This is a genomic window from Vibrio wakamikoensis (assembly GCF_050337275.1).
Lineage (GTDB): Bacteria > Pseudomonadota > Gammaproteobacteria > Enterobacterales > Vibrionaceae > Vibrio > Vibrio chaetopteri.
In genome coordinates this window covers 57,672-115,342 of record NZ_JAKJST010000015.1, presented here as the reverse complement: position 1 = coordinate 115,342, position 57,671 = coordinate 57,672, and the positions used below count along the sequence as shown (strand labels likewise).

Here is a 57,671-nt window from a genome sequence, read left to right as displayed (position 1 = left end):
TGTTTTTCAGTTTCCGTTACTCATTCTGGGTGGCCGCGGGCTTGCCAGTGGCGTTCCTTGGCGGCCTGTGCTTGATGGCGAATCTTGGGCTATCCATTAACATCATGTCTCTGGTGGGGCTTCTAATGGCGATTGGTATCATGATGGATGATGCCATCGTGATCGCAGAGTCGATACAGGCGCACTTAGACCGTGGGCAGAAAATTGATGATGCGGTTATCAATGGCGTTAAGAAAGTGCTGCCGGGTGTTATTTCCTCTTTCTTAACCACGGTGTGTATTTTCGGTAGCTTGCTGTTCTTACAAGGGGAGATGGGCGCCGTACTAAGGGCAGTACCTCAGGTGCTAATACTTGTCTTGTCATTGAGTCTGGTTGAAGCCTTCTTAATTCTGCCAAATCATTTGTCTCATTCATTGCACAAGCATAACCGTGACAAACAGCCTTTGAAGTTTAAACGTGTGTTGTTAGAGCGCTTTGAACACTTTAGGAATACCACGCTTGTGAATGCGGTAGATAAAGTCGTTTCATATCGTTATGCCTTTATGGGTAGCGTGTTTGCGGCGCTGCTTATTTCTGTGAGTCTACTGGCTGGTGGTGTAGTGAAGTTCAACCCATTCCCAGCATTGGATGGGGACATTGCCGAAGCTCGTATTATTCTGCCGCCAGGAGCATCTTTGTCTCAGACAGAGCGAGTGGTCGATAAAATCGTTCTATCTGCTGAAAAGCTCAATAAGCAGTGGAGTGAAGAGGTGGAAGGTGGTGAAACCTTGGTGAAGCAGATCACCAGTCAGTTCAACACTAACCAAGATGCCAATGAATCTGGCCCCCATATAGCGACGGTCAGGCTGGATCTGCTTAGTGCAGAGATTCGCAATACGCTCATCGATGAGTTTATCGATGCTTGGCGTGAGGATGTGGGGGAGCTTGCAGACCCAATTTCTATGGTATTCAAGCAACCAACGATGGGTCCGGGTGGTCGTGCTATTGAAGTGCGCATTGCACACGACGATCTGGACATGCTGAAAGCCGCGTCGGTTGAAATACAGCAATACCTGAATGAATTTGATGGTGTGAGTGGCGTGCTCGATGACATGCGCCTCGGCAAAGAAGAGATCTTAGTCAAACTGCGACCTGGTGCTGAGAGCTTTGGGATTAACGGTCAGATGATCGCAAGTCAGTTGCGTGCGGCTTTCTTTGGCCAAACCGCCGATGAGATCCAAGTGGGTGTTGAGAACATTAAGATTGAAGTGAAGCTCGACAAGCAAGATATTGGTGACATTCAGCAGTTATCGAACTTCCCAATTTTCTTAGCGGATGGCTCGCAAGTACCGTTGGCATCCGTCGCGACGCTCGATTTTCAGCGTAACTACGTTCGTATCCAACGCGTCAACGGTTTGAGAACGGTCAGCGTGTTCGGTGATGTTGATACCACTAAAGCGAGCTCAACCGATATCATTAGACAGTTCCAAGCCGAAGAAGTGGCGAAGCTGCAACAAGAGTATCCAGGGCTGCGTTTTGACTTTGAGGGTGAAACCAAAGATAGCGCAGAGACGGGCGCGTCGATGGCAAAAGGATTTCTGCTGGGTCTGTTTGGTGTATTCACCATCCTTAGCTATCAGTTCAGAAGTTACCTAGAGCCGTTTGTGGTAATGCTGGCGATACCGCTTGCCTTTATCGGTGTGGTCTGGGGACATTTGCTACTAGGGCACGCGATGAGTATGCCAAGTATCATGGGCTTTGTGTCATTGGCGGGGATTGTCGTTAACGACTCTATCTTATTGGTGCAGTACATACGTCACCACGTTGACGAGGGTGACTCCGTCCATGACTCTGTGGTGAAAGCGAGTCGTGAGCGTTTCAGAGCGGTGTTCTTAACGTCGATGACCACTGCAGCCGGTTTGTTGCCTTTGCTAACTGAAACCAGCTTGCAGGCTCAAGTCATTCAGCCTCTGGTTATCTCTATTGTGTTCGGTATTTTTGCGTCCACAGCTTTGGTGCTGTTCATGATTCCTTCTGCATACGCCATCCTCGCGGATTGGGGACTGGTTCATAAACATGAAGAGCTGTAATACGCCATAAATTTCATCTTATTAATCAAATGAAAGTTAGTGACTAGGGTTCCTCTAGCGCTAACTTTCATCATTTCTCCAATAAATCGTCACCGAATTGTCATTGTTGCTGATTACTTTTTGATCATGAACTGCGCGTCTAACAAGGAGTAGGTTGTGCGAACGATTGAACCCATAGCAAGAATAGATTTGGCTTTTTCATTGTTTTGTCTTAAGCATCGCTTTAACGTTCAAGTAGCATCGGTAAGTCGTTGGGTGTCTCGAACGGGCGACGGTCATTTGTACCTGTTACTTGGCATCGCTGTTTTTTGCTTAGATGAACCGGTTGGCAAGCTGTTTTTTACGGCGGCCTTGTTAGCGTTTGCTATCGAGTTACCGATTTACTGGTTAGCGAAAAACAGCTTCAAGCGTCGCAGGCCTGAAGAATTTTCTCATTTACTGCACGCTTTTATTACCCCCTCTGATCGCTACAGTTTACCGTCGGGACATACTGCGGCCGCTTTTTTGATGGCGACCATTATTGGCCAGTTTTATCCTCAGTGGCACGACCCAGCGCTGATGTGGGCAGTGTTAATTGGCGCTTCACGCATTCTGCTTGGTGTGCACTTTCTCACCGATGTGGTGATTGGTGCGGTACTGGGTATGTCATCGGCTTACGTTGCGCTTGAATATGTACAAGCTTGGCTAGGAGGCGTGTAAATGAAGATACTTTATGGTGTGCAGGGTACGGGTAATGGCCATATTGCTAGGGCAAGAGCGATGAGTCAGGCGCTAGCCAATCATGATGTGCAAGTCGATTTTTTATTTTCTGGTCGAGAGAAAAGTAAGTACTTCTCGATGCAGCAGTTTGGTGATTACCAAACGCGGCGCGGGTTTAGCTTCATGACGGAAAATGGCCGTGTGAACTATATGAAAACAGCGTTTGAGAACAGTCTGCCCCACTTTATTCGTGAAGTCAGAGAGCTCGATGTTTCTGGTTATGATGTGGTGGTCAATGACTTTGAACCCGTTTCTGCTTGGGCCGCAAAGCAGCAGAACATTCCCACTGTAAGCATTAGCCATCAAAATGCATTTCTGTTTGATGTGCCTCAAAAAGGCGCAAACTGGCTGGATGATTCGGTGATTCAGCACTTCGCTCCGTCACAGTATCAGCTAGGCCTACACTGGTACCATTTTGGGCAGCCTATTCTGCCACCTATTGTGCATACATCTGGAGAGGATGTGACCTCCGAAGACTTTATTCTTGTCTACCTTCCATTTGAAAATACTGAAGCTATTGTTGACCTGTTGCTTAGATTTAGCCAAAACAACTTTATCTGTTATCACCCAGAGAATATTGAGCACGTTCAGATAGAAAACATTTTGATGAAACCGCTTGGCCACGAGAGTTTTCAATGCGATCTCCATCGCTGTGCTGGTGTTATCGCTAACGGTGGCTTTGAGTTGCCGTCAGAGGCGCTCAGCTTAGGCAAAAAGTTACTCGTTAAGCCGTTGGACGGTCAATTTGAGCAGCAAAGCAATGCAGCAACGCTTGATAGTTTGGGGCTTGCTCAATCTATGGACTTTCTTGATGCCAGTGTGATTCGCGATTGGTTAGATGAGAAACAAGCTGAACGGGTTTTTTATCCAAATGTTGCCGAAGGCATTGCCGATTGGCTAGTAAGCGGGGATTGGTCATGCAGCGCCAATCTGCGTAAGCGTCTTTGGGACAAAGTTGACTTTCCTAGTTACGCCTCAGTTTAAGTTTACGTCACGATAACCCAGCTAATCTTGAGGTTAGTTGGGCATAGCAATAACAAGACCCGAATCGCACTTTGATTCGGGTTTTGATGTTATTGCAATCGATTGTATGCAACCGTACGCACCTCTTTGGTTTTCAAAAATATTCTATACCGATAGATATTAACTATATGCTATGCGAATAGTTGTGGTTGCCTTTTGCGCATGTATTAAATAGGCTCTGTTCTCCCCTTTGGTTGAGTGACATAGTGTCTGGTTATGTATCTGGGCGCTCTGTCCAACAAAAGTTATTAAAGATATAATTTATCTTTTTTTATATGTGGTTTAACTTATTGTTGTTTAAGGTCATTGTATTTTTCTCGATAAAATTTGATGATTCTTTGTCAATCTTGTTGGTGTTGAGTTAATTATTGGTGGATAGTTGGTTTCGTCCTCGAAGTATGCAGAGGATTAATAGAATGACGTAAGGTACACCACTGGCGATGACGCTGTTCTCATTGTTCTGTTTTATTGGTTACCTACCCCCAATAGTCGAGATTGAAATTACACGAGGCTTACTAAATGTTAGACAAAAAAGATGCTATGAGCGCAATCGCTAGTTACCGCATGGAAAGCACATTACGCGGCGTAGATCTAAACCTATTGACTGTATTCGACGCAGTGATGCAAGAGCAGAATATCACTCGCGCGGCGCATAATTTAGGTATGTCGCAACCTGCAGTAAGTAACGCAGTAGCGCGTCTTAAAGTGATGTTCAACGATGAACTATTTATGCGCCAAGGTCGTGGTATTCAGCCTACTCAGCGTGCTCGTCAGTTATTTGGTCCTGTGCGTCAAGCGCTTCAATTGATCCGCAACGAGCTACCAAGTTCAATCTTTACTCCTGAGACTTCAACGCGTCTATTTAAGATGGCGATTTGCTCTCCTTGTGATATGCGTTTTGCGCCACGAATCATGCAAACCATCTCTGAGCAAGCACCACACGTTCAGCTTCACCTAGATGCAGAAGCAGACCGTCAGCTAGCTGACCGCATGCGCTTCCAAGAGATCGACTTCGTTATCGATTACGCTCGTTACGACGCTCAAGGCTTCTCAAGCACTGAGATCTTCCAAGATGAATTGGTTGTCGTAGCAGCGAAAAACCACCCACGCATTCACGGTGCAGTAAGCACAGCTCAGCTAGCGAACGAAAAGCACGCTAAGCTATCAAAAGTACACGGTGTTCGTAGCTTTTCAGAGCAAGCTTACCGTGACCTAGAGTGCCAAGCGTCTTACGAAGGTACTAGCCTAAGCAACGTACTTTACGTTGTTGGTCAATCTGAGCTAGTGACCATCGCTCCACGTTGGTTGGTTGAAAACGCAGTAAACAAAGATCAGCTTCAAGTACTGACGCTGCCAACTGAAAACAACAAGATCAGCGGCTTCCTGAGCTGGCACGAATCTAGTGAAAAAGATAAAGGTCACATCTGGCTACGTGATCAACTGATGGTTATCTGTGGCGAAGTGGTTGCTTTGTCATAATCCATTACAACTTAATTCTCAAAGCCCTGACTACTATGTATTCAGGGCTTTTTTCATATTGTTCAAAATCTTATTATCACTGGGCGGTAAAGCTACCAGGAATTATTGATAACTTTGATGTCGGTCTGTTGCCTTTTTCGGCGGCACAGGTACACTTGTGCGCTCAAAAAGGCTTACATGTGTAAGCTAAAAGGTAAGATAGAACATGGCTAATTTAGATTTCCATATCGTAACGAAGATTCGTGAGCGAATCGCACAAGGTGGCGACAAGATCGCCTTACGACATAAAATCAACAATGTATGGCAAGGGATTAGCTGGAAAGAGTTTGGCGTTAGCGTAGATGCGCTGTCACTCGCTCTACTCGGAAAAGGAATCCAACCTCAAGATAAAATTGGTATCATTTCCAATAACATGCCGAAATGGACCATTGCTGATCTGGCTGCGCTTCAAGTTCGCGCAGTGACTGTACCCATTTACCCTACTAATACGCCAGCCCAAACCAGCTACATCGTACAAAATGCCGACGTCCGTATTCTATTTGTTGGCGAGCAAGAGCAATATGAAGCGGCAGTCTCCATTTATGAAGAATGTGAGCAGCTAGAGCTGATCGTCGCGATGAGCGAAGAGATCGTTCTCGCGGACAATGATTTCTCTATGACTTGGCAGCAATTTACTGCCGACGTAAGCAGTGACGTCCAACCAGAATTAGACGCGCGAATTGAACAAGCTAACTATGACGATTTGCTAACACTTATCTATACGTCTGGTACTACAGGCCAGCCGAAAGGGGTAATGTTAGATTACGCTAATATTGCGGCTCAGCTACAAGGACACGATGAAAGGCTAAGCCTTAGCGAAAGTGATGTCTCACTATGTTTCTTGCCGCTTTCGCATGTTTTTGAGCGTGCATGGACTTTTTATGTATTGTACCGAGGCGGCACCAACTGCTACCTACAAGATACGATGCAAGTGCGAGATGCTCTTAGCGAGATCCGTCCAACGGTAATGAGTGCTGTGCCTCGTTTCTACGAGAAGATCTTCTCAGCAATTCACGAACGTGTATCTAAAGCACCGATTCACCGCAAGATCCTATTTACCTGGGCGGTGAACATGGGCGCGAAAATGGCGCAGTGCCGCCAAGACAATGTGGAGTCTTCGTTCTTACTTAAGAAGAGTTACGCGCTGGCGGACAAGATTGTGCTAGGTAAACTTCGTGAACTATTAGGCGGTCGCATTAACTTCATGCCATGTGGCGGCGCTAAATTGGATGAAACCATTGGCCGTTTCTTCCAAGCAATTGGCATTAACGTCAAGCTTGGTTACGGTATGACGGAAACCACGGCGACTGTTTCTTGCTGGGATGATACCTGCTACAACCCAGGCTCCATCGGTATGCCGATGCCCGGCGCGGAAGTGAAGATTGGTGACAATAACGAAATCTTAGTGCGCGGCCCTATGGTGATGCGTGGCTACTATAAGTTGCCAGAAGAAACCGCTAAGACCTTTGATGCAGATGGCTTCTTGAAAACTGGCGATGCAGGCGAGTTTGACGCTGCCGGTAATCTGTTTATTACCGACCGCATTAAAGAACTAATGAAAACTTCAAATGGTAAGTACATTGCTCCTCAAGCAATTGAAGGTGCGATCGGTAAAGACCATTATATCGAGCAAATTGCGGTCATTGCGGACACTCGTAAGTTTGTATCTGCTTTGATTGTGCCTTGCTTCGATACGCTCGAAGAGCATGCCAAAGAGCTAAACATTGCTTACCAAGATCGCTTAGAGCTCATCAAGCACCACCAAGTGGTGGAGATGTTTGAAAAGCGCATCACTGAACTGCAAAAAGAGTTGGCTAAGTTTGAACAGGTGAAGAAGTTTAAACTGCTCCCTAACGGTTTTTCTATGGATAAAGGGGAGTTAACACCGACGCAGAAGCTGCGCCGCAAGGTGATTAACGACCGTTATCAAGATGAGATCGAAGAGATGTACCGCGATACGCCTAACAAGCAATAGGTTTCTAATTACTGAAACCCTCGTAAACGAAAAGCCCCAAGCAAATGCTTGGGGCTTTTTAGTTTCTGCTGCTAGTTGTTGGCGTAAAGCAGCTCACTGTATCTATCTAGAGTATTGAGGCGGTTTTGCGCATTGGCTAAGAAGGTTTGCTTCGTTTTACCCGTCAGAGACTTCGATTGCGGCAGTTTGACCGTTCTTGGGTTCTTATGCACGCCATTAACCAAGAATTCATAGTGTAGGTGAGGTCCTGTGACTCGCCCTGTTCCACCAAGTGTACCGACAGTTTGTCCCTGTTTCACTCGCTGACCGGTTTTTACCTTACGTTTTTGCAAGTGTAAGTACTTGGTAATAAAGGTGTTACTGTGCTTAATAAATACATAGTTACCATTAAACTGGTTGTAGCTTGATTTAATAACGGTACCGTCACCAGCTGCCCAAATTGGCGTGCCAACAGGCGCGGCATAGTCAGTGCCCCGGTGGGCACGTACTTTACCGGTCACTGGATGGCGTCGGTTCGGGTTGAAGTTGGAGGTTACACGACGAAAATCCAAAGGCGCACGTAAAAAGGCCTTTTTCATTGCTCGGCCATTTTCATCGTAATAGTTACCCGTTTTATCATCAAAGATAGCGGTAAACGTATCATTCTGGTTTTTAAAGATAGCCGCGATGATCTTGCCGCGACCAATTACTTCACCTTCGACCACTTTCTCTTGGTATAGCAGCTTAAAGTAATCGCCAGAGCGGATATCTAACGCAAAGTCGATATCCCAACCAAAAATTCCCGCCAGCTCCATGATTTGGTTGGCAGTCAGTCCAGCGCCAATTCCCGCATTCCAGAAGTTTGAGCTGATTTCTGCTTGCGCATAGTTATATTGGTAGTCGACCTGCTTTTTGTCCCAGCTAGAGGCAAAGCCTTTATCGGATTTGGTGACCTTAAATGTTTCGTAGTCATTGATGCGGCGCTTTAACTGTACGAAGTCACTGTTCTCATCAAAACCAAAGGTCAATTTGTCGCCTGGGCGTAAGCGTGAAAGCTGCTTCTTAATGTCATCGTTGGTATAGATAAGGTCATGAAGTAGGCGAGGGGAAAGTCCAAGACGTTGAAATAAAATTGCGGCACTCTCTCCAGCGCGAACCGTATGTTCTTCCCATTTTAGTACCACGCTTGGTGGAGATGCATTGCCAGCAGGGAATGCATCGCTGTCAATGGAGAGCGTGTAGTGCTTGCCAATTTCGAGTCGGTCGTTGCTATCGTCGAGCTCTGAAATATCAGGCAGAAACAGTGCGACGACGATAATGGCACTAAAAAAGGCGATGAGCGCGCGGTGTAGCCAAGGCAAGCGCTTTAAAACAGAGACCATGAGCGTTTAATTCAACATTATTTTTGTAATTTCCTAAACCAAATAGTCTAACTCGTTTCAAAAAACATCGCTATTCAAGTAAGATGTCGAACTAAACTATTTTTGCCAAATCTGTGGGAGTGAACAAGAATGGCGAACCTTGAAGCAGCGTTGGCTGAAATCAAACGCGGTGTCGACGAGCTAATTCCAGAAGAAGAACTGATTGCGAAGCTAAAAGAGAACCGTCCTCTTCGCATTAAACTGGGTGCCGATCCAACTGCGCCAGATATTCATCTGGGTCACACAGTTATCTTCAATAAGCTACGTGCATTCCAAGACCTAGGTCATGACGTGACGTTCCTGATCGGTGACTTCACCGGTATGGTTGGCGACCCAACGGGTAAGAACACTACTCGCCCACCGCTAACGCGTGAAGACGTGCTGCGTAACGCAGAAACGTATAAAGAGCAGGTATTTAAAATCCTAGACCCTGCAAAGACTAAGATTGCATTCAACTCTGAATGGCTATCTGAGCTTGGTGCAGAGGGCATGATTCGCCTTGCTGCAAACCAAACTGTTGCTCGTATGCTTGAGCGTGATGACTTTAAAAAGCGTTATGGTAATAACCAGCCAATCGCAATCCATGAGTTTATGTATCCACTGCTTCAAGGTTACGATTCAGTAGCGATGGAAACGGATGTAGAGCTTGGTGGTACTGACCAGAAGTTCAATCTACTTATGGGGCGTGAACTGCAAAAAGCACACGGTCAGAAACCACAAGTTATTCTGACCATGCCACTGCTTGTTGGCCTAGACGGTGAGAAAAAGATGTCTAAGTCGGCGAACAACTACATCGGTATCAGTGAAGTACCATCAGAGATGTTCGGAAAAATTATGTCGATTTCCGATGATCTAATGTGGAACTACTACGACCTATTGTCATTCCGTCCGCTAGATGAAATCGCTCAATTTAAGACGGACATCGAGAATGGTAAGAATCCTCGTGACGTTAAGATCTTGCTTGCCAAAGAAATCATTGCTCGGTTCCACTCAGAAGCAGACGCTGATGCGGCGGAAAAAGAGTTCATTAACCGTTTCCAAAAAGGTGCGATGCCAGAAGAGATGCCTGAGTTCGACTTCGATGCAGGCCTTCCAATCGGTAACCTACTAAAAGAAGCGGGTCTTGTGAGCTCAACATCTGATGCTATGCGCATGATCCGCCAAGGTGCGGTGAAGATTGACGGCGAAAAGGTTGAAGATACTAAGCTAGTGCCAGCAGCAGGCCAAGCGGTTTACCAAGTGGGTAAGCGCAAGTTTGCTCGTGTGACGTTGAAGTAATACTTAGATGCTGTGAGCGCGCTTTGAGAAGATCCCTGCCTGCGCAGGGATGACACAGTTTAGGCTGCAGTGTTTATTAAGTGCGCATCAAAAACCTCCTACGGGAGGTTTTTTTGTATCGGTTGATTGCCGATTTACACGCATAAAAAAACAGACGCTTATGCGTCTGTTTTTTAGTATTCGTTTACTTAGCGTCTCGAATTATAGAGACTCAGTAAAGGTACGAGCGATAACGTCACGTTGCTGTTCTGGAGTTAGCGAGTTGAAACGCACTGCGTAACCAGAAACACGGATAGTTAGCTGTGGGTAGTTCTCTGGGTTAGCTACAGCGTCTTCTAGAGTTTCGCGTTTAAGAACGTTCACGTTTAGGTGTTGACCGCCTTCGACTTTTGGAGCAGCTTCGATGGCTACTTCACGGCTTTCGTACTCACCTAGGTCGCTAACAGCGATAACTTGGTCTGCTTCAAAACCAGCATTTGCTGCAACACAACGAGCCTCGTTTTTCTCACCGTCGATCAACCAGATTGAGTTTAGTAGGTCGTCGTTTGCTGCTTTAGTAATTTGGATACCTTGAATCATCACTATCTCCTAATCCACTTTTAGAGTGGTAAACTTATGGTGTTAATTTTCAAATTTTGTTGAGCTGGTCTATATATAACTCGTTGTGGTTGTTTTAGTATTGATTTAGATCAAATTACAACAAAAAACATTAAAAACTTAAGGGTTAATTTTTTGACCAAGGTCAACCAAACCTTTAAAAATGGTGTGTTTAAATGTTATTTTAAGTATTCAAATTTATTTGAGCGCTCATTTTGTTGTAATAAAACAACAAAATGAGCCGATTTATTGCTCTGGAAACCAAAAATCAACGATTTCCATAGCTAAAACTGAAAGTATAAGATCGCTAAATAACAGTTCTAGAATTGTGATCTTGATCGGGTGAAAACAAAGATGAATAAATTTATTGGTGCGCATGTGTCTGCGGCTGGTGGTGTGGATAATGTGCCACAAAGAGCCCATGCGATTGGCGCAAACGCGTTTGCGTTATTTACTAAAAATCAGCGTCAATGGGTGGCAAAGCCGCTTGATGAAAAAGTCATTCAAAACTTTAAAGCGGAATGTCAAAAATACGGCTTCCGCACGGAACAAATTCTTCCTCATGACTCTTACCTAATCAACTTAGGCGCCCCTGAACAAGAGAAATTGGAGAAGTCTAGAGCGGCGTTTATTGATGAAATGGAGCGCTGTCATCAGTTGGGGCTAACGTTACTTAACTTCCATCCAGGCAGTCACCTAAAGAAGATTTCTGAACAGGAGTGTCTTGATCGAATCGCTGAATCTATCAATTTAGCGCACAAGGTCGTTCCTAATGTGATTGCGGTGATTGAGAATACGGCGGGGCAAGGGACAAACCTAGGCTGGCGTTTTGAGCACCTAGCGCACATTATCGATAAGGTAGAAGACAAATCACGCGTCGGTGTCTGTCTTGATACGTGCCATACGTTTACTGCGGGTTATGATCTGCGAACAAAAGAGGCGTGTGAGGCGACGTTTGCGGAGTTTGATCGTGTCGTAGGCATGCACTATTTAAGGGCTATGCACTTAAACGATTCAAAGATCCCGTTGGCAGGTAAGGTGGATCGCCATCATTCACTGGGTAAAGGTGAGATCGGTTGGGCTTGTTTTGAGTATATTGCCAAAGATGAGCGATTTGATGCTATCCCTCTGATTTTAGAGACAATAGAGCCCAAAATATGGGCCGATGAAATCCAAAAACTGAGACATTTTGCGATAAATAGTTAATTTATTACTATTGGATTATGCGTTTTTGGCATCTTTCTTTCATACTGAGTTACATGCATGTTGCATAAATCTGTGACTCTCAAAGGTAGGTGCCATTATGACTCGTCCAGCCGCTCCAAGACCAAACACAACACGCTCATCGCGTTTCCCAAGTCCAAATCGTCATATTCATTGTCACGGGCACTACCGAACACCACAGATGAAGAATCAGCATCATTAATATACTAACGAACTAAAAACAGCACTGACGTTCAAGTTGTGCGTCAAAGGTGCTTGGCGTAAAGCCAAATGACAGTAGTGGTGACCCTCCGTTGAGTGATAGACTACGCCCCAGATTTCACCATCTAGGGCACGACAATGACAACACTCACCTGGCAAGACGTCATCGGTAAAGAGAAACAGCAAGCATACCTTCAGCAAACTTTAGAGTTTGTCGAGGTGCAGCGCGAAGCGGGTAAAACCATCTATCCTCCAGCGAGCGATGTGTTCAATGCCTTTCAATATACCGAATTTGCCGATGTGAATGTGGTGATTCTTGGTCAAGATCCTTATCACGGTCCCAATCAGGCGCATGGTCTCTGTTTCTCGGTTCTGCCGGGTGTAAAGACGCCGCCGTCGCTCGTCAATATGTACAAGGAACTCGCTCAGGATATTCCCGGGTTCGAGATCCCAGAACATGGCTATCTCAAAAGCTGGGCTGAACAGGGTATATTGCTTCTAAACACCGTACTCACAGTCGAGCAGGGGCAGGCACACTCTCACGCTAAGCTAGGTTGGGAGACCTTCACCGATAAAATGATTGAAGTGCTAAACCAAAATAGTGAGAACATCATATTCTTGCTTTGGGGTGCTCATGCTCAAAAGAAAGGGTCGATGATTGATCGTCAAAAGCATCATGTGTTGACTGCGCCGCATCCATCGCCTTTGTCTGCACGTCGGGGTTTCTTTGGCTGTAGCCATTTCTCCAAGACGAACCAGTTACTAGAAGAACTCGGTAAGCCCAATATTAATTGGCAGCCACGACTCGACTAGCTTTATCCTCTGAGTTGGCGGTTTTTCGAGCATCATCAAAACACGCTTCCAGATTCTCTTATACACTTATAAGGAGTATGGATATGGGAGAAGGATTATGATGATCGAAAGGATTAGGCGTGAGCACGGCTATATGGTGCGATTGCTGGCGATATTGAATCGAAAAGTGCACTTGCTCGAGCAAGAGCAATCTATCAATTACGGGGTGATCAAAGAGATTGTTGATTACCTTGCCAATCACTCAGAGAAAATCCACCACCCCAAAGAAGACATTCTTTACCACTACTTTATTGAGAAATATGGCTCACAAGAGCATATCGATAATTTAGAATCGGATCACCAAGCGCTGTCAGAGAAAACACATTCTTTCTTAGACATTGTGGAAATGATTTTGCACGATGCGGTGGTACCGCAAGAGCTGTTCATTGGGCGATTATCTGAGTTTATCCAAGATCAGAAAAAGCACCTCGATTTGGAAGAGCATTCCGTGTTGCCATTGATTGAAAAGCGTTTTACGACTTCAGATTGGCAACAGGTTGAGAGTCTGTGGACTGTAGTAGAGGATGATCCGGTGTTTGGAGAGACGATTGCCGACCGCTATAAACAACTTGCCCAGCGGGTTAGACAAAACGAGTTGGAGAGTGTTTAGGGGTCTATAAATAATAATTCCCTCCGTAGAGGGAATTATGAGTTTCATTTCTGCGAGTAAAGCGCACTGGGAAGACTTAATGTGCTCGACTCATCTGTTGTAGATATTGCAGCCAATCAGCGCTTTGCGTGGTTGGCTTAATTCGGTGTGCTTGTTCGGCCACCTTCGTCGCTTTTGCGTAGTCTTTCATTCCAACATAAGCACGTACCTCCAGTAGCAATCGCTCTTGCTCTGGCATGCCTTTCACTTTGCGAAGTGAAGCCAATGCTTGTTTGAAATCCCCTCGTTGCAATTCAAGTCGCGAAACTTCTTCATAGTATTTCCCATTTAGCCTTGCTGCTGCGAGCCACGCCGTTTGTGCATTTGTCCACTCGCGAGCCATCTGCCAATGTCTAGCTTGCTTGATGATGGTGTCGATATCGGTCTCTTTCACTTGCAAGTCAGCGTACGACTCTGCCGCTTTTTCGGGAATACCTTGTTGAGAGTAGAGCTGCGCTTTACTCAACTTCAAATTGTCAGGGACTTGAATACCTGCTCGCTGGGCGGAGACTAATGTCGCGAGCGCCAACTTGTACTGTTTGGTTTGCATATACAGTGAACTAAGCTGCTGCCACCACATGACGTTGTCTGGCTGCAGAGCGAGTAACTTTTGCGTGGTGAGAATCGCACTTTTTAGATGGTTTAGCTGCATCTCAGCACTTAGCCGTAAGCTCAATGGTTGCAGTTTTGGCGTGCTATCGAGCTGATGGTATTGTTTAATCGCTGCAAGTAACGACTTCCACTCTTGAAGTAGGTAGTGAGCGCGAGCCTTGTTTAACCAAACTCCGGTGATCTGCTGCTTCGACAGCTTTTCGTACGAGTTTGCTGTCTTGGTCAAGTTGTTAAAGTGAACCAGCGCTTTCTCTGGCATATCTTCGGAGAGCATAAGCTCGGCAAGCATACGCTCTGTTTGCCAACCCTGTTCATCTTTAAACGCTTTTGTATCGATGGCGATCTGCAATTGCGTGATGGCTTTCTTTGGTTGCTCGGCTTGCCAATAGTAGATACCGAGCATGCGAGCTACATACGCCTTGTCAAAGCTCGCGTTAGGCTTTAACCCTTCTAGTAGCGTGATGGCTTCGTTAAGTTTCTCTTCCTGCTCTAGCTCGTAGGCTTTGGATACCTGAGCTGCGGTGCGCATTCCAAGCTCCTGGCTTGCGAATGCACTTCCGGTTAACACGCTAAGAGATAGGGCAAAGAGCGTTAATACACGTTTACTCATTGATTCAACTTAAACTCTAGTTTTACGGTCTGGCCAATACGAGGCGTTGCCTTACCATTGACGACCATAGGCTGATATTTCCACTGTTTTAACGCGACCATAGCTTCTCGCTCAAACATGCGCTTAGGGTTGGCTTCTACTACTTCGATATCGGTTGGACGACCACGCTCATCAATGGTGAAAGACATCACCACATAGCCCTGAATATTGCGCTGCAAAGCACGACGTGGATAACGTGGCTCTTTGCGATGCAATGGCATGACTTGTTGGTTTTGGCCAATGTCCGGCACAGTCGGTGCGTTTAGCGACACGCCCGCAACCTGAGTCGATACCGAAATATTCGGCAGTTGTGGAGTGCTTGGCGTTTGAACGCTAGATACCTGAGAGCTTTGCTCAACCACTGCTGCAGACGGCGGGGTGGATGGCATTTTTGGTGGCTCTGGCAAAGTACGTTGTCGTCTTGCGGTCTCACTGTCGGGTTCAACCATAACGAGGTCATAGCTCAACCTTGGCTTCTCATCTGGCTTAGATTTTGGGCCAATATCGATCATCCAACTCATAAACGAGAATAGGGCAAACGCGAGGGCGGCGGCCAACGGTATGCTCGCAAGTACTCGAAGCATCTATGGACTCTCCGTAGCCAGTGCAATCTTGGTGACGCCAGCGCCTTTTGCACTGTCCATGACTTCGACAACGGTACCATTGAAGGCATGTTTATCGGCTTGAATAACCATAGAGGCATTGGGTTGTTCTAGAAGCAGCTTCTCAATGGTCGCCTGCACTCGCTCAACATCCACACGGCGTTTGTCGATATAAACGTCGTTGGACGATGTGATTGCGACAAAGATGCCAGCATCTTTTTGACTGACCGCATGGCTCGCTTGAGGGCGGTTAACATCAACGCCGGACTCCCGCACGAAGGAGCTTGTAACGATGAAGAAGATAAGCATGATGAAGACAATGTCGAGCATCGATGTCATATCGATGTTGGCTTCATCATTTTGTTTTCTACGGTGACCTAATCTCATTGTGAGTCTCCATCAGCAAACTGACTGGTTTTAGCAATAGCGGTTTGACGCTCACTACGCAGTAGCTGCTCAAGTTGAAGCAGGCTCTTGCTGCTCCATTTTTGAATACGGGAAAAGGCTAGCATGCCGGAAAGTGCAGCAACCATGCCCGCCATTGTCGGGATAGTCGCCATAGAGATGCCTGCTGCCATCAATCTTGGTTGCGCACTGCCTTGCGCTGCAAGGGTATCAAACACGGTGATCATGCCGGTTACAGTACCGAGCAAACCAAGCATCGGACACAGGCTTAATAGGCACTTCAGCAAGTTAATGTTTTGCTTGAGCTTATTCTCTGCCTCGCTAAGCATGGCGTTGCGTTGTGACTGCGCATACCAAGAGTAGTGGTCTTGGCGCGTCGCCCATTTATCCACCCAGGTTTTTCTTTCAGAGGGAAAGATCTTAGCGAAATAGATGACACGCTCAACGGCCACCACCCAGAAGATGAACACCACGGCGGCCAGCCACCAAAGCACTGGCCCACCTTGTGTCATAAACTGATTTAAGTGCTCGCTTCCTGGCAACCAACTAAAGAGGTTATGCGGCATACGCTTGCTTAGTCTCCATGGTTTGCGCTTCAGCTTGCTCAGCCACTAGACCCACACTCTGTCTTTCTAAAACGTTGCGGATTGCTTCTGCTTTTGAGCTCAACAGGTTGTGAGCAAGAAGCAGCGGCATAGCAGTAATCAAACCAAGAACCGTAGTCACAAGCGCCATTGAGATGCCGCCAGCCATCACTCTTGGCTCAGCGTTGCCAAATTGTGTGATGACCTGGAAGGTTTCAATCATGCCCGTAACGGTGCCGAGTAGGCCAAGCATTGGAGCAAGTGCTGCCAGAAGTTTTAACATGCTCAAACCGCGTTCGAGATGCTGCTGTTCATCCATGATAGATTCAAGGAGTCGCAGCTCAAGGGCTTCTACGTGCAGTTTTTTCTCGCTGTTATAGACGCTGAGTACGCGACCTAACGGGTTGTCGGTTGGCGTTTCTGGAGTCTTAAGCTGCTTCTTAATCTTTTGTTCTGTCGTGGTAAGAACCACAGCACGGTACAGTGCAATGATCATACCAATGGCAAAGAGAGCGGCGATGATCTTACCGACAATGCCACCATGGGCAAAACGCTCGCCAAGGGTTGGGTTATCCGCAAGTTGCTTGTAGATGTCTCCGCGGCTTGGGTCGATAAGCGTTGCGGTTTGACCTGTCACGATGCCCGCTGTTTCTGCCGATGTCGGTACTTCTTTTGGTAGACGAGGGAAATCGCTCGCCAGTTTACCGTTCCAGTCAACTGGGCCGTGTTCAGCAAGTAGCGCAAAGTTACCTAGACGAGTCGCGTTAATCGTGGTGATTTCACCGGCGCCGTTAACAAACGGGACTTTAACGTCAGCATAGGTAGCACTTGAAGCGATTTGCGCTTGGTAGGCTTCCCATAGGCCAGTAAGTTCTTGAATCGATGGTAGCGTTTTGGCGGCAACAATGTTGTCTATTGCTTGAATTTGCGCAGACTGCTGTGTGTTTGCAACAGATTGCTCAAGTTCGACTTGCAGTTCTTTCGCGGATTGACGCACCACGCCAAACAGTTCACCTAAGCTGCCTGTTTCTAAATGCAGTTTCTTTTGTTGCTCTGCCAAAGTGCGCTCGTTTTCCGAAAATGCAGTGCTCAATGACTCGATGCTGGCTTCAAGCTCAGCTTTGCGAGTTTCAAGTTGTGCTTTACGCGCAGCAAGCGATTGTTCTTCTCTTTTGAACTTGGCTTCACGTTCACTGTTGTGAGCACGTTCTTGTTGCTGTGCTGTCTGTGCTTTTGATGTCAGAGAGTCCGCAGCGAAGCTTGGTTGTGACAAGCCGAATGCAAGCAGTGCGGCGAGGAATACGGAATTGCGCATTAGCTTGGATCCTTTTGTAGAGACACTGGAAGCTCAATTAGAGCAGGAGAAGCTTGCCTGTTGGCAATGGCAAACGCTTTATCAATCTGTGGCGCCAGAGCTGCATCGACAGCAACCCAGTTATTTTGGAGGCTATCCCAAGTCCAGTATTGGTTTCGGTCTAGGCTGCGAGCAACCAATGACAAACGACCAAGATACAATTGTTCAGCTTCGATCTCGCTGCCGACGTTAATAAGAGAACGGTAACTACCTAGCTTGATGCCGTAATCCATCTCAATCTGGTAAGCCTCAAGAATGCGGCGATACTTTTCTGCATCACTCACATCAGCCTGTGGCATCAACGCTTTTAACTCATCGAGTCTTGCTAGGCGAGCTTGCTGGCGAATCGGCTTGTCGCTAGCAATGTGCTGTTCCAGACCTTCGAGCATCTGGTACATCAAAGGCACAACACCTTGGCGAGTATCACTGATTTGTTCAAGTTGAACATCGATACTGGCCATTTCTTGCTCTTGGTTATTCACCACATCTTTTAGGTGGCGCTCATAAACCTCAAGGTTGGCAACCTCTTGCTCAAGCATGGCAATGTCAGATTTAAGCTCAAAGGCTTTGTCGCTGCTTTGGTTGATGCGAGCTTGGCTTTGCGCGCTCTGTGTAATGGTCTTTGCTTCGACATTGCGAGCAGTGTTGAGATCGTTTGCGTTCGCAAAGCTGGTCAAACTCAGCAGTGGCAGCGAACACAAAGTCAGGCGAAGAGCCGTTTTGTTCATTTTAGAAGCCTATTGTTGCTAAAGGGCGGCCATCACTGGATGGCGACACTGGTGAATACCAGCCTGAATAAAAATGACACTATTCTATTTTAATCAGCAGGGGATGTATAGATTTATTGATAATGAATGTCATTTGTACTTTGTGTCTCATTTGTTAACAGAAATAGTGCGTGGCAATCATTGCTTGTTGGCTTTTGATGTAAACGTTAGTAGCAAAAGTAGCGCTTGCGTATGATAGGAGTCCTATTTTGACAGTGGGGCATTCGGGCATCCTTGGCAATAGCCACCGTCCGCACGTTTGTAGTGCATGCAGCAACTGCGTCGTTGAATATAGTGCTCTCCTTGATTGTCTACTTCAAGGCGACCAAAGCGCGTGATGGGAAGGCGGAATATCCCCTCAACCTGATTGGCTAACTGCGCTATAAGCCTTTTTAGTTCTTTAGCGGCAATGACTTGGCGCTGATGTTGATCGCCGGTTTGCCATTTAGAGTCAAGGAAATCGAAGTTGGCAACTAGACCACTTGAAAGCTCACTCCCTGACGTAATTGGCTCAAGGGAGGTACGCGCTTCGCGTAGTATGTCGCCACTAAAGCGAGAGTAATTGGTTGCCAGATCAACATTGTCCAGGTGCGAGTTTGCCAATAGGCACGCCCTGCTTCCGGATAGTGGGTTTGCCAGTATTGATACAACTGCTCAATCGTCGCGGATGGATCAGACGTCTCGGCCATTACTTCAGGCAAAATGACGCTATTCGTCTCGTGTAGAACATCGAGTAGCGGCGAAATCTGACTCGATACGTGAGTGAGTGCGAGCAACTGAGCCTGGTGTTCTGTGTGGTTTAACCTTTCCATTTTGACCTTTTATAAGCTAGAAAGCAGCGCTTATGCATGACTTGCGTGCGATTTACAAGTCGAACTTCACGTTGACTTGTACAGTTTGCTGCTGGCCGTACCAACAGTAACTTTCATTCCAGCACGTGTAGTACTCTTGGTTGAACAAGTTGTTAGCAATTAAGTTAGCTGAAGCGCCTTTCAATGTTGAGCTGACTTCCCCTAAGTCGTAGCCGATAGACAGGTCAACGAGCGTGTACGATGGGAGCATTCCTGCATTCACGTTAGCCGCATTATTCTTCACAGTTTCGCCAACGTAACGTACGCCACCACCAATGCGCAGCCCGCGCATGGCACCTTCATGCATGGTGTAGTTTGCCCATAGATTAGCCGCATGGTCAGGTACGTAAATCGCTTTTTGACCTACATTATTTGGGTTCTCATCTTTGGTGATTTCCATATCGGTGTAGGTGTAGTTGGCGATAAGGTCTAGGTTGTCATTCACCAGTGTGCGACCTTCAAGCTCTAGGCCTTGGGAACGTACTTCGCCGATGGCTTCGTAAGGAGAGGCGCCATCTTTACGCACACCTACGTTGCGTTTTTTAATGTGGAATAACGCCGCCGATGCGGTTGTTGTGCTGTCGTAAGACGCGTACTTAACACCGGCTTCCACTTGTTCGCCCTTCTCTGGTTTTAGGTTGTTGCCATTGGCATCAAGCTTAGCGTTTGGTTCGAAACTGGTCGCAAAGTTTGCAAATGGAGAAATACCGTTGTCGAACTGATACATACCACCAACACGATACGAGAAGTTACTGTCGCGGGTTACCGTGTCTGTTGGAGCTGCGCCGTTAGCAGAGCCGATAGTCTTAGACTCAACCCAGTCGTAACGACCACTGGCAATGAATACCCAATTGTCGATCAACATTTGATCTTGGAAGTAAGCTCCTAACTGCTTCATAGAAACGTCCGTATTTGAGTAGTAGTTTCTATTGAAATCGTTAGGGTTAAGCTGATTATTATCTGGGTTGTAGAGGTTGATACTCTTTACGCCATCGAAGGAGTTGTAGTCTACGTCACCTTCAATAGAGCGGTAGTCAACACCAAATAGTAAGTAGTGATCTAGAGCACCAGTGCTTGCGAAGCCAGAGAGTTGGTTATCGACACTGATGCCTTTTGAACTTTCATCAGTGCTATAAGCTGTGCGCTGTAGTTCGCCTGTCTTCTCGTCGAAAGCACCGCTATTTGTGCTCTTTTGATTAAACTTTGTCGTCATATAGCGGAAGTTTTGAAAGAAAGACCAATCGTTGTTGAAGTCGTGCTTGATCTTATAACCTGCCAGCATGAACTCGCGACTGATGTCGTTGTAGTTCACATCACCTGCAAATGTTGAAGGGGAAATTTTACCAGACTCGAACGCTGCAAGAGGAACGGTCACGTTCTGCCCTAATTGAGGGTCATTTTGGTAGTAGAGGTTGAAGTTCACAAACGTCTTGTCTGAAACATTCCAATCGATAGATGGTGCGATAACGTAGCGCTCTTCTTGCACGTGATCGACTTGCGTATCTTTTTTGCGGCCAAGAGCAATAAAGCGGTAAGCCACGTTGTCGCTAAGTGCGCCCGTCTTATCAATAGAGGCTTCAAGTAGATTGTTGAAACCTGTCGCGAGATTGACCTTGGTGCTTTCTTCAAACTTAGGTGTTTTAGCGATGATGTTGACCATGCCGCCAGGAGGCATGGTGCCGTACAACACAGATGTTGGGCCTTTGAAAATTTCTAATCGCTCCATCGCGATTGGGTCAATTTGGGGCTTGGCATTCCAACCAGGCAGACCGGGGAGCATCAATCCATCATAGTAGTTGTTTGATGAATCGAAACCGCGAATTTTTACCCAGTCGGTTAATACGACAGCGCCGCCCTTGTTCTCGGTTGAGACGCCCGGAGCGTAACGCAGGGCTTGCATGACGGATTGAACGCCGCGCTGTTCCATCTGCTCGCTTTCAATGACGTTCAGAGTTTGCGGTGTCTCTTCAGGGGATAACGAAGTCTTCGTTGCGGTGTTGCGGTAAGTTTTCCCCAAAACCGTCATCTGCTCGTCGGCTTGGGTATCTTTTGACTGTACAGTTTCTTCGGCACTAGCGACAGATGCTAATGTCACTAGCATGCTTATCGCCACTGCTATTGGCTTGAGTTTTGTTTTTAACATCATAGAAAAAGAATCGCAAAGAGCATGTAAATGCTATTGATAATTAATTTCATTTGCAATTCTATTCGGTTTGTTGAGTTAATACTTAACAATTTGGTGCAACTTTTGCCGCGATATCTACGCTAACTAAGGGCCATTTTTTCTATAGGAAGCCAGAAATCCATATGAGCGTGTGGGCTGCTTACGTCATAGTCACGGGGGTAGCGCTCAATTTCAAACCCTTCTTTACCTATATAGCCTGACTGAGGAAGCCAAACATTAAGTACCCATTTTAGCGTTTGTGGCAATGTAGAGGTTGGCCCAAGGTGAGTCACGACGGCGTAGCTTTGCTCTGGGACGACGATCGACTCGAGATCTGGATGCGTAGAGAATTGTTCATCATCGCTGGCCGCCCAATACAGCACTTGTGTGTTTGGCAATAAATGAAGGGTGTCGATGATCCCATAATAGTGGGCGCACGGTTTATCAGACTGTTTTAGAACCGTGCGAGTAAATGTTCCCCAAATATTAGCAACTTGGTCACTAAACTGTGGATTGGTGGCATAAAGTGTGTCGATCGGGCCATATACGCCATAGTATGTGCGTTGAGGCTGGTTCTCGATACGAACCACTTGAGTTGCAGCCTGATCAAGAGGGAGATCCGCGCTATTGGTCAACGGTAAGCGAATACCGCTTAGCTTACCGCTTACTCGGTATTGACGTGGAGAGACTCCAAACTGCTGTTTGAAGGCGCGACTAAAGCTATTCTCTGAGTTAAAGCCAAATACCAGCGCCAAGTCGGCGATCTTGGTCATGCCATTAAGTAACTGCTCGGCGGCGCGGCTGAGTTTCTGCTCTCGTACGTACTGAGCAAGATTGTGGTTGGTTTGCTCTTGGAATACGCGTTGGAGTTGCCAGCGAGACCAACAGCTTATGTCGGCCAGATCATTGACGGAAAGCGCTTTATCTAGGTTCTGGTGAATATAGTCCACCACTTTTTCAACCCGATTCAGATGTATAGGTTTCCGTTTTGAGACCATTATTGAATCTCCACCTCGTCCAAGAGCCTATTATATTGGCATTTTATTTCGTCAAGGTCGATGCTAAGAGAGGTTGATACTAGAAAGCTAGATAAAACAAAACCCTCAATCTGAGGGCTTTGTTAGTATCGGTAGGGGCGTTTCAGGCTCGCCTCCACCGAAAATTCGTTAATGTGTGTTTGAGTGATAAATTAAAGGTCGACGTCGTCAAGCGCAAAGTCCAGACCGATGTCCATGTCGTTAAGCTCTTTTTGTAGGCGCTGCCTGTCTTTAATAGCCTCAATTTCTCGCCATTTTCTTTTGACAGGTTTCGAGCGAGCGGCGCGCCCTCTAGGTGCGTCTACTTCCGTAATCTCATCCAGTTCAAAGCCATCCATAAGCTACCTCACTTGTTTTGTTCTCCCTACGGAGCCCTTTAAGTACCACATTCTTACGCAGACTAACTTTGATATGTTTCTCATTTGTTTCGAGACTATGAATGTTTTATGCCATTTTGAACTCAATCTCACATTTTTAGAGCTTAGATTCGAATAAAAAATGACCACTTAAATCACAAATTGCAAAAGAGTGGTTCAGTGAGTTTTGTTAACGCCCTGTGCGAATCAGGCTGAAGGGCAACGTTTGCGTGCTACGATAAGCATTCTCATTGCCTGATAACTGCTAAAAAGTACCTCGTTTGGTAAATGAGCGTAGACCCGTTGTGCTAACAAGGTTTGTACTAATTTTGCCTAACCCTAAGCGCTTTGCGCCTAACACCTTTAGGTTGTTGTATATTTGATGCTAATTTGAGGCGAAAAAGTGAATCATTTGCTTTGCTTAGTGTTAACTTTTCGTGATTTTAAGGTGAAAAATAACAACAATATACTACCAATTGCGTATTGCTTTTTCGTGAACATGGCTGCAAAATCCGCTCCGTCAAAAAATACGCCGACTTGTATGCCGTTCTCAAGTGGTAAGAAATACAAGCTAAGTTGCCGTGAAAAAGAAAGAAATGAACAAAACTTCACGGATGGAGAAGACCATGGCGCTTAGGACGCACTAGGAAGTGCAGCTCGGACTCTAACTTTAAGTGAGGTTTAAAGTGACAGACGTTATTAATCTAATGAACGATCTACTTTGGGGATCGATTCTTGTTTACTTGCTCGTAGGTGTGGGGATTTACTTTACAGTACGCCTTGGGTTTATTCAGTTCCGCCATTTCGGTCACATGTTCAGTGTGCTGAAAAACAGCCGTAAAGCAGACACTGCTGGTATTTCATCTTTCCAAGCACTTTGTACCAGTCTTGCTGCTCGTGTAGGCACAGGTAACATGGCAGGTGTTGCTGTCGCGCTAACAGCAGGTGGCCCTGGTGCTATCTTCTGGATGTGGCTAATTGCAATGCTGGGTATGGCGACATCATTCGCAGAAAGTACTCTAGCACAGCTATACAAAACCAAAGATGACGACGGTAACTACCGTGGTGGTCCAGCTTACTATATGGAAAAAGGTCTAGGCATGCGCTGGATGGGCGTATTGTTCTCTATCTTCCTTATTATTGCTTTTGGTTTGGTGTTCAACGCGGTTCAAGCTAACGCGATTGCCAATGCGATGAATACCGCGTTTGGTTTTGATCCAATGATCGTGGGTGTGGTGATTGTACTTATCTCTGCATTCGTTATCTTTGGTGGCGTACGTAAGATTGCGCGCACAGCGGAGCTTATCGTTCCAGTAATGGCGCTGGCGTACCTTGTTCTGGCATTTGTCGTGATGTTCATGAACATTGAGAAAGTGCCAGATGTGATTGCTTACATCTTTAAGAGCGCATTCGGCTTTCAAGAAGCTGCTGCTGGTGGCCTAGGTTATGCTATCGCTCAAGCGATGATCCAAGGTATCAAGCGTGGTCTGTTCTCAAACGAAGCTGGTATGGGTTCTGCGCCAAACGCAGCGGCATCAGCAACGCCTTATCCGCCACACCCTGCGTCTCAAGGTTACGTGCAAATGCTAGGCGTATTTACCGATACTATCGTTATCTGTACGGCGACTGTGGCTATCATCTTAATGTCAGGTGAATATGTACCGCACGGTGAAATTACAGGTATCGAGCTGACTCAGCGTGCATTGAGTGCTCAAGTTGGTGACTGGGGCGGTATCTTTGTAGCGGTTGCGATCTTCTTCTTCGCGTTTACCTCTATTATTGCTAACTACTCGTACGCAGAGACAAACCTTATCTTCCTAGAGCATAACCATAAGGCGGGTCTTGGCCTGTTCCGCGTTATCGTACTAGGCATGGTGATGTTTGGTTCAGTGGCCACTCTGCCAATGGTTTGGGCGCTAGCGGATGTGTCCATGGGTCTGATGGCCATAGTTAACTTAATTGCGATCATCCTGCTATCGGGTATCGTGATCAAACTTGCCAAAGACTACAATCAGCAGCTAAAAGCAGGCAAGGTTCCAACCTTTGATGCCAATGACTACCCAGAGCTGAAATCTCAGCTAGAAGAGGGTATTTGGTACGATGCTAAGGATGCAGCGAACAAGTAATCGCTTTTGCCTATCTCAAAAATAGAAAAAGCCATGCACTATTTCATTGATGAAAGTGCGTGGCTTTTTTTATACTGAAGCAAACCAATACTAAAAGAGTAAAGTCATGCTTATCGTTGTTTCACCCGCAAAGACCCTAGATTATGAGTCACCGCTCGCCACTGAGCGATTCACTCAACCAGAGTTAATCGAGCATTCTGCAGAGCTTATTCAAGAGTGTCGTAAGCTTAACCCAGCCGATGTCTCTGCTTTGATGAAGGTGAGCGATAAGATCGCTGGCTTGAACGTGGCGCGTTTTGAAGAGTGGTCACAAACGTTTACAACAGACAATGCTCGCCAGGCAATCCTTGCTTTCAAAGGTGATGTTTACACAGGGCTGGAAGCAGAAAGTTTGTCAGAGGATGACTTTGACTTTGCTCAGCAGCACTTACGCATGCTTTCTGGCCTTTATGGTCTACTTAAGCCATTGGACTTGATGCAGCCTTATCGTTTAGAAATGGGCACCAAGCTTGCCAACGAGCGTGGTACGAACCTATACCAATTCTGGGGCGACATTATCACCAACAAGCTCAATGATGCTCTTAATGCACAAGGTGACAATGTGCTGATCAACCTAGCATCCAACGAGTACTTCAAGGCAGTTAAGCCAAAACAGCTCGATGGCAAGGTGATCACGCCAGTATTCAAAGATTGTAAGAACGGCCAATACAAGGTCATCAGTTTTTACGCTAAAAAAGCGCGCGGCATGATGGCACGTTACATCATCGAGAACCGAATTGATTCGATTGAAAAGCTGACGGCATTTGATGTCGCAGGCTACTACTTTGTTGAAGAAGAATCGACGGCGACTGAATTGGTGTTCAAGCGCGAAGAGCAGTGATTCTCACAGCATAGAATTAAAGACAAAGCTCGCAAATGCGAGCTTTGTCTTTTTTTGGCGTTTAGTACTGAATAGATTTATGTTTCACCCTGTGATTTGGGTCGAGGGGCGGTTCAATTCTCGAGAGCAAACGGTAAAAAATAGTTAAGTTTAGAGATTACTTTTATGTGTAAGGTTGCGTATTGGCGCTTTGGCTTTCCGTTAGGCCATGACCTCCACACTTAACTAAGGAACATTCATGCCCCTGACCCTAATTGTGAAAAGTGAAGTTAGTAAGAATATCGAAAGGTATGAGGGGCGTATTCCGCATTTATATTTAGATACAGTTGGAAAAATTACCGTCGGAGTCGGTCATATGGTGCCAAATAAATCATCGATGGCAACGGTAAAAATGTACAAGAAAGGAAGCGGTCGTTCATTGGCTTTAGCATCTCTGCCCGAAAAGCAGGCGGAGTATGATGCTATTAAGAGGTTACCTTTTGGTAGACGATTTGGAGCTTCTGGATTCTATAACACCGCCAATGGCTTTCCACAATCGTTTGATGCTATGCCCCATCAAGTTCAAATGGCTTTGTTTGATATGGTGTTCAACCTAGGGTTGACGAAGCTGAGAAATCAGTTCATCAAATTTAATTCTTCTCTAAAAGCAAACAGGTGGGGAGATGCAGCCAAACATAGCAATCGTATGGGGATTGCTCCAATGAGAAATAAGTATGTGTCAGATTTACTCAATTCAGCACAAAAGCTCCAACCATAGGGTGATAGAAATGATCAGAACAAACCTAAATCTGCCTTTCGTTTCGATACTGTTTTGTTGTATTTGGTTGTATGGATGTTCTCCATCGATTGGAGACGAATCGGACAGTTCTTTGATGGCACCTCGTTGGCTTAATCCAATGACTTTTGACCACGTAAGTACCGATGGTGACACATTGCAAGATGTCACATTCCAAATTTCTTTTGCAGGTTTTGGGGGGGAAGAATACATAGTAAACAATTGTGTTGACGTATTCGCGATAGGCGATGACGTAATTGCTCATCAAGAGTTTGCCCGATGGGAGTGGCTCAAAGCGAGCTGTCATGGAGCGAGTTGGTATTTTCGCTCGCCAGATACGGCGGTAAGTTATTGGGAAAGAGAATTTGACCTGGATTTGCTAAAAACTATCCCTGTAACAGCGGTTCCTTACCTTGGTGGTCAGGAGTTGGATGATCGAAGAGGTTTATTAGGTGCGAATAGCTCTAAGCTAAACCTAATTAAGTCAGGTGAACACCATGTGAAAGTTCAGATTGATAATATGGTCATTGACTATGTGGTACTGGCTCGAGCGGATTTTAACCGAGATGGTTATCAAGATATGTTTATCCGACTGGATTGGTATGGAAAAGATTCATTTGGAGAAGGGTTTGATTGGATAGTGTTAACTAAGACTGCGCCTGATGTGCCGCCTTCAATGCTGTGGAGAAAATAAACCAACGTTAGGCACAGAAACTAAAAAGCCAACACCGAAGTGTTGGCTTAGTTTGTTATTTCTTCTTAGCGCTTTTCTTTTTCTTCACCGCTTTCTTCTTGTCGTCTTTCTTTGGCTTTTTTTTCTTGAAGACTGGCTTTTTATGCGTTGGGCGCATGCCGTCGATGAAGCGTTCTTTGATGGTCTCTTTGGTGTAGCGAGCGACGCGATCCATCATTGGTTGATCGTGTGCTTCCACAATAGAGATAGCGATGCCTTTTTTACCTGCACGAGCGGTACGACCGATGCGGTGTAGATAGACATCGGCACTGCGTGGCATGTCGTAGTTGATAACGTGAGAGACATCCGGCAAATCGATACCACGTGCAGCGATGTCGGTTGCGAGAAGGACGTTCACTTGGCCATCACGAAAGCGGCTGATAGCGTTGTTACGACGATCTTGTAGCATTTCGCCTTGGATCCACGAACATGGGATCTGCGCGCTATCTAGTTGCTGACGAAGCTCGCCTAGACGCTCGCGCGTCTTTACAAATACGATAGTACGCTGAGCTTGCTCGGTCAGGATGCGTTTTAGCAAGTTCAGTTTGTGATTCGCATCATCGGCGCGGTGATACCACTGGGTGATCTTTTTGCGTTCGCGAGTTGATGGCTGCGCTTCGAGCTCGGCTGGATTTTTCAAAAGATCGGCAGTGAAACCTTCAACACCACGACCTTCAAGCGTTGCAGAGAACAGCAATGTTTGCTTACGCCAGCGACACTCTGCTGACAGGCGATCAACGGTTGGACCAAAGCCTAAGTCCAGCATGCGGTCTGCTTCATCAAGTACTAACCATTCGATAGCACGGCAGTCAAAGCGCTCTGCCTCGATGTATTCCATCAAACGACCTGGCGTTGCCACCACGATATCTTGAGTCTCTGCCAGCGTTGCGGCGTGAGAATCGTACGTCACACCACCGGTAATGGTCGCGACTTTAAGGCGAGTGTACTTCGCGAGTGCAGTCGCTTGTTCTGCTACTTGCATTGCCAGCTCACGAGTTGGCGTGAGGATCAAAATACGTGCTGGACCTGCCTTTTTACGAGGGAAGTCGAGTAAGTATTGGATTGCTGGAATAGCAAAGGAAGCGGTTTTACCTGTTCCTGTTGGTGCAGAGGCAAGAATATCCCTTGCATCCAATGCTTGTGGAATAGCCTGAGCCTGGATGTCAGTTGGGCGGCTAAAGCCCATTTCTTCAATCGCTTCTAAAAGGACTGGATCTAGATCGAGTTCGGCAAAGGTTCTGATCACTATAGTGTCTCCACAAGACGTAGGTTAACCCTGAACAAAAAAACATCAAACAGGGAAAAAGTAGGGCGGCTATTATACTCAAACGAACGCGCGGCGCACTTACATTTTAAGGTAAAAGTCCTTAGTTAGAGTAATAAAGTCCGCAGAATATCCACCGACGTCGCCATGGACAACTAAATGCTCCTCTTTACACTCTTCAAATACCTTACTCAAGGTAAACAGCAGACGGTGACAAGGCTTTTTAGGGGTGGTTTGTACTCGGCATAGGCGTGTTAAATACCAACCTTGCTGCTTAGCCATTGCGATGAACTGCTCACCTTCTGCTGTTGGCAGGACAAAGCTGGCTTGCCCCTCCTCAATAAGTAAACTGTGGCAGCGCTCTAGTAATTGCTCATGCGCTAGGGTGTGAGTATGTCTAGCAGTGGCTCTCTGGGCATTGTGCGAGACTTCACCGCTATTGAAATAGGGTGGGTTACAAATGATCCCCGTAAAACGCTCGCTAAAGCTCTGCTTTAGTACGTCTCCTTGAAGCAGTGTTAGACGCGCACTCCATTCGGTGTCCGCAAAGTTGCGTTTGGCGTCATTAATGGCCGTGCTGTCGATATCGATCGCTGTAATCGCTGCATCTTGATAACGCTGCGCACTCATCAAGGCTAGAAGGCCTGTACCGGTACCGATATCGAGCAGTCGCTCTGCGTTGGTATATTGTGTCCACGCACCAAGAAGTACCCCATCGGTGCTAACCGGCATCCCGGAATGACCATCTAGAATTGCGAACTGTTTGAATTGAAAGCCTTTCGTTTTTGATGTGCTACGAGTCATAAGTTATTTTGTTAATCGTTTGCTTTTGAGTGATAGGTACTGTTGTTAAATTGTTGAGTAGTGATATGTTCTGTATGTAAGTAATGTGTGTGGGAAAATGATCGAGATAAAATTCCAGTCTTGGCATTTACTTTAGTTAATCAAACTGCTTTCGAATCAATTAAACAAATTTATATAGTGTTTATATCTATATCTATTGCTTATTGACTAGTGATTCGTCATTATGCCCGCCTTATTTTACGAGGGAACCAAGATTCCTTCTACAGAAACACAACATAACAAGTAAGGGCATATCTGTGAAACAGACGTTAAAAACAACAGATATTATAGCAGTCGGCTTTATGCTGTTTGCGTTTTTCCTTGGTGCTGGCAACATCATCTTTCCACCACTAGCGGGTCAATTAGCGGGTGAGAATTTGCTCCCAGCGATGACCGGTTTTCTTCTCACTGCAGTAGGTCTTCCTCTTATTACCATTATTGCTGTTGCAGTGGCAGGAGGCTCTTGGGAGCACCTGACGAAAGATTTGCCAAAGAAGGCTGCGACGCTTATTGCGGTACTGATCTTTATTATTATCGGCCCTGCGTTCGCGGCGCCTCGTACTGGTCTGGTTGCGTATGAAATGGCGATTCGCCCATTCTTCGCTGACGCAGCCCAAATGCACCTAACGATTTTCTCAATTCTGTTTTTTGCTGTTGCCATGTCATTTGCTTGGTCACAAGGCAAACTGATTGATGTTATCGGTAAGGTTCTTACACCCGTTCTGTTTGTTGGCCTAATTGTTCTAGCAGGTGCGGTATTCATTGACCCACAGGGTGAGATGATTGCTCCAGTCGGAGAGTATCTAAGCCAGCCTCTGACCAAAGGTTTCCTTGAAGGTTACAACACCATGGACACCTTTGGCTCTTTGATGTTTGGTATGTTGATTGTGGATGCACTGCGTAAGAAAGGCATTACTGAGCAAGCAGCAACGACTAAGTACCTGATTAGCTCAGCATTAATTGCTGCTGCGGGTCTTGCTTTTGTTTACATCTCTTTGTTCTACCTAGGTGCGACGAGCGCGACGGTTGCAGCAGGTGCAGACAACGGCGGTGCCATCTTGAGTCAATACGTACAAGCGTTGTTTGGTCCATACGGGCAGGTCGTACTTTCTGTGATTGTATTGCTAGCGTGTTTGACAACAGCGATCGGTCTGATCTCAGCGTGTTCTGATTACTTCAGCTCACTCACGTCTATCAGCTACCAGAAATGGGTTGTGATCATTGGTGTTGCATGTGCTGTAGTAGCAAACGTTGGTTTGGCGCAGCTTATCTCGCTATCGGTTCCAGTCCTGTTTGCACTATACCCAGTTGCGATTGCACTAGTAGCTTTGACCTTTACTCGTAAGTACCTAGCGAACCCGAAACTTGCTTACCGCGTGGTTATCTTGGTATCACTAGCATTTGCCATGATCGATGCTGCGAAAGTAGCAGGTATTGATGTATCAGCTTTCAATGCATTGCCACTGTTTAGTGTGGGCATGGGTTGGGTAATGCCAACGTTTGTTGCGATTGTCTGCATGTGCTTTATTGGCCGTAGTGACCAAAGTCTTGAGCAAGAAGCTGCCTAGTTGAGCATGCTAATAGTAAAGTCTGCTTGTAAGACTTCATGAGAACTAAAAACGGCGCCTTGATAGGCGCCGTTTGTTTGGAAATTTTTTACTTTGTAAGCATTACAGCGTTTGCTGATACTCTACAAGGATCTGCTCAACCCAGCTTGCAATGCGCTCATCACTAAGCTCGTATTGAGAGTCTTCATCCAAAGCGAGACCGACAAACTGACTGCCATCTTCGGTGAGTGCTTTTGACGCTTCAAATTCGTAGCCTTGATTATTCCAATAACCAATAAACTGAGCGCCGGTTGGTTTAAGCTCGTCGTGTAGCATGCCCATGGCATCGAGATACCATTCGCCATAGCCTTCCTGGTCACCTAACCCGAATAAAGCAACGACTTTACCACTGAGTGATACACCGGAGATTTGATCCCAAATAGCGCCCCAGTCTTCTTGGAGTTCACCAAAATCCCAAGTGGAAATGCCTAAGATAAGCAGATCATATTCGCTCATCTTGGTAATAGGCGTCTCTTTTACGTTGAATATGTCGACGATATCAGGGCCGATGATGTCGCGGATTTTCTCTGCAGCCATCTCGGTGTAGCAGGTGGACGAGCCGTAAAATAAGCCTATTTTCATAACTTCACTGTATCTTGGTTGTGATGATTGGCCAAGATTCTACTCTGAATTCGACCATCTTTGCAGCGCTTATTCGCTAGGTGTTGGTTTTTTATGGCAATCTGGTTTTTTCTCGCTTACTCTGTTCAAAGTACTGTATAAACATCCAAGAGGTAGTCGTGAGCGACGTCAATATCCAAGATCAGGGCTTAGTGGAGCAATTTCTCGATTCTATGTGGATGGAGCGAGGATTGTCAGAAAATACCTTGGCGTCTTATCGAAATGATTTGGTGAAGTTGTTGAAATGGATGCATGAGCACAACTATAAACTGGATTTTATTAGCTTAGCGGGCTTGCAGGAGTATCAAAGCTGGTTGGCGGATCAAAACTACCAACAAAGCTCAAGAGCGAGAATGCTGTCTGCGATCCGTCGGTTGTTCCAATATCTGCACCGAGAAAAACTGCGCTCGGACGATCCAACCGCTCTATTGGTGAGCCCAAAACTCCCTAAGCGACTACCGAAAGATTTAACCGAAGATCAAGTGATGGCACTCCTGGAAGCGCCCGATCCGAACGATCCTATAGAGTTGCGTGACAAAGCGATGCTAGAGCTGCTCTATGCAACAGGCCTTCGTGTCACTGAGCTTGTGAGCCTGACGATGGAAAATATCAGCCTAAGACAAGGCGTGGTACGTGTTGTGGGTAAAGGTAACAAAGAGCGTTTGGTGCCCATGGGCGAGAACGCCATTGATTGGATCTCTGAGTTTATCGATAAAGGTCGCCCTCAGTTGCTTGGTGAGAAAACCTCGGACGTGGTGTTTCCAAGTAAACGAGCCAAGCAGATGACCCGACAAACCTTTTGGCACCGTATTAAGTTCTATGCTGTGCTGGCTGATATTGATACCGAGTTATTGTCGCCACACGTACTAAGACACGCTTTTGCGACGCATCTATTGAACTATGGCGCAGATCTGCGTGTCGTACAGATGTTGCTAGGGCATAGTGACTTATCTACGACACAAATTTATACTCACGTAGCAACTGAACGATTGAAGAACATTCATAGCCAGCATCATCCAAGGGCTTAATTTAACGTTTTCTATACAAAGGTGATTTTAATGAGCGTATTACGCCGCTTAACTCTACTTTCTCTGCCATTTTTCGTGACGGCTTGCGGTGCAGAAGAGTCTCAACCAAGCCAAGCAACACCAGCAACTGTCGTTGAAGCGGCGGCGGCGAGTTCTGCAGCAGACGAAGCGGCCATTCGTGAACGATTTGCCAAAATCGGCATTGAGGTATCAGAAATCGTGGCTTCAGATATCGCGGGTCTGATAGAAGTTCGCACACCTGGCGGTATCTTGTTCGCATCACCATCAGGTGATCATTTCATTGCCGGCACACTGTACTCTATCGATGCTGACGGCAATTACAAAGATGTGATTGCTGAGCGCCAAGCGCCAATCAATGCTGAAAAAATCGCATCATTTGCGGATACAGTCATTGAATACAAAGCAAAAGACGAAAAGTACGTGGTGACGGTATTCACTGATATTACTTGCGGCTACTGCGTGAGACTGCACAGTCAAATGGAACAATACAACGACCTTGGAATTACAGTGCGCTACCTTGCTTACCCACGACAAGGAGCGACGGGCTCGGTTGCTGACCAAATGGCGAAAATCTGGTGTTCAGAAAATCCCGCAGACGCGATGCACGATGCTAAAGTTAACCGCAAAGAAGCGGTGTTTGATGGTGACCTGAAGCAGTGTCAAGAGACCGTAGCTAAGCACTATGAGCTTGGACGCGAACTAGGTATCAGTGGTACGCCAGCTATTTTCCTACCAAACGGTGAAATGGTGGGTGGCTATCTTCCTCCTGCTGATCTTCTAAAGCGTCTACAACAAATTCAATAACGATTAGGATTGGGGCCTTTTAAGGCCCCATTGCATTTTATGATAGAAATCCAACGCCGCCCTGACGTCGATATTTCGATACTTCCTGACTCTATACCTGTTTTGCTGCGCCGTCTGTACATCAGCCGTGGTGTGAGTGATGTCGCTCAATTGGAAAAAGCGGCCAAAGGGCTGCATTCCTACCAACAACTAGCGGGAATTGACCCCGCTGTTGAGCTGCTGTTTGAAGCGATTGAGCAGCAAAAGCGCATCATCGTTGTCGGTGACTTTGATGCTGATGGTGCTACGAGCTCGGCGCTTTCTGTATTGGCGCTGCGTATGCTAGGCAGTCGAAATGTAGACTATCTGGTGCCGAACCGTTTTGAAGATGGCTATGGTCTAAGCCCTGAAGTGGTCGATCAAGCTATCGAGATTGGTGCAGAAGTCATCATGACTGTTGATAATGGTGTTTCTTCGATTTCCGGGGTGCAGTACGCCAAAGACAATAACATCAAGGTGCTGGTGACTGACCACCACTTACCGGGTTCAGAGCTGCCGAATGTAGATGCAATGGTCAACCCCAACCTCAATGAGTGTGGGTTTCCATCGAAAGCGCTAGCGGGTGTTGGCGTCGCGTTTTATCTTATGATGGCACTTTGCGTTTATATGAGAAAGCGCAATTGGTTCGCCGAGCAAGGTATGGCTGAGCCAAAATTGATGGAGCTGATTGATTTGGTGGCGCTTGGTACCGTTGCCGATGTGGTGCCTTTGGATGAGAACAACCGCATTTTGGTGCATCAAGGCCTGCAGCGAATTCGAGCGGGCAAAGCTAGACCCGGCATTCAAGCTTTGATTGAAATTGCTAAGCGCGATGCAAGAAAGCTGGTGGCATCCGATTTTGGTTTTGCGCTTGGTCCACGAATCAATGCCGCTGGTCGCTTGGATGACATGTCGTTTGGTGTTGAGCTTTTGATGTCGGATAACCTCCACGCTGCTCGCCGGATGGCCAGTGAACTTGATGGTCTTAACCAGACGCGCAAAGACATCGAAGAAGGCATGAAGCAAGAGGCATTGGCATTTTGTGAGCGCTTGCAAATTAGTGATAAGGCGGCGCTGCCGTATGGCCTAGCGCTGTTCCAGCGTGATTGGCACCAAGGTGTGATTGGCATTTTGGCTTCTCGTATCAAAGACAAATTCCATCGCCCGGTGATAGCGTTTGCCGATGGTGGCGAAGGAACAATTAAGGGTTCTTGTCGTTCTATCCAAGGTTTGCATATGCGTGATGCTCTTGACCGTATTGATACCCAGAACCCGGGATTGATTTTAAAGTTCGGTGGTCACGCGATGGCAGCCGGTCTTACCATCATGGAAAAAGACTTCGAGCGCTTTAGTAAGCTGTTTGATGAGGTGGTGCGTGAAGAGCTGGGTGATACCGCGTTAAAAGGTATTATCTTGTCGGATGGTGAGTTAACGCCGGAAGAGTTTTCCATGCATACCGCAGAGCAGATCCGTGCTGGAGGTCCTTGGGGACAAGCGTTCCCTGATCCTGTGTTTGATGGTGAGTTTAAAGTGCTGCATCAAAAGCTGGTTGGAGAAAAACACCTCAAGCTGATGGTTGAGCCGATGCATAAAGGGTTTGGCACCAATATTATGCTGGATGCGATCGCCTTTAATGTGGATTTACGCCGTTGGCCAGATGCTTCGGTGAAAACCGTCACTCTCGCTTACAAACTGGATATCAATGACTTTCGTGGAAACCAGTCATTGCAACTGATGGTCGACCATATTGAGCCTCGATAGGGGGTTGATATTTCGGTCAAGGAAAATCGATATTTTCCTGTATCTTCGTCACATTTTTGAGTAGAATTCTGCGGTTAAATTCTACTCATAAATGCTGAGCAAATATGTTTGAAATCAATCCTATCAAAAACCGCCTACAGGATGTGTCTGAACGCACAAATATCCTGAGGGGGTATCTTTGACTATGACGCTAAGAAAGAGCGTCTAGAAGAAGTCAACGCAGAACTTGAACAACCGGATGTATGGAACGAGCCTGAGCGTGCGCAAGCACTAGGTAAAGAACGTGCCTCATTAGAAGCGGTTGTTGAAACCATCGACCTTCTTGACCAAGGTGTGGAAGACGTAGACGGTCTTCTTGAGCTTGCGGTTGAAGAAGAAGACCAAGAAACTTTCGATGAAATTGAACCAGAACTTGCTGAACTGGAAGCCAAGCTAGAAACGCTTGAGTTCCGTCGTATGTTCGCCGGTGACCACGATGCGTCAGATTGCTACATCGACTTGCAATCGGGCTCTGGTGGTACGGAAGCGCAAGACTGGACCAACATGATGCTACGCATGTATCTTCGTTGGGCAGAAGCGAAAGGCTTCAAGACAGAAATCATCGAAGTATCAGAAGGTGAAGTCGCTGGCCTTAAAGGCGCGACTGTGAAGGTCTCTGGCGAGTATGCTTATGGTTGGCTACGTACAGAGACAGGTGTTCACCGTCTAGTTCGTAAGTCACCATTTGACTCAAGCGGCCGTCGTCACACTTCATTTGCTTCTGCGTTTGTTTATCCAGAGATTGATGACAACATTGATATCGAGATCAACCCGTCTGATCTTCGTATCGACGTTTACCGCGCTTCTGGTGCGGGTGGTCAGCACGTTAACACCACGGAATCTGCGGTTCGTATTACTCACGTTCCAACTAACATCGTGGTTCAGTGTCAGAACGATCGTTCTCAGCATAAAAACAAAGACCAAGCGATGAAACAGCTACGTGCAAAATTGTTCGAGCATGAACTGCAAAAACAAAATGCAGAGAAGCAAGCGAACGAAGATGCTAAATCTGACATCGGTTGGGGCAGCCAAATTCGCTCTTACGTACTTGATGACTCACGCATTAAAGACTTGCGTACTGGCATTGAAAACCGTAACACTCAAGCGGTTCTTGATGGCGACTTGGACAAATTTATCGAAGCTAGCCTAAAATCAGGCCTGTAAGCTTTTCACCACTTTTAAAACAGGATACATCGAAAAATGACTGATGCTGTTCAAAACGAAAACGCACAAGAAGCCTCTTCACCTGAAGAAAACAAGCTGATCGCTGAGCGTCGTAGCAAGCTGGATCATATCCGTAAAAGCTGCAAAGCCAACGGCCACCCAAATGATTTCCGTCGTGAACACCTAGCAGGCGACCTTCAAGCGGAATTTGGTGAGAAGACGAAAGAAGAACTAGAAGAGCTAAACCACGTAGTGGCAATCGCAGGCCGTGTTATGGCTAAGCGTGGTCCATTCCTAGCGATTCAAGAAACGTCTGGTCGTATCCAAGCATACGCAGCAAAAGATGTTCAAAAAGAGCTAAAAGAGAAATACCAAGGCCTTGATATCGGTGACATCATCGGTGTGAAAGGTGCACTTCACAAGTCTGGTAAAGGCGATCTTTACGTGAACATGGAAGAGTACGAGTTGCTAACGAAAGCACTTCGTCCACTACCAGAGAAGTTCCACGGTCTAACTGACCAAGAGATGCGTTACCGTCAGCGTTACGTTGACCTAATCGTTAACGAAGACTCTCGTCACGCATTCATCATTCGCTCTAAGCTTGTATCAGCAATTCGTAACTTCATGAGCTCAAAAGGCTACCTAGAAGTCGAAACGCCAATGATGCACGTGATCCCTGGCGGTGCGACTGCACGTCCATTTATCACGCACCATAACGCACTTGATATCGACATGTTCCTGCGTGTTGCCCCTGAGCTTTACCTAAAACGTCTAGTGGTTGGTGGCTTTGATCGCGTATTCGAGATCAACCGTAACTTCCGTAACGAAGGCCTATCGCCACGTCACAACCCAGAATTCACTATGATGGAATTCTACCAAGCATACGCTGACTACAAAGATCTGATGGATCTCACTGAAGAGATGCTAAGCACGGTAGCGATGGATGTTCTAGGTTCAACGTCTATGCCTTACGGTGACGAAACCGTTGAGTTTGGTGGCACTTACGCACGTATGAGTATGTTTGAAGCGATCAAACACTACAACCCAGATCACGCTGAAATCCAAGCATTGACAGAAGAAGACCTAACTAACCGTGACAAGATGGTAGCGATTGCTAAGTCTGTACACGTTGAAGTAGAGACGTTCTGGACATGTGGCCAGCTTCTTGAAGAGATCTTTGGTGAGACGGCTGAGCCTCAGCTAATCCAGCCAACGTTCATCACTGGCTACCCAGCAGATATCTCTCCACTGGCGCGTCGTAGCGATGACAACCCATTCTTCACTGACCGCTTTGAGTTCTTCATCGGTGGCCGTGAAGTCGCGAACGGCTTCTCTGAGCTTAACGATGCAGAAGATCAAGACGCACGCTTCAAAGCACAGGTTGATGCGAAAGACGCAGGTGATGACGAAGCAATGTACTACGATGCAGACTACATCACTGCACTAGAGCACGGTCTACCACCAACAGCGGGTCAAGGTATTGGTATCGACCGCCTGGCGATGCTATTTACTAATACGCACACCATCCGTGACGTTATCCTATTCCCAGCGATGCGTCCTCAGCAGTAAGCTCTCTGCTAAGGTTATGACTTCTTACAAAGCCTCTCTGCGGAGAGGCTTTTTTTTTTATGCCAAATTCCTTTGAATGTTTATAGAAAAGTTACAAATCGTGCACTAGTCTTAAATGTGAGACACCTCTGTACGTTTTAAACGCGATAGTCGTCTTTGATAGATAGCGCCACATGCATAGAATGGAGCTATTGAATCTAAAAACAATAATAGGAATGATGTAATGGGAACCGAATTTCGGATGGATTCAATCCCCGGCTCTTTGGTCGTGGTGGGTGGAGTTTATGAGCCTTGGCTATCTGTTTTAGAGCAAGCGGGTTGGCGCTGCACGCAATGCTCTGATCTTCGCAAAGCAGATGCACTGTTTTCTGAGATTGGACCATGTATTGGTATTGTCGATCTCACGCGGGATGATTTTAGCTTAAATGGTATCGCGAAACTCGTTAGTACGCATAAGCAGGTGCGTTGGATAGCGTTTATCCGTGAGTCGCAACTTAGCTCAGATACGATTTGCCAATTTATCGTCAATTTCTGTATCGATTTCTTCACCACGCCAATTCCAGACTCAAGACTCATGAGTACCATTGGTCACCAGCTTGGTATGCTCAAACTTGAGCAAAAAGTTTGGCCGCACAATGGCAACGATAACGACCTAGGTATAGTCGGGCAATCGCTGCCCATTAGACGACTACGTGACCAAATTCGTCGTATTGGTCCAACAGACGTGAGTATTATGATCCACGGTGAAGTTGGAGCAGGTAAGGAGTCGGTCGCCAAGGCGATTCATCGCTGTTCAGCTCGCTCGCAAAAACCGTTTATTGCTGTCAATTGTCGTGCGTTTTCGGATGCTCGTTTCGAAAATGAGTTTTTTGGTATGCATGACGCTTCTCAGAGTTCATTGCTTGATCAAGCATCTGGCGGCACCATTGTCCTCAACGACATATTTACTCTGCCACCTAAGCAGCAACTTAACTTGTTAAAGTTCTATCAAGATGGGCAAATCGAAACGGCTAAAGGCATCAAGGAATTTGATGTGCGTATTTTAGCGGCGGATTCCTCAGATATTGAGAAAGCCTTGGGTGACGGTACCTTTAACGAGGAGCTCTTCCATTGCATTAATGTGTTAAGAATTAATGTCCCTAGTCTTAAAGAGCGTGCGACAGATATTGCACTATTGGTGACACATTACATAAACCAATTTGCTAAAGAATTTAATTCTCCTGTGAAATCTATTGACGACGATGCAATTAAGTCACTGACTTATTATCATTGGCCTGGAAACGTGAAGGAGCTACTGAATCAGGTGAAGCGAGCGGTATTAATGACTGAAGAAGAGGTGTTATCGAAAAAACACTTTGAGCTACCGGGTACGTTTTCTGGTAAACGTAGTTTGAAAAGTATTCGTGAACGCTCAGAGCGTGATGCGCTTATTTTAGTCCTCGATAGTCACAACGGGCAGGTAACGCAAGCGGCGAAAGAGTTAGGTATTTCGCGGGCGACGATGTATCGCTTGTTGAACAAGCACAACTTGATCACAGAAGAGACTATCTAGCGTAACGGATAGGTTTTGAACAATGAAAGGTGCTTCGGCACCTTTTTTGGTTGAAATTGACGCCGTTTTAAGTGGTTTACATTGCAATTACACGGAAGGTTGATGTAGCTCGCACTAAGTGGGCTTGAAATAATATCAGGTTGTATTTTGCTTAAATAAAATTAATCACCGTATTTTTGTAGGTGATTGATTAAATACTCGGCATTAAAACACTCTTGATCGTCATCACTAGAGTATTCATTTGTTTTTCACTTTTTTATATATGCTTTGTTGATTTAATAAACGAACTGCATAAGAATTAACCGTGAGCGAGACGCTCATTTACCCAAATTTCAGGATTAATAAAGTCAGTATGGAGGCACAGAAAATGATGAATCGTATTTCTTTTATCAACGCTTGTGCTGTTCGCCGTACTGATGCTGATCATATGTGTGGTCTAGTTTCGACCGCCACTGTTACCGACAAACCGGTAGCAAGTTCAGCACAAGCTTAATTAATCCGTAACCTTATGAGGCTGCGGAAATAGCAGTCACATAAGAGTCTTTATATCTTTCCTAGACTGCTATTTCTCTCCTCTTTATTTCATAATCTGGAGATTATTATGCGTACTTCTGTTTATCTAACTATCGCAACATGGCTAATTAAAGCTGACATTCAAAAAGAAGAGCGTGAGTGGAAAAGACGCTACCGTCGTAGCGCGTATCAATTGCCGCTTCACAACGAGCACCTACTAAGAGACATCGGCTTAGACAAAGAAGGTCGTCCACTTGGTCATGTCGCAGCTCCTCAAGTTGTCGCTAAACGCAAAGCTCGTCATCTACGTCGAGAGTTGCAGTCAAGATTAGCTACGTAACTCAAGGCGGGCAGTGTCACTGCCCGCCGAGTTCTTGATATAGCGAGATTGAGTCATTTTTCCATCCCTCAAAAACGCGCTAGAAAACACGATTAGGGGCAAGGATTTGAATACCTTGCCCCTATTATTTGTAACTCTTCTAACAGTTCATCGGACAAGGTGACGTCAATACTATCGATATTGCTTTTTAGTTGGTCGAGATTGGTGGCACCAATAATATTGGAGGCCACAAAAGGACGTTGATTCACAAATGCCAGGGCCATTTGTGATGGATCTAGGCCGTGTTTATGGGCAAGATCGACATAAGCCTGAGTTGCTTCAATGCCTTGAGGCGTGAAGTAACGGACAAAGCGTTCAAATAGGCTGCAACGTGCGCCTTCAGGTTTTTGTCCCTCAAGGTATTTACCGCTCAAGCAGCCGAAGGCTAATGGCGAGTAGGCGAGTAGCTCAACCCCTTCATGGTGACTGATTTCCGACAGTCCCACTTCAAAGCTTCGATTAAGTAAATTATAAGGGTTTTGAATGGAAACGATTCTTGGCAAGTCGTGCTTTTCCGCCAACTTGAGCAGTGTCATTACACCCCATGGCGTTTCGTTGGAGACGCCAATGTAGCGAATTTTTCCCACCTTAATCAGCTCGTTTAGTGCTTCGAGCGTTTCAATTAAGGTAACTTCTTCATTGTCGTCAGGATAAGGGTAATTAAGTTGGCCGAAACAGTTAGTTTTGCGCTGGGGCCAATGAAGCTGGTAAAGGTCGATATAGTCGGTTTTTAATCTAGCGAGGCTGTCATCGAGAGCTTGATGTATATTGCGGCGATCTAGGCTCATATTTTCGCGAATGTAAGGGACGTTGCGCGGGCCTGCGACCTTGGTTGCTAAAACGACTTTTTGTCTTTTATCAGAATGCGATAGCCAGTCACCGATATAAGATTCAGTTAACCCTTGAGTGTTTTGTTTGGGTGGAACTGGATACATCTCTGCAGTATCAATGAAATTGATCCCGCGTTCAACGGCATAATCAAGCTGCTCAAAGGCTTCTTGCTTGGTGTTTTGCTCACCGAATGTCATGGTTCCCAAACAGATTTTACTGACTTCGAGCGAAGAGTGTGGGAGCTTGTGGTATTTCATTGAGCCATCCTTGCTTGTTGTTACTTGATTCCACTATACCCCGTTTTTATAAAAGTTCTGCTCATTTTATGCGCAACTGGCTGCGCCTTGGCTAAACTGATAGTGATAAGTCACGCATTATCCACAAAGCAGAGGAGGTGGACTATGCAAAAACATCAGCTCGATCGTTGGTTACACGGACATCATAAAGAGAGTTATAAGCCACCTAAAGTGTTTGTGATCGGTTGTGCTGATATTTCACACTATTTACTTGCAGTGGAATACAAGCACAAACTCGAACCCATTAAACAAGATGATGAGCCTATTCATTACGAATCTTTAGATTCTGTAAAAGAAGCACTGACACGTCTCGGTGTAGAAAAAGCTTATCTACGGCTTCATAACGCCTACGATGAGTGCGGCAGCGCAGAGATGAATCGCTACTGTGATATTGAACTCAACTTGCACTGAGCGTGTCTCTGTAGCGGCAAACAGGTATTAAGCAAAGTAGGTTTCTAAGATATAGCTCGTAAAACTCGCTCTGAGGTAAAAGCCTCGGGGTAGGGTTTTTATTGGCTGACCATTTGTGCCATACGCTTCCGTCTTCGCTCGGCTGTTGGCGGCCTTTGGCCTTATTTGCAGTACTTCACCGCTTCTGGCGGTAATTTGATTAACATCACCGAGTGCAATCAAATCCATGAGCTCTTCCCAGTCGTTTTTAAGCAATGCCTCTTCTTGCTTCGAAGGGCTCCAGATAAGCGGAGATCCCACACGCCTCTCTGCGACAGGAATCTCGCGCTCACCCTCAACAGGTAGCCAAAGGACTCGCGACAGTTTATTTCGAATATGGCTGGCTTCCCAAGTTAACCCAGTGATCCCTGTTAAAGGGGCGACGCAAACGAAGGTCGACTCCAGTGGTTTGCCATTGTAGCCAATTGGGATGCTCTTTAGCTCGACACCGATTTCAGGAAAATCTTGTACAGGTTTGCTGCCAGCCGTTGCACCAAGGTGCCACTCCAGTAATTGACCAACCCAACCCTTGTCTCGCTTGAGATTGTCAGGTACACGCATATTGGCTGGCTTGGCAAGATCGCCAAAGCTCATGCCAGCGATTTGACGGGCGCGTTCTAACAGTTCGGCTTCGGATTTTGGTGCTGTGTTCATGGGTGTTAATGTCGCTGTTTTTTCTAACCGCCGCTAGTTTACCATGAGAACGAATTCTAGCTCTGTACAAAAAAGGATCACTTCGCTGCAAACTTGATCTATTAAATAGTTATCCACAGCTAGATTGCTTAATTGCCATTAAAAATGAATGCATGGATAAATAATCAGTATATTTGACCTGATAAACTGCTTGAAATATCGGGCTTTGTATGAAAACTGGCAATCCTAATGTGGATAAACCAAGCTGTGGTGGATCTTTGACCGATCTAAATGGTGGCAAATCAAAATCTTAAGAACTACGCATAAGACATGATGGTTTTGGTTTTATGTTTATGTTTATTATGACTTTATTATATTGTTCTGTTTTTGGGATAGTTTAGTAGGTTCTAGTTTTTCTACGATTTTTTAGAGAGATCAACGATTCTGCACACAGTTATTCACAGAAAAGGTGAATAAATGTGGCCTATGTCTCATTGTGGTGTTGATAACTACGATGTTGTTTGAATCTTATCCAGTGAACTACAAAGAAGTGGTAATTGTTCAAATTTACACATCCATAAGTTTGCTCAAGTTGGGGATATGTGGAAAAATCAAGGTAATGAAAATTTAATTGAGGTTGGCCAGTGATAGATGGCGATGGTTACCGACTTAATGTTGGTATTGTAATCTGTAACAACCATGGTCAGGTCTTCTGGGCTAAACGATACGGACAACACTCATGGCAGTTTCCTCAGGGCGGTATTGACGAAGGTGAATCCCCTGAAGAGGCCATGTATCGAGAACTGTATGAAGAAGTGGGATTGACTAAGAACGACGTTAAAATCGTTGCGGTCAGTCGTCACTGGTTAAGATATAAGTTACCTAAGCGTTTGGTGCGCTGGGATTCGAAACCGGTCTGTATCGGGCAAAAACAGAAATGGTTTTTACTGCGCTTGGACTGCGATGAGTCCAAAATCAATATGCAGCGCGGTAATACCCCTGAGTTTGATGGTTGGCGTTGGGTAAGTTATTGGTACCCAGTTAGACAAGTGGTTTCGTTCAAGCGTGATGTCTACCGCCGTGCGATGAAAGAGTTTGCTTCGCTAGCGATGCCGTTTAAAGAACGAAAATTTAAAGGCAAAAGAAAGCATCGAAGAGGGTAAGTATGCTATCGCAACTAAGGGATATAGTTGAGCACGTCTCAAAAGTAGAAGACGTGCATGCAGCCCTCGAGATGTTAGTGCAGCAAACGTGTTCAGCGATGAATACCGAGTGCTGCACTATTTATCTTGCCAACGACGATAAGCAGCGCCTAGAGCTCATGGCGACCCAAGGGCTTACCTTCCAAGGTGATACGATTCATATTGGCTTCAATGAAGGTTTGGTCGGCTTAGTTAAGCGTACCGCCGAACCTATCAACCTGGCAGAGGCCGCCAAACACTCCGCATTTAAGTTCTTCCCTGAACTGGGGGAAGACCTCTATCATTCCTTTCTTGGCACGCCTATTATCCATCGCAAGCAAGTGCTCGGTGTGTTGGTCGTGCAGCAAAAAAGCTCCCGACAATTTAGTGAAATGGAAGAGTCTTTTCTGGTCACATTGTCTGCGCAGATCGCGGTGTTGATTGCTCATGCGATCGCCCAGGGACATGGCTTTTTTGATGATAATGCTGCGCTTGTCATTAAGGGCATCGGGGCTTCTTCTGGTGTTGCGATTGGCCCTATTTGGTGGGACAACACTCAGCCAGACCTGAGTGACGTATTCCCTGCGTCCACGCTTGATGTGGCACGTGAGCAAGAGATGCTCTCGGTTGCGATAGAACATGCGCTGGCGGACTTTAAGCGCATGCGCAAAAAGCTCGATTTGGAGCTTAATAAAGATGCGCTGGCCATATTTGACTTGTTTACCCACTTACTCAACGATCCGATGTTGAGAAACGACCTCAAAGCTCAGATCCAAAAAGGGGATAAAGCCGATTGGGCACTGCGCCAAGTCGTCGAAAGTTACGCTAACCGCTTTGCAAAAATGTCCGATGTGTATTTACGCGAGCGGGCGCAAGACATTAAAGAGCTTGGGCAGCGATTGCTGTTCTTCCTCCATGATACAGAGTACCCCATTCACGAGTTTAACGAGCCCGTGATTTTAGTGGTTCGAGAGCTGACCGCTTCGATTTTAGCGTCTATTCCGAAACAGCAATTGCTTGCAGTTGTGTCGCTGGAAGGCGCGGCTAACTCGCACGCGGCAATTTTGTCTAGAGCCATGGGCATTCCAGCGGTCATGGGGGTGAATACTAACCCTGAGCTGCTTAGTGGCAAGCTCGGTATTGTTGATGGCTACAGCGGTGAAATATTCCCAGACCCTAGCCAAGAGCTGCTATTGGAATACCGAGAGCTGGTCAGTGAGGAGTCGGAACTGTCACAAATGGTGGAGTCGACGGCTGACCTTGAGGCCGCCACCAAAGATGGTCAGCGTATTCAAGTTATGCTCAATGCGGGTCTTAGTGCTGATACCAGTATTTCAATCAACAAAAACGTTGATGGCGTCGGCTTGTACCGCACCGAAATTTCGTTCTTATTGCAGCAGCAGTTTCCATCGGAAGAAGAGCAACTGCATCAATATCGTTCTGTGCTAAGTGCTTACTCGAATAAGCGAGTCGTCATGCGTACATTGGATATTGGTGGCGATAAAGCGTTGCCGTATTTGCCTATCGAGGAAGATAATCCATTTTTGGGTTGGCGTGGGATCCGTTTTACCCTAGATCATCCTGATATCTTTTTGATTCAGTTGCGTGCGATGCTTCGTGCTAGCATTGGCATTGATAATCTGAGCATTTTGCTGCCTATGGTCTCTTCGGTGCAGGAGTTTGATGATGCGGCAACCCTGATTGAACAAGCTTATCAGGAAGTGCATGATGCTCATCCAGAGGTGAAAAAACCACAAATCGGTGTGATGATTGAAGTCCCATCGATGTTGTATATTTTGCCGTTCATGGCACAGCGAGTCGATTTTGTTTCGGTGGGCACCAATGACTTAACCCAATATTTATTGGCGGTTGATCGCAATAATGCGCAAGTAGCAGACATCTACGAAACGTTGCACCCCTCAGTGCTTGCGGCAATGAAACACATTTTTGCGACTTGCCAAGCCTATGACTTACCTGTGTGTATCTGTGGCGAGTTAGCCGGTGACCCTATTGGCGCGCTTCTACTCGTTGGCTTGGGTTACGATACCTTGAGTATGAACACCTCTAACGTGGCAAAAGTGAAATACTTGCTTGCGCAGAGCTCACTCGATGAGCTTAAACAACTTGCTGACAAAGCGCTGATGCAACCCTATGGAAAAACCATCTACAATCAAATGCGCGATTTCTTTGAGGCCAAAGGTCTTGCAGGCTTCATCCGTGCAGGTAAATTTTAACTCTTATATTTTGGTCTTGTTGTGAATTACGAATTGATATTGCTGTTGCTACTGCTTGGTGCTGTAGTAGGAACTATGTCGGGTCTGCTGGGGATTGGCGGCGGCCTGATTGTTGTACCAGCCCTGGCGTTTTTGCTGCCTAAGTTTGGCATTGGTAGTGATTTAGTCATGCATATAGCACTTGCGACCTCTCTGGCTTCGATCATTATTACCTCTGGTTCATCGGCAATAAATCACCTTAAGTTAGGCAATGTTGATTTGTTTGTGATTAAGTGGCTCATACCCGGTGTGGTCATCGGTGGGTTTGCTGGCTCTTACATCGCAGAGTGGATCCCTTCGCATTACCTGCCAAAGGTGTTTGCTTTTATCGTGCTGATGTTAGCGATTCAAATGTTCCTATCAATTAAGTCTCAAACGGTACGAAATCTTCCATCTCCATTTATCACCACATGCTGTGGTGCGGGAATTGGCATGGTTTCGAGCCTAGCAGGCATCGGTGGCGGTTCGATGTCGGTGCCATTTTTGAGTAAACATGGCGTTGAAATGCGCCGTGCGGTGGGATCTTCTTCTGTTTGTGGTTGTGTGATTGCACTGGCAGGCATGTTAGGCTTCGTGTTTCATGGTGCGAAGGCCGAAGGGCTGCCGGAATTCAGTGTCGGCTATGTTTACCTACCAGCTTTGTTTGCGATTGCCGCTACCTCCATGGTGACGACGCGATTTGGTGCCAAGTTGGCGACGACAATGCCAACACCGAAACTTAAAAAGATTTTTGCAGTCTTTCTATTGTTCGTGGCATTTTCTATGATGTTTTAGCCCCATTATTTAATAACTTTAAGTGAGCGTTTTATGTCTCAGGGATATATCCAGTTTCCAAATATTGACCCTGTTCTGTTTGAGTTAGGTCCGCTGTCTGTCCGTTGGTACGGTTTGATGTACTTGATCGGTTTTGCTTTCGCTTTGTGGCTTGCAAATCGACGCGCAGATAAGGCAGGTTCAGGTTGGACTCGAGAGCAAGTGTCGGATCTTCTGTTTGCCGGCTTTCTTGGAGTAGTTATCGGTGGTCGCGTCGGCTACGTATTGTTTTACGGCTTTGAAGAGCTGCTACAAGACCCGCTTTATCTATTTAAAGTGTGGACTGGCGGTATGTCATTCCACGGCGGCTTGCTGGGTGTTATCACGGCGATGTTTTGGTACGCACGTAAAAACGGTCGCACTTTCTTCAATGTTGCGGACTTTATTGCGCCACTAGTGCCGTTTGGCTTAGGCATGGGGCGTCTTGGCAACTTCATGAATAGTGAGCTTTGGGGACGCGTGACAGATGTGCCATGGGCGATTATCTTCCCCAACGGCGGTCCGTTACCTCGCCACCCATCTCAATTGTATGAGTTTGCGTTAGAAGGTGTGGTGTTATTCCTAATTCTGAACTGGTTCATTCGTAAACCTCGCCCAGAAGGCTCTGTCTCTGGCTTGTTCTTGCTTGGTTATGGAACCTTTAGATTTATGGTAGAGTACGTGCGCGAGCCGGATGCCCACCTAGGTTTGTTTGGTGGATTTATCTCAATGGGTCAAATCCTCTCATTGCCAATGATGATCATTGGCGGCTTGATGGTCGCGTGGGCTTATAAAGTCAACGGTGCAACCACTCCAAAAGTATCGAAGTAATAGGAATTGTCGTGAAGCAGTATTTAGACTTATGTCAGCGAATCGTTGACGAGGGTATTTGGGTTGAGAACGAGCGCACTGGTAAACGTTGTTTAACCGTGATTAATGCCGATCTTACTTACGATGTTGCTGGTAATGCCTTTCCATTGGTCACAACTCGCAAGAGCTTTTGGAAAGCAGCAGTCGCTGAGCTACTTGGCTACATCCGCGGCTATGACAATGCGGAAGATTTTCGCAAGTTGGGCACCAAAACGTGGGATGCCAACGCTAACCTCAATGAAGCGTGGTTAAACAATCCATATCGTAAAGGCGAAGACGATATGGGACGTGTCTATGGTGTTCAAGGCCGAGCATGGGCGAAGCCGGATGGCGGCCATATTGACCAGCTTCGCAAGATTGTTGATGACCTTTCAAAGGGCGTTGATGACCGTGGTGAAATTCTTAATTTCTACAACCCAGGTGAATTTCATATGGGGTGCCTACGTCCTTGTATGTACAGCCACCACTTTTCTCTATTGGGTGACACCTTATATCTAAACAGTACTCAGCGCTCTTGTGACGTGCCGCTTGGACTTAATTTCAATATGGTTCAGGTGTATGTGTTCTTGGCCATCATGGCGCAAATCACCGGCAAGAAGCCGGGTCTGGCTTACCACAAGATTGTGAATGCGCATATTTATGAAGATCAGCTTGAGCTGATGCGTGACGTGCAGCTTAAACGTGAGCCCTTGGCTGCGCCAGAGTTTCGCATTAACCCAAAAATAAAGTCACTAGAAGATCTAGAAACTTGGGTAACGCTGGATGATTTTGAAGTGATTGGGTACGAGAGTCACGAGCCGATTCGTTATCCGTTTTCAGTATAACGTTTCATGTAAAGAGTCGAACAAAAACGCCGAGCAGGTCAGTCTGCTCGGCGTTTTTTGTGACCAGCTAATATAGCTCTGTTGCTGACTAAAAGCTTCTTTACCAGCTAATGGCTTCACGTTCGGTAAAAAAGCCTGCGGTTGGACCATCTTCTTCTAGTGTCGCTAACCAAATCGCAGTGTCGGCGCCTTCTCGTGGTGTTTTCAGCTTCACCTTGTCTCCGTATTCAGGCAGTTCATCTAGATTCATGCCGGAATCGACCCAACCAGGGCAGTAGGAATTCACCTTAATACCAAATGGTTCAAGCTCTTTGGCAAACAGGACTGTGTTGGCGTTAACACCAACTTTTGAGGACTGATAGGCTGCACAGACATCATCTCTCCAAGGGGAGTTCATATTGGCGAGCTGAGAAAGCTGAGCCGCTTGGCTCGATACATTGACCACACGAGCCCCGGCGGATTTTTTCAGTAGCGGGGTTAAAGCTCGTGTAAGCAAGAATGGGCCAATCTGATTGATTTCAATCACTCGTCGATAAGTGTCCTCATCGATCCGTGATGGATGCTTGCCAAAATCCGCTAAGATTGAAGCGTTGTTGACCAACACATCTAAACGACCAAACTCTTCCTCTATCTTGTTGGCGATAGCCGGAAACATTGAAGACATCGCAAGATCAATTTTAACGTGCGATGCCAGGTAGCCTTTGTGACGGAGTTCATTGGCGAGGGCGCTGCAAGATTGGATGTCCGCCATGATCACGTGGAAACCTTGTTCCATGAGCATTTCAGATGTGGCGAGACCGATCCCTTGAAACGCACCGGTAACAAGTGCGATTTTGTGCATACTGGACCTTTTCGTCGAGTTTATTGATTGCAGTTTATCGCTGGAGGGAGAAGGTTGGCAGTAACATAGGGGGATGTTACCTCTAGGTAACTGCCAAAATGTGAAGGTAAAACGTTAGTCGTAGTAGTACTCTTCAGCGATTTCCTCGTCGACGATCTCTTCTTCGATAATTTCTTCTTCAACGACTTCTTCAGCCACGATTTCGTCTTCTACAGCGACATCAGTAACGACTTCACACGCTTCTTCATCGTAAGCGCCATCAACAGTACCTACAACCGCACCCGTACCGCCACCAATTGCAGCACCGGCAGCTGCGCCGCGTCCGCCGTCAACAATACCACCGACAACAGCGCCGGTGATTGCACCATCTACTGCTCCATCGATAGCGCCTTCTGCGGTTTGGTCACAGTAGTATGCAAAGCTTGGTGAGGCGATAAGTGTGCTGAGAAGTAGAATTTTTGTTTTCATGACAGAGTCCTATACATAGTGATTACGTAATAGAGTAAACAACGACTTAAACTTCGGTAAGTTGGTCAACGTCAATCTTGGGTTAGTTTCTAGTCTTGGTATTGTTGTGCTGTATTGGCGGTCTGCGTCGCTAAGTGATGTGTCAATAATAGGATGCAAAGACTCAACAATAGGTTGTAACTTGCGAAGCGTTAAGCGGTTGACTCATAATGAAATGAGCGAAAAATAGGAGAGCAGAAAATGCGAGCGTATGTATGGATATTGGCAGCCTTACTGGTGGGCTGCAGTAGCGGCCCCGATGAGATCAAAGTTGCCGATGAAAAGCTGTTGGTCAGTTATCAAGATGCGAACCCTGATGCGACACCTTATAAAGGTCAGCCAGCGCGCTGGGGTGGGGTGGTCGCAAAACTTACTAACCCGTCGGCAAGCAGTAGTGAGTTGCAAATCAGTTATTTTGAGCTTGATGCGAAAGGGCGACCAGATGAGACCCGGCAGGGAAGTAGCCGTTTTGTCGTTAAGGTAGAGCGATTTTTAGACCCGAAGATCTTTGTGCTAGGTAAACCGATGACTTTTGTCGGCAACATTGAGGGACAAACGGATATCAAAGTGGGTGAGCAAACGCTTTCTGTCCCGGTGTTAAAGGCGTCAAACTACTACCTTTGGACGGAAGATAAACGCATCAAAACCTATTATGTCGGCGACCCGTACTACAACTACTATTATGACCGCTATTACTATTGGGACTACGTCGATGAAGCCGATCTTATCGATCATTACGACGCGTACGATGCTTATGACGCCTACGATTATGGTGACTTCTAAAAACGAAAACGCTCAGCATCTGCTGAGCGTTTTTTTATTCTTTACCATTGCCATTTAGCGGCGCCAGTGAATTCGTCGTTAAGCAGTCAGGGCTAGAATCGAACCTGGGATAATCACGAAGATAGACACTAGGTAACCCGCCACAACGGCTTTGTTCTTGATAGCCATATCAGAGATAAAGTCGGCGCCTTTCACTGGAAGCTCACGCAGGAACGGAATACCGAAGATAAATACCGTTGCCATGATATTGAACACCAAGTGCACTAGAGCAATCTGCAGAGCAAACACAGCGTACTCACCAGATACCGCAGTGGCAGCAAGCAGACCCGTGATACAAGTACCAATGTTCGCACCTAGCGTGAATGGGTACACGTCACGAACTTTCAGAGCACCCGTACCGACAAGCGGAACCATTAAGCTGGTGGTTGTTGATGAAGACTGAACCAGTACTGTCACGATAGAGCCAGACACGATACCGTGAATAGGGCCACGACCAATTGCGTTCTTTAGAATTTCGCGAGCACGACCAACCATTAGGCTCTTCATGAGTTTGCCCATCACAGTGATAGCAACGAAGATAGTCGCGATACCAAGAACAATAAGTAGTACACCACCGGTCACGTCACCAAATGCACTCAGCGGCTCTTGAATAGCGCTCACTATTGGCTTGGTGATTGGTTTGATGAAGTTAAGACCACCCATGCTCATATCGCCTGTCGCCATCATTGGCGATACAAGCCAGCTAGAGATCTTGTCTAGCACACCGAACATCATTTCTAGCGGCAGGAAGATAGCGACAGCAAGCAAGTTGAAGAAGTCGTGAATCGTAGCACTTGCAAAAGCACGCTTAAACTCGGTGTTGCAACGAACGTGACCAAGACTGACTAGGGTATTGGTGACGGTAGTACCAATGTTTGCACCCATGATCATTGGGATTGCAGTCGTCACAGGTAAGCCACCGGCTACCAGACCAACAATAATAGACGTAACAGTACTAGAAGACTGAATCAGTGCCGTAGCAACCAAACCAATCATCAAGCCTGCTACTGGGTGAGAAGCAAACTCGAATAGCACTTTTGCGTGCTCGCCTGTCGCCATTTTAAAGCCACTACCTACCATAGAAACAGCAAGTAGCAATAGGTAAAGCATGAATGCCAAGTTAGCCCAGCGCAGCCAACGCGTCGTAGTCGACATAGGAGTCGTCGCTGTAGTTGCTTGGTTCATCATAGTTTTCTCCGTTTGGCCTTGGTTAATCTATTTGCGGCCTGTTGTTGAATCTGACGCGATAGTAGAACTCGAATATTACAGAAATATGACGAAACTATTTCTATGTGATTTAAGTGCGATCATCGGTTGATTTTTGTTCTGTAAATTTGCATTTACGCATTTAAATTCTTGATATTTAAGGGGTTGATCCTTTTTGAGAAAAAGAGATTAATCTGACGTGATTGATGAATTAAATCGATTTATATTGACCACTTTGTCATTTATATGACAGTAGTGTGGCGAATGTGACAGTGCTTATTTCGTAAAAATGAAGGGTAAGTTGTTTTTGTCATCGGTTATATCGAACATTGTTGCCGTGGCGAGATTTTGCTATAAAAGAGAGTCACTCAATTTAGGCGATTTAGAATGTCTCATCTCAACTATAACCATTTGTACTACTTCTGGATGGTGTGCAAACAAGGTTCAGTTACCAAAGCAGCCGATGCGCTGTTTTTGACTCCACAAACGGTTACCGGACAAATCAAAGCGCTAGAAGAGCGTATGGATGGCAAATTGACTAAGCGAAATGGTCGCAGTGTTGAGCCAACCGAGCTAGGACAACTGGTCTATAAATACGCAGATCGAATGTTTGGGCTGAGTTACGAGATGCTGGATATCGTTAATTACAGCCAGCGCTCCAACCTACTGTTTGATGTTGGTGTCGCGGATGCGCTGTCTAAACGTCTAGTCAGTAAGATCTTAATGACGACTATTCCTGAAGATAACAACATCCACCTTCGCTGCTTTGAATCAACGCACGAAATGCTGTTAGAGCAACTGGCTCAGCATAAGCTGGATATGATTCTGTCTGATTGTCCAGTGGATTCCAGCCAAAGCCCGGGGTTGTTCAGTAAAAAGCTGGGCGAAAGTCGCATGAGCTTCTTTACTTCTGGGCATTTGGAGAACGTACGTTTTCCTGAAGTACTTGAACAGACTCGGCTGCTTATTCCTGGTAGTCGTACATCCATGGGTCGTAAAGTTATCCAATGGTTTGACCAACAGGGAATTCAGCCGAATATTTTGGGTGAGTTTGACGATGTTGCGTTGATGAAAGCCTTCTCTATGTACAAAGACGATGTCATCTTCTTGGCGCCGAGTATCTATATGTCGGAAATAAAAGATAAGCGTAACTTGCAGTTGATTGGAGATATTGAAGACATTAAAGAAGAGTATTACGTAATTTTCGCAGAACGAATGATCCAACATCCAGCGGTAAAAAGTGTCTGTGAAGCGGATTTTACTGATCTACTTGCGTTTTAACTTTAGAGTTAGTTATCAATTTATTCATGTCAACAACAGTTAATTAAACAAAGCGTTAGCATGCGCGTGCTAACCATGTAAAATGTGTCGGAAATTGCCAGCGTTATGATTTTCTGTGGCAAAGACTGGCACATTGACAACGGTATCACCAAATAACTAGAGGTAGATTATGAACTTGCAGGATATGGAGAAAAACGCATCACAAGCGGTAGTACTCTTAAAAGCGATGGCTAATGAGAGACGCCTGCAAATTCTGTGTATGCTACACAATACAGAGTTGTCGGTCGGTGAGTTGTGTGCGCGTTTGGAATTGAGTCAATCAGCACTGTCTCAGCATTTAGCTTGGTTGCGCCGCGATGGATTGGTCTCCACGCGTAAAGAAGCACAAACGGTGTTTTATACCCTGAGCAGCAGCGAAGTTCGCCAGTTGATTGAAACGTTGCATGGTATGTACTGCAGCGATGAGTAAGCCATAACGTTCGCTACTTTGTCGTAGCGAGTGTTTTCTTGTTAACAAAGAAAACTGTCAATATAGAAAATGCAGATACAAAAAAACCGGCCTTAGCCGGTTTTTTTAACACAATACAAAGTCTAGATTATAGAGCTTTGATTGCAGCAGAGAAGCGAGCCTTGTGACGAGCAGCTTTATTCTTATGAATAAGGCCTTTAGTCGCCATGCGGTCAAGGATTGGAGTAACTTCTGCAAATGCTGAAGTTGCTGCTTCTTTGTCGCCAGCTTCGATAGCTGCGATTGTTTTCTTCATGTAAGTGCGCATCATAGAACGACGGCTAGCGTTGTGCTGGCGACGTTTCTCAGCTTGGATAGCGCGCTTCTTAGCAGATTTACTGTTTGCCAAGGGTCTAACTCCCAAAAACTTAGTTCGGTGACAATTTAAGGGCGAGGAATATCCCTCATTTGCGCTCAATTGTCAAATGATTTGTGCAAAAACCCGACGATACAAAACAATTTTTGATATCTGTGGGCTATCGCGGTTAAGATGGCGGGGATTCTAACAGTATTTTTCGACCAATGCTAATACTAATCCTCTCTTCAATAACAAAGGCTATTGAAACCGATAAATAGCAAAGCATTGGCTAGGTAATTCAGAGGTTATCGTGAGTAAACGCCTTCTTAAGTCCGGCATGATTGTCAGTGCCATGACGCTGGTGTCTCGAGTATTGGGACTGGTTCGTGATGTGGTGGTGGCGAATCTAATGGGGGCAGGGGCGAGCGCTGATGTCTTCTTCTTTGCCAATAAAATCCCCAACTTTCTTAGACGCCTTTTTGCAGAAGGTGCTTTCTCTCAGGCATTTGTTCCTGTACTTACCGAATATCATGCCTCTGGTGATAAAGATAAAACTCGAGATTTAATCGCTAAAGCGTCCGGTACGTTGGGAGTGATTGTCACTATTGTGACGCTACTCGGTATTCTTGGCTCGAGCGTTGTTACCGCTTTATTTGGTTTTGGTTGGTTTCTTGATTGGCTCAATGATGGCCCTGCGGCTCCGAAGTTTGAACTCGCCAGCTTGATGCTTAAAATCACCTTCCCGTATCTCTGGTTTATTACGTTTGTTGCGCTATCAGGGGCGATTCTTAACACCTTAGGCAAGTTTGCGGTGTCTTCTTTTACGCCCGTCTTTCTCAATGTGATGATCATTGCCTGTGCGTGGTTCCTTTCACCAAACCTGGCACAGCCGGAAATTGGCTTGGCAATTGGGGTGTTTTTAGGTGGCTTTGTCCAGTTTGCGTTCCAAATTCCCTTCCTTATTAAAGAGGGGGTATTGGTTAGGCCTAAGTGGGGCTGGCGCGATCCTGGGGTGACTAAGATCCGTACCTTGATGATTCCTGCATTGTTCGGTGTATCGGTGAGCCAAATTAACCTGCTGTTCGATACCTTTATTGCCAGTTTCCTAGCCACAGGTTCAATCAGTTGGCTTTACTACTCTGACCGTCTTTTAGAGTTCCCGCTTGGTTTGTTTGGTATTGCCATTGCTACCGTGATTTTGCCGGCGCTATCACGTAAGCACGTTGACGCTCAAAGTGAAGGTTTTGCTCACACCATGGATTGGGGCGTACGCATGGTTATCCTACTCGGCTTACCTGCGATGTTGGGATTAATGGTGCTCGCAAAGCCGATGTTGATGGTGCTCTTCATGCGTGGTGAATTTACTCCTCATGATGTTGATCAGGCGTCTCTATCTTTATTAGCTTATGCATCCGGTCTACTTAACTTTATGTTGATTAAGGTACTCGCGCCAGGTTATTACTCGCGCCAAGATACGAAGACGCCAGTGAAATATGGCATTGTTGCTATGGCGACCAACATGGTCTTCAATGCGATCTTTGCTTATTTCTATGGGTATGTTGGTCTGGCAATGGCAACAGCGTTGTCTGCCTTTATTAATATGGCGCTGCTCTATCGTGGACTTCATCGTCAAAATGTCTATCGCATTACCAAGAAAACCGTTGGCTTTGTCGTTCGTCTAGTGATTGCTGTAGCCGCTATGGTGGCGGTATTGCTGTGGCAGCTACAAGACATGCAGCAGTGGCTTAGTTGGGGCTTATCTGAGCGTATTGTTAGCTTGACGGTACTGATTGGTCTTGGAGGGGTGACATACTTGGTGGCACTGCTTATTTTGGGAATTCGTCCGAAAGACGTAAAAGCAGCGACAGATTAACAATGATTGGTTATAATCCGTCGGTTTCACACTCGTAATATTTACTCAAGCAGGTGGTTTGGTCGTTTCATGGAACTCATTCGAGGCATACATAACCTTAAAAATCAGCACCATGGCTGCGTTTTAACCATCGGCAACTTTGACGGTGTCCACCTTGGGCATCAACGTGTACTGAGCCAGGTAAAACAGAGAGCATCTCTGCTTGGTTTGCCTGCAGTTGTGATGACTTTTGAACCACAACCGATGGAGCTGTTTGCGAAAGATAAAGCGCCAGCGCGTTTGACTCGATTACGTGATAAGTACGAACTGCTTGAGAAAATGGAACTGGATCGCCTGTTGTGCGTGAACTTTAATCAACGATTTGCCAGCTTAACTGCGGAGTCTTTTATTCGAGACTTGTTGGTGGACAAATTGGGTGTTAAGTTCCTTGTCATCGGCGATGACTTCCGCTTCGGTAAAGGGCGCGAAGGTAATTTCGAGATGCTTCAAAAAGCGGGCGATGAGTTCGGTTTTGAAGTCGTGAATACGGCAAGTTTTCTTGTTGAAGAGACTCGAGTCAGTTCAACGGCCATTCGTCAGGCTCTTGCCAATGACGAGCTCGATGCAAGCGCAGAAATGTTGGGGCGTCACTATACTTTGTCAGGGCGTGTTGCCCATGGTCAAAAGTTAGCGCGTGGTTTTGGATTTCCGACCGCCAATATTTCACTTAAGCGCTATGTCGTGCCGGTGCGTGGCGTTTATGCTGTGCAGGTATTCGGTGTGGATGATAAGCCGCTACCAGGCATTGCTAATGTAGGTAAAAAGCCAACGGTCGCGGGGACAACGCCCGATCTTGAAGTGCATATTTTTGACTACGAGGGCAACCTTTATGGTCAACAAATTGAAGTGGCACTGCTTCACAAAATCCGTGATGAGAAAAAATTCGAGTCATTGGAGCTGCTTAAGCAGCAAATAGAATTGGATGCTGATGTAGCAAGGGTGTGGCTACGTCAGTTTAAGGGTTAGCGGAAGATTCCACCGCTAACATAATGTCTAACTGTCGCCCAATACAACGGAATTAAGAATCGATGAGTGAGTATAAAGATACCCTGAACCTACCTGAAACAGGGTTTCCAATGCGCGGCAACCTGGCCAATCGTGAGCCAGAAATGCTTAAGCGTTGGTATAAAGAAGATCTTTACGGTGAGATCCGTAAAGCTAAAAAAGGCAAAAAATCCTTCGTTCTACACGATGGTCCTCCATATGCGAATGGTGACATTCACATTGGTCACGCTCTAAACAAGATTCTTAAAGACATTATTATTAAATCCAAAACACTTTCAGGTTTTGATTCACCCTATATTCCAGGTTGGGATTGCCACGGTCTACCTATCGAACTGATGGTAGAGAAGAAAGTGGGTAAGCCTGGCCAAAAAGTGACCGCGGCTGAATTCCGTGAGAAGTGTCGCCAGTACGCGGCAGGCCAGGTTGAAGGTCAAAAAGAGAGCTTCAAGCGTCTAGGTATTCTTGGAGAGTGGGACAAGCCTTACCGCACGATGGACTTTGCAACTGAAGCAAACATC

The 57,671-nt window shown here is 46.1% G+C and carries 55 protein-coding genes (2 of these 55 cut by a window edge); 34 read left to right on the top strand and 21 right to left on the bottom strand.

What is annotated here, in order from left to right; genetic code table 11:
• The 5 genes from L4C42_RS06525 to L4C42_RS06505 all read left to right on the top strand — a co-directional run.
• A protein-coding gene (locus tag L4C42_RS06525; RefSeq protein ID WP_429759853.1) for an efflux RND transporter permease subunit crosses the window boundary here: on the top strand, positions 1-2,069 show its 3' portion. The gene continues 1,033 nt to the left of window position 1, outside the view; 2,069 of the gene's 3,102 nt are visible here — the last part of the coding sequence; its start codon lies beyond the left edge, outside the window; it ends in the stop codon at positions 2,067-2,069.
• Between the two features lie 156 nt (positions 2,070-2,225).
• Positions 2,226-2,768: a phosphatase PAP2 family protein gene (locus L4C42_RS06520; protein ID WP_353497048.1), complete on the top strand. Its 543-nt coding sequence runs from the start codon at positions 2,226-2,228 to the stop codon at positions 2,766-2,768.
• Positions 2,769-3,812: an MJ1255/VC2487 family glycosyltransferase gene (locus L4C42_RS06515; RefSeq protein ID WP_353497046.1), complete on the top strand. Its 1,044-nt coding sequence runs from the start codon at positions 2,769-2,771 to the stop codon at positions 3,810-3,812.
• Between the two features lie 558 nt (positions 3,813-4,370).
• Complete coding sequence (gene leuO / locus L4C42_RS06510) at positions 4,371-5,330, top strand: transcriptional regulator LeuO (protein WP_042496454.1); 960 nt, start codon at positions 4,371-4,373, stop codon at positions 5,328-5,330.
• 205 nt (positions 5,331-5,535) lie between these two features.
• Positions 5,536-7,344, top strand: coding sequence for an AMP-dependent synthetase/ligase (locus L4C42_RS06505; protein ID WP_418641969.1), 1,809 nt, complete (start codon positions 5,536-5,538; stop codon positions 7,342-7,344).
• A gap of 71 nt (positions 7,345-7,415) precedes the next feature.
• On the opposite strand, the gene shyC is transcribed toward L4C42_RS06505, so the two are convergent.
• Positions 7,416-8,705, bottom strand: coding sequence for a peptidoglycan DD-endopeptidase ShyC (shyC, locus tag L4C42_RS06500; protein ID WP_353497044.1), 1,290 nt, complete (start codon positions 8,703-8,705; stop codon positions 7,416-7,418).
• A gap of 129 nt (positions 8,706-8,834) precedes the next feature.
• On the opposite strand from shyC, the gene tyrS reads away from it, so the two are divergent.
• Positions 8,835-10,022: a tyrosine--tRNA ligase gene (gene tyrS, locus L4C42_RS06495; protein WP_338165291.1), complete on the top strand. Its 1,188-nt coding sequence runs from the start codon at positions 8,835-8,837 to the stop codon at positions 10,020-10,022.
• Positions 10,023-10,223: 201 nt separating this feature from the next.
• Here tyrS and grcA read toward each other — a convergent pair whose 3' ends face one another.
• A complete protein-coding gene (gene grcA / locus L4C42_RS06490; protein ID WP_353497042.1) occupies positions 10,224-10,601 on the bottom strand; it encodes an autonomous glycyl radical cofactor GrcA in 378 nt (125 codons plus the stop codon).
• A 372-nt stretch (positions 10,602-10,973) separates the two neighbouring features.
• Between grcA and nfo the strand changes: the two genes are divergently transcribed.
• From nfo to L4C42_RS06475, 3 genes are all read left to right on the top strand, one after another.
• Entirely contained in the window at positions 10,974-11,825 is an 852-nt protein-coding gene (gene nfo, locus L4C42_RS06485; RefSeq protein WP_429759848.1) for a deoxyribonuclease IV, read from the top strand.
• 357 nt (positions 11,826-12,182) lie between these two features.
• A complete protein-coding gene (ung, locus tag L4C42_RS06480; RefSeq protein ID WP_429759846.1) occupies positions 12,183-12,857 on the top strand; it encodes a uracil-DNA glycosylase in 675 nt (224 codons plus the stop codon).
• A gap of 97 nt (positions 12,858-12,954) precedes the next feature.
• Entirely contained in the window at positions 12,955-13,506 is a 552-nt protein-coding gene (locus tag L4C42_RS06475) for a hemerythrin domain-containing protein (RefSeq protein ID WP_353497036.1), read from the top strand.
• A gap of 76 nt (positions 13,507-13,582) precedes the next feature.
• Here the strand turns inward: L4C42_RS06475 and L4C42_RS06470 are convergent, their stop codons facing one another.
• From L4C42_RS06470 to L4C42_RS06425, 10 genes are all read right to left on the bottom strand, one after another.
• Positions 13,583-14,767 (bottom strand): tetratricopeptide repeat protein, encoded by a 1,185-nt coding sequence (locus L4C42_RS06470; RefSeq protein ID WP_429759844.1) that lies wholly within the window; start codon positions 14,765-14,767, stop codon positions 13,583-13,585.
• Entirely contained in the window at positions 14,764-15,390 is a 627-nt protein-coding gene (locus tag L4C42_RS06465; protein ID WP_338165286.1) for an energy transducer TonB, read from the bottom strand. The genes L4C42_RS06470 and L4C42_RS06465 overlap by 4 nt, the downstream gene beginning before the upstream one ends.
• Positions 15,391-15,795 carry an ExbD/TolR family protein gene (locus L4C42_RS06460; protein ID WP_353497031.1) on the bottom strand — a complete coding sequence of 135 codons (405 nt, stop codon included), beginning with the start codon at positions 15,793-15,795 and terminating at the stop codon, positions 15,391-15,393.
• Positions 15,792-16,379 carry a MotA/TolQ/ExbB proton channel family protein gene (locus tag L4C42_RS06455; RefSeq protein ID WP_429759841.1) on the bottom strand — a complete coding sequence of 196 codons (588 nt, stop codon included), beginning with the start codon at positions 16,377-16,379 and terminating at the stop codon, positions 15,792-15,794. Before L4C42_RS06455 ends, L4C42_RS06460 begins: the two co-directional genes overlap by 4 nt.
• Positions 16,369-17,712, bottom strand: coding sequence for a MotA/TolQ/ExbB proton channel family protein (locus L4C42_RS06450; RefSeq protein ID WP_353497028.1), 1,344 nt, complete (start codon positions 17,710-17,712; stop codon positions 16,369-16,371). The genes L4C42_RS06455 and L4C42_RS06450 overlap by 11 nt, the downstream gene beginning before the upstream one ends.
• The gene (locus L4C42_RS06445) at positions 17,712-18,479 is read right to left on the bottom strand and encodes a DUF3450 domain-containing protein (protein ID WP_353497027.1); all 768 of its coding nucleotides are present in this window, start codon (positions 18,477-18,479) and stop codon (positions 17,712-17,714) included. The genes L4C42_RS06450 and L4C42_RS06445 overlap by 1 nt, the downstream gene beginning before the upstream one ends.
• Positions 18,480-18,722: 243 nt before the next feature.
• Positions 18,723-19,121: a (2Fe-2S)-binding protein gene (locus L4C42_RS06440; RefSeq protein ID WP_353497026.1), complete on the bottom strand. Its 399-nt coding sequence runs from the start codon at positions 19,119-19,121 to the stop codon at positions 18,723-18,725.
• A 261-nt stretch (positions 19,122-19,382) separates the two neighbouring features.
• A complete protein-coding gene (locus L4C42_RS06435) occupies positions 19,383-21,470 on the bottom strand; it encodes a TonB-dependent siderophore receptor (protein ID WP_429759838.1) in 2,088 nt (695 codons plus the stop codon).
• A 164-nt stretch (positions 21,471-21,634) separates the two neighbouring features.
• A complete protein-coding gene (locus tag L4C42_RS06430; protein WP_429759836.1) occupies positions 21,635-22,531 on the bottom strand; it encodes a helix-turn-helix domain-containing protein in 897 nt (298 codons plus the stop codon).
• Between the two features lie 191 nt (positions 22,532-22,722).
• A complete protein-coding gene (locus L4C42_RS06425) occupies positions 22,723-22,908 on the bottom strand; it encodes a DUF3545 family protein (protein WP_042496493.1) in 186 nt (61 codons plus the stop codon).
• Between the two features lie 704 nt (positions 22,909-23,612).
• Here L4C42_RS06425 and L4C42_RS06420 point away from each other — a divergent pair.
• The 4 genes from L4C42_RS06420 to L4C42_RS06405 all read left to right on the top strand — a co-directional run bounded on the left by L4C42_RS06420 (position 23,613) and on the right by L4C42_RS06405 (position 27,401).
• A complete protein-coding gene (locus tag L4C42_RS06420) occupies positions 23,613-25,052 on the top strand; it encodes an alanine/glycine:cation symporter family protein (protein ID WP_353497023.1) in 1,440 nt (479 codons plus the stop codon).
• A 106-nt stretch (positions 25,053-25,158) separates the two neighbouring features.
• The gene (gene yaaA / locus L4C42_RS06415; protein ID WP_353497022.1) at positions 25,159-25,932 is read left to right on the top strand and encodes a peroxide stress protein YaaA; all 774 of its coding nucleotides are present in this window, start codon (positions 25,159-25,161) and stop codon (positions 25,930-25,932) included.
• A gap of 238 nt (positions 25,933-26,170) precedes the next feature.
• Positions 26,171-26,689 (top strand): hypothetical protein, encoded by a 519-nt coding sequence (locus tag L4C42_RS06410; RefSeq protein ID WP_353497021.1) that lies wholly within the window; start codon positions 26,171-26,173, stop codon positions 26,687-26,689.
• 10 nt (positions 26,690-26,699) lie between these two features.
• Positions 26,700-27,401: a hypothetical protein gene (locus L4C42_RS06405; protein WP_353497020.1), complete on the top strand. Its 702-nt coding sequence runs from the start codon at positions 26,700-26,702 to the stop codon at positions 27,399-27,401.
• Positions 27,402-27,456: 55 nt separating this feature from the next.
• Here the strand turns inward: L4C42_RS06405 and srmB are convergent, their stop codons facing one another.
• Complete coding sequence (gene srmB, locus L4C42_RS06400) at positions 27,457-28,686, bottom strand: ATP-dependent RNA helicase SrmB (protein WP_353497019.1); 1,230 nt, start codon at positions 28,684-28,686, stop codon at positions 27,457-27,459.
• Between the two features lie 99 nt (positions 28,687-28,785).
• A complete protein-coding gene (locus L4C42_RS06395) occupies positions 28,786-29,508 on the bottom strand; it encodes a tRNA1(Val) (adenine(37)-N6)-methyltransferase (RefSeq protein WP_353497018.1) in 723 nt (240 codons plus the stop codon).
• Positions 29,509-29,804: 296 nt separating this feature from the next.
• On the opposite strand from L4C42_RS06395, the gene brnQ reads away from it, so the two are divergent.
• Positions 29,805-31,115: a branched-chain amino acid transport system II carrier protein gene (brnQ, locus tag L4C42_RS06390; protein WP_353497017.1), complete on the top strand. Its 1,311-nt coding sequence runs from the start codon at positions 29,805-29,807 to the stop codon at positions 31,113-31,115.
• Between the two features lie 102 nt (positions 31,116-31,217).
• Here the strand turns inward: brnQ and fldB are convergent, their stop codons facing one another.
• Positions 31,218-31,736: a flavodoxin FldB gene (gene fldB, locus L4C42_RS06385; RefSeq protein WP_353497016.1), complete on the bottom strand. Its 519-nt coding sequence runs from the start codon at positions 31,734-31,736 to the stop codon at positions 31,218-31,220.
• 158 nt (positions 31,737-31,894) lie between these two features.
• Between fldB and xerD the strand changes: the two genes are divergently transcribed.
• The 8 genes from xerD (at position 31,895) to L4C42_RS06345 (ending at position 40,584) form a co-directional block, all read left to right on the top strand.
• On the top strand, positions 31,895-32,803 hold the full coding sequence (xerD, locus tag L4C42_RS06380) for a site-specific tyrosine recombinase XerD (protein WP_418641975.1): 909 nt from the start codon (positions 31,895-31,897) through the stop codon (positions 32,801-32,803).
• Between the two features lie 30 nt (positions 32,804-32,833).
• Positions 32,834-33,628 (top strand): bifunctional protein-disulfide isomerase/oxidoreductase DsbC, encoded by a 795-nt coding sequence (dsbC, locus tag L4C42_RS06375; protein ID WP_353497015.1) that lies wholly within the window; start codon positions 32,834-32,836, stop codon positions 33,626-33,628.
• A gap of 39 nt (positions 33,629-33,667) precedes the next feature.
• Positions 33,668-35,407, top strand: a complete 1,740-nt coding sequence (gene recJ, locus L4C42_RS06370) for a single-stranded-DNA-specific exonuclease RecJ (RefSeq protein WP_353497014.1) — start codon at positions 33,668-33,670, stop codon at positions 35,405-35,407.
• Between the two features lie 104 nt (positions 35,408-35,511).
• A protein-coding gene (gene prfB / locus L4C42_RS06365; protein ID WP_112459573.1) for a peptide chain release factor 2 occupies positions 35,512-36,610 on the top strand; the annotation gives its coding sequence in 2 pieces (ribosomal slippage) (positions 35,512-35,586 and positions 35,588-36,610; 1,098 coding nt in all).
• A 36-nt stretch (positions 36,611-36,646) separates the two neighbouring features.
• Positions 36,647-38,179, top strand: a complete 1,533-nt coding sequence (gene lysS / locus L4C42_RS06360) for a lysine--tRNA ligase (protein WP_353497013.1) — start codon at positions 36,647-36,649, stop codon at positions 38,177-38,179.
• Between the two features lie 223 nt (positions 38,180-38,402).
• Complete coding sequence (locus tag L4C42_RS06355; RefSeq protein ID WP_353497012.1) at positions 38,403-39,731, top strand: sigma-54-dependent transcriptional regulator; 1,329 nt, start codon at positions 38,403-38,405, stop codon at positions 39,729-39,731.
• A gap of 367 nt (positions 39,732-40,098) precedes the next feature.
• Entirely contained in the window at positions 40,099-40,224 is a 126-nt protein-coding gene (locus L4C42_RS06350; RefSeq protein ID WP_353497011.1) for a hypothetical protein, read from the top strand.
• 108 nt (positions 40,225-40,332) lie between these two features.
• On the top strand, positions 40,333-40,584 hold the full coding sequence (locus tag L4C42_RS06345; RefSeq protein ID WP_418641976.1) for a DUF1127 domain-containing protein: 252 nt from the start codon (positions 40,333-40,335) through the stop codon (positions 40,582-40,584).
• A gap of 92 nt (positions 40,585-40,676) precedes the next feature.
• Here the strand turns inward: L4C42_RS06345 and L4C42_RS06340 are convergent, their stop codons facing one another.
• Positions 40,677-41,711, bottom strand: coding sequence for an NADP(H)-dependent aldo-keto reductase (locus L4C42_RS06340; RefSeq protein ID WP_353497009.1), 1,035 nt, complete (start codon positions 41,709-41,711; stop codon positions 40,677-40,679).
• Positions 41,712-41,855: 144 nt separating this feature from the next.
• On the opposite strand from L4C42_RS06340, the gene L4C42_RS06335 reads away from it, so the two are divergent.
• Complete coding sequence (locus L4C42_RS06335) at positions 41,856-42,161, top strand: DUF6482 family protein (protein ID WP_042496529.1); 306 nt, start codon at positions 41,856-41,858, stop codon at positions 42,159-42,161.
• A 27-nt stretch (positions 42,162-42,188) separates the two neighbouring features.
• On the opposite strand, the gene mutH is transcribed toward L4C42_RS06335, so the two are convergent.
• Entirely contained in the window at positions 42,189-42,854 is a 666-nt protein-coding gene (mutH, locus tag L4C42_RS06330) for a DNA mismatch repair endonuclease MutH (protein WP_353497008.1), read from the bottom strand.
• A gap of 623 nt (positions 42,855-43,477) precedes the next feature.
• Here mutH and rppH point away from each other — a divergent pair.
• The 5 genes from rppH to L4C42_RS06305 are packed head-to-tail and all read left to right on the top strand — an operon-like array spanning position 43,478 to position 48,773.
• Complete coding sequence (rppH, locus tag L4C42_RS06325; RefSeq protein ID WP_353497007.1) at positions 43,478-43,996, top strand: RNA pyrophosphohydrolase; 519 nt, start codon at positions 43,478-43,480, stop codon at positions 43,994-43,996.
• A gap of 2 nt (positions 43,997-43,998) precedes the next feature.
• Positions 43,999-46,248, top strand: coding sequence for a phosphoenolpyruvate--protein phosphotransferase (gene ptsP, locus L4C42_RS06320; RefSeq protein WP_353497006.1), 2,250 nt, complete (start codon positions 43,999-44,001; stop codon positions 46,246-46,248).
• A 21-nt stretch (positions 46,249-46,269) separates the two neighbouring features.
• Positions 46,270-47,061: a sulfite exporter TauE/SafE family protein gene (locus L4C42_RS06315; RefSeq protein WP_353497004.1), complete on the top strand. Its 792-nt coding sequence runs from the start codon at positions 46,270-46,272 to the stop codon at positions 47,059-47,061.
• Positions 47,062-47,094: 33 nt separating this feature from the next.
• The gene (gene lgt / locus L4C42_RS06310; RefSeq protein ID WP_353497003.1) at positions 47,095-47,910 is read left to right on the top strand and encodes a prolipoprotein diacylglyceryl transferase; all 816 of its coding nucleotides are present in this window, start codon (positions 47,095-47,097) and stop codon (positions 47,908-47,910) included.
• Positions 47,911-47,921: 11 nt separating this feature from the next.
• On the top strand, positions 47,922-48,773 hold the full coding sequence (locus L4C42_RS06305) for a thymidylate synthase (protein WP_353497002.1): 852 nt from the start codon (positions 47,922-47,924) through the stop codon (positions 48,771-48,773).
• 100 nt (positions 48,774-48,873) lie between these two features.
• Here L4C42_RS06305 and L4C42_RS06300 read toward each other — a convergent pair whose 3' ends face one another.
• Together L4C42_RS06300 and L4C42_RS06295 are read right to left on the bottom strand one after the other, a co-directional pair.
• A complete protein-coding gene (locus L4C42_RS06300; protein WP_353497001.1) occupies positions 48,874-49,614 on the bottom strand; it encodes an SDR family NAD(P)-dependent oxidoreductase in 741 nt (246 codons plus the stop codon).
• 114 nt (positions 49,615-49,728) lie between these two features.
• Positions 49,729-50,082 carry a YMGG-like glycine zipper-containing protein gene (locus tag L4C42_RS06295; protein WP_353497000.1) on the bottom strand — a complete coding sequence of 118 codons (354 nt, stop codon included), beginning with the start codon at positions 50,080-50,082 and terminating at the stop codon, positions 49,729-49,731.
• Between the two features lie 240 nt (positions 50,083-50,322).
• Between L4C42_RS06295 and L4C42_RS06290 the strand changes: the two genes are divergently transcribed.
• A complete protein-coding gene (locus L4C42_RS06290) occupies positions 50,323-50,904 on the top strand; it encodes a Slp family lipoprotein (RefSeq protein ID WP_353496999.1) in 582 nt (193 codons plus the stop codon).
• 78 nt (positions 50,905-50,982) lie between these two features.
• On the opposite strand, the gene L4C42_RS06285 is transcribed toward L4C42_RS06290, so the two are convergent.
• Positions 50,983-52,128, bottom strand: a complete 1,146-nt coding sequence (locus L4C42_RS06285) for a Na/Pi symporter (protein ID WP_418642260.1) — start codon at positions 52,126-52,128, stop codon at positions 50,983-50,985.
• 408 nt (positions 52,129-52,536) lie between these two features.
• Here L4C42_RS06285 and nhaR point away from each other — a divergent pair, with 408 nt between their 5' ends.
• Complete coding sequence (nhaR, locus tag L4C42_RS06280) at positions 52,537-53,430, top strand: transcriptional activator NhaR (RefSeq protein WP_112459583.1); 894 nt, start codon at positions 52,537-52,539, stop codon at positions 53,428-53,430.
• A 169-nt stretch (positions 53,431-53,599) separates the two neighbouring features.
• On the top strand, positions 53,600-53,899 hold the full coding sequence (locus L4C42_RS06275; RefSeq protein ID WP_042496542.1) for an ArsR/SmtB family transcription factor: 300 nt from the start codon (positions 53,600-53,602) through the stop codon (positions 53,897-53,899).
• A gap of 127 nt (positions 53,900-54,026) precedes the next feature.
• Here L4C42_RS06275 and rpsT read toward each other — a convergent pair whose 3' ends face one another.
• Positions 54,027-54,287 carry a 30S ribosomal protein S20 gene (gene rpsT / locus L4C42_RS06270; RefSeq protein ID WP_042473565.1) on the bottom strand — a complete coding sequence of 87 codons (261 nt, stop codon included), beginning with the start codon at positions 54,285-54,287 and terminating at the stop codon, positions 54,027-54,029.
• 259 nt (positions 54,288-54,546) lie between these two features.
• On the opposite strand from rpsT, the gene murJ reads away from it, so the two are divergent.
• From murJ to ileS, 3 genes are all read left to right on the top strand, one after another.
• Positions 54,547-56,109 (top strand): murein biosynthesis integral membrane protein MurJ, encoded by a 1,563-nt coding sequence (gene murJ, locus L4C42_RS06265; RefSeq protein WP_353496997.1) that lies wholly within the window; start codon positions 54,547-54,549, stop codon positions 56,107-56,109.
• A 69-nt stretch (positions 56,110-56,178) separates the two neighbouring features.
• Positions 56,179-57,114, top strand: coding sequence for a bifunctional riboflavin kinase/FAD synthetase (gene ribF / locus L4C42_RS06260; protein ID WP_353496996.1), 936 nt, complete (start codon positions 56,179-56,181; stop codon positions 57,112-57,114).
• A 62-nt stretch (positions 57,115-57,176) separates the two neighbouring features.
• Positions 57,177-57,671, top strand: partial view of an isoleucine--tRNA ligase gene (gene ileS / locus L4C42_RS06255; RefSeq protein WP_353496995.1) — the 5' portion only. Its footprint extends 2,352 nt past the window's final position; the window shows 495 of its 2,847 coding nt (coding positions 1-495); the start codon lies at positions 57,177-57,179; the stop codon falls past the right edge of the window.

Coding starts and splice junctions, on each gene's coding strand:
- L4C42_RS06515 (WP_353497046.1), top strand. CDS start 2,769: ATGAAGATACTTTATGGTGTGCAGGGTACGGGTAATGGCCATATTGCT.
- leuO (WP_042496454.1), top strand. CDS start 4,371: ATGTTAGACAAAAAAGATGCTATGAGCGCAATCGCTAGTTACCGCATG.
- L4C42_RS06505 (WP_418641969.1), top strand. CDS start 5,536: ATGGCTAATTTAGATTTCCATATCGTAACGAAGATTCGTGAGCGAATC.
- shyC (WP_353497044.1), bottom strand. CDS start 8,705: ATGGTCTCTGTTTTAAAGCGCTTGCCTTGGCTACACCGCGCGCTCATC.
- tyrS (WP_338165291.1), top strand. CDS start 8,835: ATGGCGAACCTTGAAGCAGCGTTGGCTGAAATCAAACGCGGTGTCGAC.
- grcA (WP_353497042.1), bottom strand. CDS start 10,601: ATGATTCAAGGTATCCAAATTACTAAAGCAGCAAACGACGACCTACTA.
- nfo (WP_429759848.1), top strand. CDS start 10,974: ATGAATAAATTTATTGGTGCGCATGTGTCTGCGGCTGGTGGTGTGGAT.
- ung (WP_429759846.1), top strand. CDS start 12,183: ATGACAACACTCACCTGGCAAGACGTCATCGGTAAAGAGAAACAGCAA.
- L4C42_RS06475 (WP_353497036.1), top strand. CDS start 12,955: ATGATGATCGAAAGGATTAGGCGTGAGCACGGCTATATGGTGCGATTG.
- L4C42_RS06470 (WP_429759844.1), bottom strand. CDS start 14,767: ATGAGTAAACGTGTATTAACGCTCTTTGCCCTATCTCTTAGCGTGTTA.
- L4C42_RS06465 (WP_338165286.1), bottom strand. CDS start 15,390: ATGCTTCGAGTACTTGCGAGCATACCGTTGGCCGCCGCCCTCGCGTTT.
- L4C42_RS06460 (WP_353497031.1), bottom strand. CDS start 15,795: ATGAGATTAGGTCACCGTAGAAAACAAAATGATGAAGCCAACATCGAT.
- L4C42_RS06455 (WP_429759841.1), bottom strand. CDS start 16,379: ATGCCGCATAACCTCTTTAGTTGGTTGCCAGGAAGCGAGCACTTAAAT.
- L4C42_RS06450 (WP_353497028.1), bottom strand. CDS start 17,712: ATGCGCAATTCCGTATTCCTCGCCGCACTGCTTGCATTCGGCTTGTCA.
- L4C42_RS06445 (WP_353497027.1), bottom strand. CDS start 18,479: ATGAACAAAACGGCTCTTCGCCTGACTTTGTGTTCGCTGCCACTGCTG.
- L4C42_RS06435 (WP_429759838.1), bottom strand. CDS start 21,470: ATGCTAGTGACATTAGCATCTGTCGCTAGTGCCGAAGAAACTGTACAG.
- L4C42_RS06430 (WP_429759836.1), bottom strand. CDS start 22,531: ATGGTCTCAAAACGGAAACCTATACATCTGAATCGGGTTGAAAAAGTG.
- L4C42_RS06425 (WP_042496493.1), bottom strand. CDS start 22,908: ATGGATGGCTTTGAACTGGATGAGATTACGGAAGTAGACGCACCTAGA.
- yaaA (WP_353497022.1), top strand. CDS start 25,159: ATGCTTATCGTTGTTTCACCCGCAAAGACCCTAGATTATGAGTCACCG.
- L4C42_RS06410 (WP_353497021.1), top strand. CDS start 26,171: ATGCCCCTGACCCTAATTGTGAAAAGTGAAGTTAGTAAGAATATCGAA.
- L4C42_RS06405 (WP_353497020.1), top strand. CDS start 26,700: ATGATCAGAACAAACCTAAATCTGCCTTTCGTTTCGATACTGTTTTGT.
- L4C42_RS06395 (WP_353497018.1), bottom strand. CDS start 29,508: ATGACTCGTAGCACATCAAAAACGAAAGGCTTTCAATTCAAACAGTTC.
- fldB (WP_353497016.1), bottom strand. CDS start 31,736: ATGAAAATAGGCTTATTTTACGGCTCGTCCACCTGCTACACCGAGATG.
- dsbC (WP_353497015.1), top strand. CDS start 32,834: ATGAGCGTATTACGCCGCTTAACTCTACTTTCTCTGCCATTTTTCGTG.
- recJ (WP_353497014.1), top strand. CDS start 33,668: ATGATAGAAATCCAACGCCGCCCTGACGTCGATATTTCGATACTTCCT.
- lysS (WP_353497013.1), top strand. CDS start 36,647: ATGACTGATGCTGTTCAAAACGAAAACGCACAAGAAGCCTCTTCACCT.
- L4C42_RS06355 (WP_353497012.1), top strand. CDS start 38,403: ATGGGAACCGAATTTCGGATGGATTCAATCCCCGGCTCTTTGGTCGTG.
- L4C42_RS06350 (WP_353497011.1), top strand. CDS start 40,099: ATGATGAATCGTATTTCTTTTATCAACGCTTGTGCTGTTCGCCGTACT.
- L4C42_RS06345 (WP_418641976.1), top strand. CDS start 40,333: ATGCGTACTTCTGTTTATCTAACTATCGCAACATGGCTAATTAAAGCT.
- L4C42_RS06340 (WP_353497009.1), bottom strand. CDS start 41,711: ATGAAATACCACAAGCTCCCACACTCTTCGCTCGAAGTCAGTAAAATC.
- L4C42_RS06335 (WP_042496529.1), top strand. CDS start 41,856: ATGCAAAAACATCAGCTCGATCGTTGGTTACACGGACATCATAAAGAG.
- mutH (WP_353497008.1), bottom strand. CDS start 42,854: ATGAACACAGCACCAAAATCCGAAGCCGAACTGTTAGAACGCGCCCGT.
- ptsP (WP_353497006.1), top strand. CDS start 43,999: ATGCTATCGCAACTAAGGGATATAGTTGAGCACGTCTCAAAAGTAGAA.
- lgt (WP_353497003.1), top strand. CDS start 47,095: ATGTCTCAGGGATATATCCAGTTTCCAAATATTGACCCTGTTCTGTTT.
- L4C42_RS06300 (WP_353497001.1), bottom strand. CDS start 49,614: ATGCACAAAATCGCACTTGTTACCGGTGCGTTTCAAGGGATCGGTCTC.
- L4C42_RS06295 (WP_353497000.1), bottom strand. CDS start 50,082: ATGAAAACAAAAATTCTACTTCTCAGCACACTTATCGCCTCACCAAGC.
- L4C42_RS06290 (WP_353496999.1), top strand. CDS start 50,323: ATGCGAGCGTATGTATGGATATTGGCAGCCTTACTGGTGGGCTGCAGT.
- L4C42_RS06285 (WP_418642260.1), bottom strand. CDS start 52,128: ATGAACCAAGCAACTACAGCGACGACTCCTATGTCGACTACGACGCGT.
- nhaR (WP_112459583.1), top strand. CDS start 52,537: ATGTCTCATCTCAACTATAACCATTTGTACTACTTCTGGATGGTGTGC.
- L4C42_RS06275 (WP_042496542.1), top strand. CDS start 53,600: ATGAACTTGCAGGATATGGAGAAAAACGCATCACAAGCGGTAGTACTC.
- ribF (WP_353496996.1), top strand. CDS start 56,179: ATGGAACTCATTCGAGGCATACATAACCTTAAAAATCAGCACCATGGC.